Raw genomic sequence first — 44391 nt, 5'->3', positions numbered from 1 at the left:
ACACCACCCCCCGGGTCATCTGTTCGACAGGGGGCAACAGTCATACCGGGCCCGGAGGCCAGCAGCCCTCTTGCAGGACCGCGAACAACATAACGGGGCGGCCGGTCACGAGTCGGAGCAGGGCGGGGAGGCGCCGTCACAGCTTCCTGTCGGCACAATGGGCCGCATGGCCGCAGACATGGGCATGGTGTTCCCGCTCCCGCCGGGCGCCACAGGGTTCTTCCGGCCGCAGGACGGGCCGCTGCCGGAAACCGACCGGCGGGCGTTCCGCACAGCCTTGTACGCAGCCGCTCGGGCCGCCGGAGGCCAGGTGGATGAGGTCGAGGACCGTCACTGTCCTCGGACGTACCACACCGCCACAGTGACCCGTGGAGCGGCACGGACCATCGTCCTCTGTCACGCACACCAACCGTGGGTCGCTTTCGCCGGTGCACGTCGGGACCAGTACACGGACGAGTTCCTGGCCCCACCACCCTGGGCCGGCTGCTTCACTGCCGCGGGGTTCGCTGTTCTGACGCCCGGGCAACTGGCCGCACCGCTCTCTCAGGTGGACGCATCGGCGCTGACCCCGGCCGAGTGGCGCCAGGTGCGCTATCACCGCGCCACCACGTTGGGCGGAGTTCTGTTCAACGCCTGGGACTGACAGGAGCCGCATCACGCGCGCGGTGCGGGGGCGCAGGCGGTGTGACGGCCGGGGCCCGGCGGGGTGTGCCCCGAGGAGAGGGGGCTGTCAAGGGGAAGGTGGGGCGGTCACTCTTTGGGAGGTGGCGCACCCTGGCGAATACCTCGTTCGGGTCAGTCGGGGTGCGGGGTGCGGGCTAGCGTGACCATCCGGTCATCACCTCTTTCACACCTCTCCGACACCTCAACCTCTTCGAGGATTCCATGGCTCGACCCAGCAGCTCCGTCGTGCGGACACCGAACGGAATAGGAACCTCCGCTTCCGAATCCGCGCCGGACCAGGACCCCCCGCGCACCCCGGCCGACGAGACGGCCCGCGGCGCCCGCCGTCCCGCACACCGCCGGCACGGCAAACCCCGGCCCCGCGAGACGACGGGCGACGCCGCCGTACGCCGCCGTCTGGTGCGGCTCGCCGCCCTGCCCGCCGGGCTGACCGCCCTCACCGGAGCCGTCGTCTCCGGCTGCCTGCTGGCGGACCGCGACAGCGCACGGCCACCCGGGGCCACCACGTGGGCAGCGCTGGTGGTCGGCCTCCTGGTCTCCACCGCCGTGGTCACCGCCGCCGCCGTGCTCGCCGCGGCCGAAGCACGCGGTTCCGCCGAACGGTGCGCGGCCCTGCGCCGCGCCACCACCCGAGGACAGGCCGAACTCGACTCCATGCTCTGGACCCTGCGGCACGGCGAACGCCCGGTACCCCGCACTCCCGCACCCCGGGAGGAGCCCGTCGGCGACGGACTCGACCTGCTCGCCCACCGGATCACGCTCGCCCAGTGCGGTGCGGAAGCCGCCGTCGCCGAGGCAGCCGCCCTCGCCGGACAGGGCCACGACGGCGGTCAGGAAGCCGACCAGGAACACGCGGCCGTCCTCGGTAACCTCGCGCGCAGGCTCCAGACCCTCGCGCACCGCGAGATCCGGCTCATCGACGAGCTGGAGCACGACATCGACGACCCCGACCTGCTCGAAAGGGTCTTCGCCGTCGACCATCTCGCCACCCGGGTCCGCCGCCACGCCGAGAACCTCGCCGTCCTCGGCGGCGCCGCGCCGCACCGCCGTTGGAACCGTCCCGTCCACCTCTCCGAGGTGCTGCGGTCCGCCGTCGCGGAGATCGAGCAATATCCCAGGGTCCAGCTCGTCCCGCCCGTCGAGGGCGCCGTGCGCGGGCACGCCGTCACGGACATCGTCCATCTGCTGGCCGAACTGGTCGAGAACGCCACGGTGTTCTCCGCCCCCGAGACCCAGGTCCTGGTGCGCGCCCAGCGCGTCACCGCGGGAATCGCCGTCGAGATCGAGGACCGCGGCTTCGGGATGAGCCCCGGCGACCGGCACCACATGAACGCGGTGCTCACCGAGCCCGACCGCGTCGACTTCCCGGCCCTCGTACGCGACGGCCGCATCGGGCTCTATCTGGTCGCCGCCCTGGCCCGCCGGCACGGGATCGTCGTCCAGCTCCGCGACAACATCTACGGCGGCGTCCAGGCCGTCATCGTGCTGCCGCGCCGGCTCCTCGCCGCCGACGACAGGAGCGGCGCGTCCGGCACGGCTCCCGGGGAGGCCACCGGTACCGCCGCTCGGAGCGCCACCGGCACGGCCGCTGCCGCTGGGGGCGTCACCGCTGCGGCCCCGGGCGGGCACGCGAGTCCGGACCCGGCCTCGGGTTCGGCCCTGGACCCGGCCTCGGGCCCGGACCCGGCGCCGGGCTCGGGCCCGGGCCCGGCCCCGGACGGCCGCCCCTCCGTCGGCCCGGTCGGTCACCGGCCCGACGGCCCCGTCGCTCCACCCGGGTCTGCCTCCACCGCGGGGGCGGAGGCAGACCCGCACACCGCGCCCGGCCCGCACACGGTGCCGGACGCGGGGCCCGGCACCCGGGCGACCGCGGACCGGCCACGTGGCGGGGCCCCCGTCCCGCCCGGGGTCTCGGGTGCGGGGCCGGCCCGCGGCCCGGTCACGGCACCGTCCTCCGATCCGCACCCGCAAGACCCGGCCGTCCGTCCCGGCGCCGGTGCGGGCCACACCGGTGGCGTGGCCGGCCGCCCCGACGCCCTGGCCCGCCACCTCGACGCGCGGGCCGGTCACCGGGACACCGCGGCCGGTCACCCCGACACTCCGGCCGGCCACCCGGACGTACCGGCCGGCCATCGCGAGGTGCCGGGCGGTGCGGCGGAGGCGCCGGGCCGTTCCGGGGGCCTGCCGGTTGCGGGCGAGGAGCCGGGGACCGGCGGGGGACGGCACCGGGCCGCGGGCCCGGACGGCGCGGGGGAGCCCGGTCCCGCGCCGGTCGCGCCCGGCGATCCGCGGCCCCGGACACGGGCCCGCGCCGAGGGGCGGGGGCCGGCCGTTCCGGCACCGTTCGGCGGGGCGCCGACGGGGGAGGCCGCGACCGCTGCGGGGCCGGAGCACGGGGCGGCGCGACCGCCATTGCCGCGGCGGTACCCGTCGGAGCGTGCCGTTCCGCGTCGTGAGCAGGCCCCGGACGGTGCCCGGGAGGTGCGTCCGCCGCGGTTGATGGCCTCCTTCCGGCGCAGCGGTTCGGCCGTACGCGGCAGCGGGCACCCGTCGGACGGGGAGGGCTCCTCCGCTCGCTGATGCCCTCTCACCTGCGCTTGCCGTCGGGGAGCCGGACGGGGCGGCGGCGACGGCTGAAAGAAGCTGTGCGAAAGCGTTGATACGTCTTCGTCCTTGTGGTGTCTTGTTCGCCATGGAAGCGATGCCATGGGCACGACGGAGTTTTCTGGCGGCGAGTGGCGGGGTTCTCGCGGGCTGGGCCGCCTTCACGCAGCAGAAGGCGGCCTTCGCCGCGGAACGGCGGCCCCGGGCCGCCGGCCGGGACGGCGCATGGGACGCCGATCCGACGACGTTCGAGGTCAACAGGGAGCCGGCGCGGACGGCTCTGATCCCGTACCGGGACGAGAAGTCCGCGCTGCGCGGCGACCGTGACCGGTCCCCCTACTACCGGTCGCTGAACGGCGACTGGCGCTTCCGCTGGTCGGAGAATCCCGACAAGCGGCCGGAGGGATTCCACCGCACCGACTACGACGACGGCGACTGGGACAGCCTGCCGGTTCCGGCCAACTGGGAGCTGCACGGGTACCGGGAGCCGATCTATCTGAACGTCCCGTACCCGTGGACGGGTTACGAGAAGCCGGCGCCGCCCGCGGTGCCGACCCGGTTCAACCCGGTCGGGTCCTACCGGCGGACCTTCACCGTGCCGCGGGACTGGGACGGCAGGCGGACCCTGCTCTCCTTCCAAGGGGTGAAGTCCGCGTTCTTCGTGTGGGTGAACGGGCAGCGGGTGGGCTACAGCGAGGACAGCTACACCCCGGCCGAGTTCGACATCGGCGAGCACCTGCACGCCGGGGAGAACCTGCTGGCCGTCGAGGTCTACCGCTGGTCGGACGGCAGCTGGCTGGAGGACCAGGACATGATCGACCTGTCCGGGATCTTCCGCGACGTTTACCTCTACTCGGTGCCCCGCGTCCACCTGCACGACGTGGAGGTCCGCACCGCGCTGGACGAGGCCCTCACCGGTGCGGAGCTGACCGTGGACGCCCGGGTGCGGGACACCACCGGCGGCACGGCGGGCAGCCGCACCGTCAGCGGCGTGGTGTACGACGCGCGGGGGCGCCGGGTGGAGACGGGCCCGCTCACCGGCCGGGTGACGCCCCCGGCGGGCGGCATCGCCGGGGTGAGGCTCACCGGTTCGGTGCGCCGTCCCGCCCTGTGGTCCGCGGAGAGCCCCAGCCTCTACACCCTCGTCCTGACAGTGCGCGGGCCCGACGGACGGCGTACGGAGACCCACCGGGTGCGGTTCGGTTTCCGCAAGCTGACGTTCGGCCCCGGGAAGCTGGAGATCAACGGCAAGCCGCTGGTCTTCGCGGGCACCAACCGGCACGAGACCGACCCCGTGCACGGGCAGGCGGTGCCCGAGGCGACGATGCTGCGCGACATCGAGCTGATGAAGCAGCACAACATCAACGCCGTCCGCACCTCGCACTACCCGAACGCGCCCCGCTGGCTGGAGCTGTGCGACGAGTTCGGCCTCTACGTCGTGGACGAGGCCAACCTTGAGACCCACGGTGTCCGCGACAGCCTGCCCGGCTCCCTCCCGGAGTGGGCCGAGGCGTGTCTGGACCGTGCGCGCAGCATGGTCGAGCGGGACAAGAACCACGCCTGTGTGGTGATGTGGTCGCTGGGCAACGAGGCCGGCCGCGGCGACACGTTCCGCAAGATGGCCGACTGGATCCACCGGCGGGACGCCACCCGGCCCGTGCACTACGAGGGCATGAACGAGGTGGCCGACGTGGAGAGCCGGATGTACGCGCCGCCGTCCGAGGTCGAGAAGTACGGCGCCTCCGGCAATCCGAAGCCGTTCCTGCTGTGCGAGTACGCCCACTCGATGGGCAACAGCACCGGCAACCTCAAGGAGTACTGGGACGTCTTCGAGAAGTACCCGAATCTGCACGGCGGTTTCATCTGGGACTGGGTGGACCAGACCATCCGCAAGCCGGTGCCGGGCGACCCCTCCCGCAGCTATCTGTCCTACGGCGGTGACTGGGTGCCGGGCTATCCCACGGACGGCAACTTCTGCTGCAACGGCATCATCCGCTCCGACCGGGAGGCGGAACCGGAGCTGCACGAGGTCAAGCACATCTACCAGCGGATCGCCTTCTCGGGCCCGAAGGCCGCCGACGGCGAGGTCGAGTTGACCAACAAGCAGCTGTTCACCGGGCTGGACGGTTACGAGCTGCGGTGGGAGGTGACCCGCGACGGGGAGCGCGTGCAGCACGGCACGGTACGGCCCCCCGCGACCGGGCCGGGCGCCACCGGCACCGTCCGGCTGCCCGTCCGGCGCCCCGCACGGCCGGTGCCGGGCGCCGAGTACTGGCTCAATCTCAGTCTGGTGCTGCGCCGCGGCACCTCGTGGGCGAAGGCCGGGCACGAGGTGGCGGCCGGCCAGTTCCAGCTGAAGGAGTGGCAGGTGCCCGCTGCGGCGGAGCCGGACGACGGCGGGCTGCCGCCGGTGGAGTACGAGGAGAGCGGCCGTACGGTGACCGTCACGGGCCGCGACTTCAGCCTCACCCTCGACACCTCCACCGGCACCCTCACCGGATTCCGGCACAAGGGGGTGCTGCTGCTGTCGGAGGGCCCCGTGCCCAACTTCTGGCGCGGTCCCACGGACAACGACATCGGCCGCGGCTTCCACAAGACCGCGGCCACCTGGAAGAAGGCGGGTTCCGGCCGCACGGTGGAGGAGGTGACCGTCGAGCGTGAGAGCCGCTCCCGGGTCACCCTCACGGTCCGCTGCGCCCTGCCGACGTCCCCCGCCAGGTCCTCGTACACCACGGTCTTCACGGTGCGCGGCGACGGTGAGGTGCGGGTGGCCCACACGCTGGAGCCGGGCAAGGGGCTGCCGGACCTGCCGCTGGTCGGGGCACTGCTGACGCTCCCTCCGGGGCGGGAGACCTTCACGTGGTACGGCCGGGGCCCGCAGGAGAACTACTGGGACCGCAGGGCGGGCGCCTTCGTCGGCCGCCACCGCTCCACGGTGACCGACCGGTTCACCCCGTACGTGAGGCCGCAGGAGTGCGGGAACGTGACGGATGTGCGCTGGGGCGAGGTGACCGGCAGGGACGGTGCGGGGCTGCGGGTGACCACCGAGCCGGGCGACCGGCTGGAGCTGAGCGCGCTCCACCACACCCCGGACGATCTCGACGGGCCCCGCCATCCGCACGAGCTGACGCCCCGGAAGGAGACGGTCCTGGCCGTCAACCACCGGCAGATGGGGCTGGGCGGCAACGACTCGTGGGGCGCGGCGCCGCTGGAGCGCTACCTCCTTCACGCGGACCGCACCTACCGCTACGGTTACCGCCTGCGCGCGGTGTGACGGCCGGCGCCCGAGGGACTGACGAGGCGACGAGGGGCAGGACGTGACTGAGCGGCGGGACGATTTCACGACCGTGGCGGACGGCACCCGGGTGGCCACCTCCATGTGGCTGCCGCAGGGCGATGTGCGCGCCCTGGTGCAGATCGCGCACGGCGCGGCCGAACACGCCCGGCGCTACGACCGGTTCGCCCGCTTCCTGACCCGGAACGGTTACGCAGTCGTCGCCTCCGACCACCGCGGGCACGGGGCGACCGCCGCGCACACCGGCGGCTTCGGCGCTGTGGGCGAGGAGGGCTGGCGCGCCACGGTCGCCGACCTGAAGGAGGTCGGCGACCGGGCGCGGGCCCATATGCCCTCCGACGCCCCGTTCTTCCTTCTCGGGCACAGCATGGGCTCCCAGCTGGCGCGCGACTACGCACAGGAGTACGGCGACGGGCTGTCGGGGCTGGTCCTGTCGGGCACGTTCCGTTCGCTGCCCGGCTGCGATGTGGAGGCGGCGGTCCGGCGGCTGGAGCGGGAGATCGCCGAGGGCGGACGCGACGCCCCCTCCACCTTCACCGCCGAGCTGTTCGCCTCGTTCAACGATCCGTTCCCGCACCGCACCGGCTACGAATGGCTGACCCGCGACGAGGCGGAGGTGGACGCCTACGTCGCGGACGAGCGGTGCGGCTTCGCCTTTGGCGCGGGCCTGTCCCTGGACTGGGTGCTGGGCAACCGGAAGATCAACGACCCGGAGCAGTTCGCCCGCATCCCGCGCGCCCTGCCGGTGCACGTGGCCGTCGGCGAGCTGGACCCCTGCAACCAGCGTCTGACCCTCGTGTGGGAACTGCTGGAGGACTTCCGCTACCTGGGCACCCACGATCTGAGCTGGCGGGTGTACGAGGGGGCGCGGCACGAGATCCTCAACGAGACCGACCGGGACCAGGTCCAGGCGGATCTGCTGGAGTGGTTCGAGACCCATCTGGACCTCGGTCCCTGAGACCGCACCCGCTCCTGGCGGCGGGCCCCGGCGGCGGACCCGGCGCGGGACCCGGCGTCACCCGGTGCGCGTCCAGTCCTTGGCGAACTCGCCGGGCGAGGAGGGCGCCGCGTAGTACCAGCCCTGCGCCGTGTCGCAGCCCAGCCGGCGCAGCTGGTCGGCCTGGCTCTCGGTCTCCACGCCCTCCACCGTCACGGCCAGTCCCAGCGCGTGGGCGAGCGAGACGATGCCCTCCACGAAGGTGACGTCCACCGGGTCGGCGGGGTGGCATTGGAGGCCCCGGGTGAAGGAGCGGTCCAGTTTGAGGGTGGTGGCGGGCAGCTTGCGGAGGTTGGCGAGGTTGGAGTAGCCGGTGCCGAAGTCGTCCAGGGCGATGTCGACCCCCAGCTCCGCCAGCTGCCACAGTGGTTTCAGCTCGTCCTCGTCGGCACTGATCAGCGCCGATTCGGTGACCTCCAGACACAGTGCGGACGGTGCCACGCCCGCGGCCTCCAGGACGGCGATGGTGTCCCGCACCAGGTCCGGGTGGTGCAGTTGCCGGGGGGAGAGGTTGACGTTGACGCGCAGCGGCTCACCGTCCGCCCAGGTGCACGCCTGGGTGACGGCCTGCTCCAGCACCCAGCGGCCCAACGGCACGATCAGACCGGTGTGTTCGGCCAGCGGGATGAACCGGTCGGGGCTCAGCCGCCCGTGCACCGGGTGTTTCCAGCGCACCAGTGCCTCGGCGCCGTCCACCCGGCCGTCGCTCATCCGGATCAGCGGCTGGTACTCCAGGAAGAACTCGTCCCGCTCCAGCGCGCCGGGCAGATGGTTGGTGAGGCTGTGCCGGTCGATGGCGCGGGCCTCGGAGTCCGGGTCGGCCAGCGCGAACCGGTTGCCGCCGGCGTCCTTGGCCCGGTACATGGTGATGTCCGCGCTGCGCAGCACCTCGGCGGGCTCCCGCTGACCGGTGGCGCCCTCGACGATGCCGATGCTGGCGCGTACCGACAGATCGCGGCCGTCCACCGAGACGGGCGTGGCCAGCGCCGCCAGCAGGGAGCGGGCCAGGCAGGTGACCTCCTCGGTACCGCGGGGGTCGGACAGCAGCACGGCGAACTCGTCCCCGCCGATGCGCGCCACCAGGTGCGCGGGGGCGGTGGTGCACGACTGGAGGCGTTCGGCGACGGCGACGAGCAGTTTGTCGCCGACCGCGTGGCCGAGGCTGTCGTTGACGGCCTTGAAGCCGTCGATGTCCAGGTAGCACAGGCCGAACCTGTCCACTCCGCCGCTGGAGCCCAGGATGCGCTCCAGCCGTTCGGCGAACAGGGTGCGGTTGGGCAGGCCGGTCAGCTCGTCGTGCGTCGCCTCGTAGCGCAGCCGCAGATGCAGCAGGCGGCGTTCGGTGATGTCCTCCATGAGGGCCAGCTGGTAGCGGGGTTCGCCCTCGGCGTCGCGCAGCAGCGAGACGGTCAGATTGGTCCACAGCACGGTGCCGTCGGGGCGCTGGTAGGGCTTCTCCACCCGGAAGTGGTCCCGCCGGCCGGCGGCCAGCTCGCGGTGCAGCCGCCACACCTCGGGGGCGTCGTCCGGGTGCACCCAGTCGTTGATGTTGCGGCGGCGCATCTCCTCCTCGGAGCGTCCGAACATCCGGGCCAGTGCGCCGTTGGCGTCGCACAGCCGCCCGTTCATGTCGGCGATGCCGATGCCGAGGGTGGCGTCCTTGAAGACGGCGCGGAAGCGGGTCTCGGAGGCGTGCAGGGCTTCCTCGACCGCGGCCTGTGCGGCCAGCGCGGCGCGGGAGAGCGCTTCCTGTTCGGCCAGGGTGCGCTCCTGGACGGCGCGGGTGAACCCGGCGGCGATGGCGTGCTGGAGCCGGGCGCAGCGGGAGCGCGCCTCGTCGACGCCGAGCGGGGCGGGGGCCTCGTCGGCGGCCCCGGACCGTTCCGAGTAGAGCACCAGGTAGGACTCCACGACGCCGAGGATGTGCGGCAGGGCGTCGGGACTGGTGCAATGCGCGTCGGTCACCAGCAGCCGGCCGATCTCGCGGCCGGGCGCGGGGCTGAAGGGGTGGGCGTGCAGGGCCTCGCCGAGCCGTACGGCCAGCGGGTGGAGGAAGTCCTCCAGCTCGGCGCGGGTGAGCGAGGTCTGGGTGGCCGGGTAGACGGTGCGGCTCCAGATCCGCGCGAACCGGCGCGGGCCGTCGTGTCCGTCGTGGCCGGTTCCGGGGTGTCCGGCGTGCTCGGGATGTCGCTGGGGAACTGTCACGCCGCGGTCCCCGCCTTGCGGCCGACTCCGCCGAAGCCGCAGAAGACGACGGGGTCCTCGCGCTCCGGCGGGCCGTCGGGGCGCCAGGACGGCACCGGGACCAGGCCCGGCTCGACCGTCTCGAACTCCTCGAAGAACTCCTGGATCTGGCTCTTCGACCGGGTGACCAGGGGGGCGTTCGCGGCGTCGTAGACCTCCCGGAGCGCCGCGCAGCCGTCCCGGCGCGGCCCGCTCTCGGACGACGCGTGGGTGAGCACCAGCAGGCTGCCGGGCGGCAGTTGCCGGGTCAGTCCGGCCAGGCAGGCGCGGGGCTCGTCGCGGTCGGGTACGAAGTGCAGCACGGAGACGAGCAGGAGCGCCACGGGCTCGCCGGGCTCCAGCAGTGCCTCCACCTCGGGTGCCTCCAGGACGTCCTGGGGTGAGCGCAGGTCGGCGGAGACGGTGCCCAGCCGCGGGTCGCCGGACAGTACGGTGCGGCCGTGGGCGACGGCCACCGGGTCGTTGTCGACGTAGACGACGCGGGCCCGGTCGTCGAGGGCGTGCGCCGCCTCGTGCACGGTGCCGAAGGTGGGGATGCCCGAACCGATGTCGAGGAACCGGGTGATGCCCTGCTGGACCGCGAAGCGGACGGCGCGCCGCATGAAGGCCCGGTTGGCCTGGGCCACCTTCGGCAGGCCCGGCCACGCCTCGACGGCCCGCCGTGCCGCCTGCCGGTCGACCTCGAAGTTGTGCGAGCCGCCGAGGTAGTAGTCGTACATCCGCGACACGCTCGGCACCGACAGGTCGATGCCCTGGGGGGCCCAGGCGGGTCGTTCCATCGAAGGGGTCTCCAGCTCGCTGTGTGCACCGGCCGGTTCCGGCCGGGTCCATGAGGCTACTGACCCAGGTGCGGGCTGCGGAAGGAAACAGCGTTACTGGGGCTGGATCTTGCCCGGCCGCCCAGGGCCCGTGCCGGGAGGTATCGGGGCATAGTCCGCCTGGCCGCACCCATGATTTAATTGCAAGCTGTTTGCAAGAGCGTGTGATCTTGAACAAGGAGTGTGTCACGGATGACTGCCCGGACGGTACGGACAGCCACGGCGACGGCGACCGCCGCCGTCGTCCTCCTGTCCGCCGCCGCGTGCTCGGCGCCCGGCGACGGGGACGGTCCGGGCGGCGGCACGGACACGCTCACGGTCGGTGTCGCGCAGGAACCGGAGACCCTCAGCCCGCTGCTGGGCTACGGCAAAGAGGGCAACTCGAAGATATTCGACGGGCTGTTGGCCCACGACGCGAAGATGCACCTCAAGCCCGCGCTCGCCACCGGCCTGCCGAAGGTGAGCGAGGACGGCCGCACCTACACCTTCGACCTGCGCAAGGGCGTCACCTTCAGCGACGGGAAGCCCTTCACCGCGAAGGACGTCGTCTACACCTACGAGACGATCCTCGACAAGAAGACCAACAACGCCTCCAAGGGCGAGCTGGACGCCCTCGACAGCGTCCGGGCCGAGGGCGAGCACCGCGTGGTCTTCCACCTCAAGTACCCGTACGCGCCCTTCGCCGAGCGCACGGTGCTGCCGATCGCCTCCCAGGCAGTCGCCTCGAAGACGGACGTCAACACCGGCTCCTACAACACCAGGCCCGTCGGCACCGGTCCCTACATCCTCACCGGCTGGCGCAAGGGCGAGAAGCTCACGTTCAAGGCCAACCCGCACTACTGGGGCGGCAAGCCGAAGATCAAGCGGTTCACCGTCGCCGTCATCGAGGACGACGACGTACGCGCCACCCGGCTGCGCTCCGGCGACCTGGACGGCGCCATCCTGCCCCCCAACCTGGCCAAGGCGTACAAGAACGACTCCGGCAAGCGCACCTTCAGCGCCAAGACCGCCGACTACCGTGCCGTGACCCTCCCCACCGACAACCCGGTCACCGGCGACAAGGCGGTCCGCCGCGCACTCGACCTGGCCGTCGACCGCGAGGCCATCGTCAAGTCCGTCCTCAACGGCGCCGGCAAGCCCGCCTACGGGCCGCTGCCCACCGACAGCCGCTGGTTCGCCAAGGGCACCGAGCGCCCCCACGACCTGGCCCGCGCCAAGAAGATCCTCGACGACGCCGGATGGAAGCCGGGCAAGGACGGCATCCGTCACAAGGACGGCAGGCGCGCCTCCTTCACCCTGTGGTACTTCTCCGGCGACAAGCTGCGTCAGGACCACGCGCTGGCCTACGCCTCCGATGCCAAGAAGGCGGGCATCGACATCAAGGTGCAGGCCGGCAGCCGCGAGGTCATCCGCCCCAAGCTCAAGCACGACGCCATGCTGATGGGCAACGGCTTCCCCGCCGACCCCGACTTCGACCTGTACCCGACGCTGCACTCCTCGCAGATCGGCGACGGCTGGAACAACCTGGCCTACTACCACGACAAGACCGTCGACGAACAGCTCGACACCGCCCGCCGCAGCCGGGACGAGAAGGTCCGCAAGGCCGCCTACGACAAGGCGCAGCGGGCCCTGGAGAAGAACCCCGGCTACACCTTCCTCACCCACATCGACCACGTCTACGTGATCGACGACAAGTGGCAGGGCCTCACCACCCAGGTCGAGCCGCACGACCACGGCATCGGCGCCGGCCCGTGGTGGAACGTCCAGGACTGGCAGCCGAAGAAGTGAGCGAGTCGGTACCGGAGGCCGGGGTCCGCCCCGCCCACCCGTGCGCCTGCGCACCGGCGGCGGGCGTCCGGGGGCCGCGGGCCCGCCCAGCACGCCGCGGAGGCGTGGCAGTGGGGCGGTGGGCAGCGTGAACCGCCCCGGCATACGGCCCGTCGGGCGGCTGGTGGGACGGCGGCTGCTGGCCGCCGTCCCGGTGCTGGCGGCCGTCACCTTCGGAGTGTTCGCCGTGGCCGCCGCCTCGCCCTTCGACCCCGTCCAGCAGTACGCCGGCTCGGCCGGACTGACCGCCTCCCAGGAGACGCTGGACCAGCTGCGGCGCAATCTGCACGTGGACGGCCCCTTCTGGGAACGCTGGTGGGACTGGCTCACCAGCGCCCTGACCGGCGATCTGGGCGACTCCACGGCACTGCGCCAGCCCGTCGCCCAGGTGATCGGCGAACGGCTCGGCTGGTCGGTGCTGCTGTGCGCGGCCGGGTTCGCCCTCGCCGTCCTGGCCGGCACGGTACTCGGGGTGGCCGCCGCACGCCGCAAGGGCGGCCTGCTCGACCGCGCCGTCACCTCCCTCTCCTACACGCTGGAGGCCGCGCCGCCGTTCTGGATCGGGCTGCTGGGCATCTGGCTGTTCGCCGTCCAGTTCCACCTGCTGCCCGCGGGCGGCCTCACCGACAGCGGAACCGACACCGTCACCGCGGGCGGACTGCTGCGCCATCTGGCGCTGCCCGCACTGGTGCTGGGGATCTCGCAACTGCCCTGGTTCCTGCTGTACGTGCGGCAGGGTGTCGGCGACGCGCTGGAGGAGGACGCCGTCAGAGGAGCCCGCGCCCGGGGGCTGGCCGAGCGCACCGTGCTGCTGGGGCACGCGCTGCGCTCCGGACTGCTGCCCGTGCTCACCCTCATCGGCTCCCGCATCCCCGAACTGATCACCGGCGCGCTGCTGGTGGAGACCGTCTTCAGCTGGCCCGGTATCGCCTCGGCCACCGTGGAGGCGGCCACCGCGACGGACTTCCCGCTGCTGGCCGCCCTCACCACCCTGGCCACCGTGGCGGTGCTGGCGGGGAACCTGCTGGCCGACCTGCTGTACGGGCTGGCCGACCCCCGTGTCGCCCTGGAGGAGATGTGAGCACCGCGACAGCGCTCGGGAAGGGCGGTGCGCCGCGCGCCGGCCGCCGCGAGGTGCGGCTGTGGACCTGTGCCTGCGTGCTCGCGGTGGTCCTTGCGGCCGTGCTCCTCGTCCCGCTGCTGCACCCGCTGGACGAGCAGGCCGTCGACATGGCCAACAAACTGCACGCCCCCTCGGCCGCCCACCCGTTCGGCACCGACGACGTGGGCCGCGACGTGCTGCTGCGGTGCGTCTACGGGCTGCGCGTCTCGCTGCTCGTCGGCGTCGTCGCCGCGCTCACCGCGACCGTCATCGGTACCGCCGTCGGCGCGGCGGCCGGTGCGGCGGGCGGCAGGACGGACCGCATGGTGATGCGCGTGGTGGACGTCTTCTCCTCCGTGCCGCACCTGCTGCTGGGCATCTTCATCGTGGCGATGTTCCGCCCCGGGGTGTGGCCGGTGGTCGTCTCCGTCGGACTCACCCACTGGCTGTCCACCGCGCGGATCGTCCGCGCCGAGGTGCTGTCGCTGCGCTCCCGCGACTTCGTCGACGCGGCCGTCTCCGGCGGCGCCTCCCGGCTGCGGGTCGCCGTACGCCATCTGCTGCCCGGCGTACTGCCCCAGGCCGGACTCGCCGCCGTGCTGATGGTGCCGCACGCCATCTGGCACGAATCGGCCCTCTCCTTCCTGGGACTGGGCCTGCCCACGCACCGCGCCAGCCTCGGCAACATGATCCAGGACGCGCGGGGCACCCTGCTGGCCGGCGACTGGTGGCCCACCCTCTTCCCCGGCCTGTTCCTCATCGTGCCGACCCTCGCCATCGCCGGGCTCGCCGGGGTGTGGCGGGAGCGGATCAACCCGCGGCGCCGATCGGAGCTGATGCTGTGAGTGCCGACACCCTCACCCCCGAAACCGTGGCGGGACCCCCAGCCGCCGCCCACCCACTGCTGTCCGTACGGGAGCTGACCGTACGGTTCCGGATGCGCGGCGGCCGGGAAGTCGCCGCCGTCACCGATGTCGGACTCGACCTCGCGCCCGGGGAGTGCCTGGCGCTGGTGGGGGAGAGCGGCTGCGGCAAGTCCGTGCTGGCCTCCGCGCTGCTGGGGCTGCTGCCCGGCAACGCCCACGTCAGCGGGAGCGCGGTGCTGCGCGGACCAGGGGAGGCGGACGGGCTCGATCTGCTCACCGCCGACGAGGCCACCCTCGCCCGCACCGTACGCGGCCGGCGTGTCGGTCTCGTACCGCAGAGCCCCGCGGCCCATCTCACGCCGGTACGCACCGTCCGCTCCCAACTGGCCGAGACCGTACGGGAGCTGACCGGGGCCCGGGGCGAGGAGCTGAGGGCGGCCACCCTCACCGCGGCCGGCCGCGCCGCCTTCCCCGCCGACCACCTCGACCGCTATCCGCACCAGCTCTCCGGCGGGCTCGCCCAGCGGGCCGCCACCGCGCTCGCCCTCGTCGGTGACGCGCCGCTGCTGCTGGCCGACGAACCGACCACCGGGCTCGACCGCGACCTGGTGGACCGCACCGTGGACGAACTGCGCGCACACACCGACGAAGGACGCGGGCTGCTGATCATCACCCACGACCTGGCCGCCGCCGAACGGGTCGCCGACCGGGTGGCGGTCATGTACGCGGGCCGCATCGTGGAACTCGCCCCGGCACCGGACTTCTTCGGCACGCCCGGCCCCCGCCACCCTTACGCCCGCGGGCTGCTGGAGGCGCTGCCGGAACGGTCCTTCACCCCCATCCCCGGCATGCCGCCCGAACTGGGCGACCTGCCCGCCGGCTGTGCGTTCGCGCCGCGCTGCGACCGGGCCGCCGACGTCTGCGCCACGGTCCCGCAGCTGACCGGGGGAGTGGCCTGCCACCGCCCGCTGACGGCCGCGGCCGGCGAGGGGCCGGCCGCCCGCCGCGAGGGGAGCCGGGTGTGACCCCGCCGCGCACGCGCCACACCGGCCCTGCGGGCGGCGCCGGCCCCCACGCGCTGGAACTGCGGGACATCACCGCCGGCTACGACCGCCGCGCACCGGTGCTGCGCGGGGTCTCCCTCAGCCTGCGGGAGGGCGAGGCCGTCGGACTGCTGGGGCCCAGCGGCTGCGGCAAGTCCACCCTGGCCAAGGTGGCCGCACTGCTGCACCGCCCCGACGCCGGCACCGTCCACCTCGGCGGGGAGCCCGCCCGCGGTTTCCGGCACCGGGCGCCCCGCGCCCAGCGCACCGCTGTCGGCGTCGTCTTCCAGAGCCCCCGCCTGGCCGCCGACCCCCGGCTGACGCTCTCCGCACTGATCGCCGAACCGCTGCTCGCCACCGGCCGCAAGGCCGGGGCGGCCGACCGCACCCGGGAGCTGGCACGGGCTGTCGGGCTGGGCCCGGACCTGCTGGGCCGCCGCCCGCACGAGGTCAGCGACGGGCAGCTGCAACGGGCCTGCGTGGCCCGCGCGCTGGCACTGCGCCCCCGGGTGCTGGTCTGCGACGAGATGACCGCGATGCTGGACGCCTCCACCACCGCGGCCCTCGTCGCCGTCGTCGAGGACTACCGGGCCCGCTCCGGCGCCGCGCTGCTCGCGGTGGGGCACGACCGTACGCTGCTGGAGCGCTGGTGCGACCGCACCGTGGAACTGCACGGCGGCGGGACGGACTCCGCGCTCAGATCCGCACCCCGCGCTGCCGCAGGTACGTCAGCGGGTTGATGTCGCTGCCGTAACCCGGCCCGGTGCGTACCTCGAAGTGCAGGTGCGGACCGGTGGCATTGCCCGTCGATCCGGAGCGGCCGATGCGCTGCCCCGTGTTCACGGGCTGCCCCGCGCGCACCGAGATGGCCGACAGATGCCCGTACTGGCTGTACTTGCCGTCCCGGTGCCGCAGCACCACCTGGTACCCGTAGGCGTCGCCCCACCCGGCGGTGACGACCGTGCCCTCGGCGACCGCCCTGACGGTGGTGCCGGTGCCCACGGGGAAGTCCACGCCCGTGTGGTGTCCGGACGACCAGCTCCCGCCGGCTGCCCGGTAGGCCGTGCTGGGGCCCACCCCGGCCACCGGCGTGGTCGCCGTGGGCCCCTTGCGCTGCGGCGCCTGCTTCTGCGGTGTCTGTTTCCGGGGCGCCTGCTTCGGTGGTGCGGCCTGCTGCCGCTGGGTCTGCTTCTGCGGTGCGGCCTGCTGCTTGTGCGGTGCGGCCGGCTTCTGCGGCCGGGGGTGCTGCCGCTGTGACCGGTCCTGCTGCTGCGGGGTGCGCTGCTGGGCCCCGCGCTCGGCGGGTGCCGCGGTACGGGCCGGGCCGCGCTCGGCCTTCCGCTGGGTCTTCTGCCCGGGGCCGGTCATCTCCAGCCGCTGGCCCGGCAGGATCAGATCCGGGTCGTCGCCGATGGTGGGCCGGTTCCAGTCGTAGAGGCGGTGCCAGCCGCCCTCCACGCTGTGCGCGTCGGCGATGGCCGAGAGGGTGTCACCGCTGACGACCTCGTAGGCGGTCTGCTTCTTCAGCCGCTCCGCCCGGGCGCGGTCCGCCTTGGCCCGCTTGGCCGCCTCGGCGCGCTCGGCCTGCCCGGTGCGCTCCGGCTGCGGGCGGCTCTGTCCGGCGCGGTCGTCGTCCGTCCGCGCTCCCCTCGTGCTCACCCCGGCGGGTGTGCCGGCGGGTGCCGCGTCGGCGCGCGTCAGTCCGGCGCGGGGCCCGCAGTTCGGCCAGGCGCCCGGCCCCTGGCCCCCCAGCAACTTCTTGGCGACCGCGACCTGCTCGCTCCTGGAGGCGAGGTCCGCGCGCGGGGCGTAGGCCGTGCCGCCGTACGCCTGCCAGGTGCTCTGGGAGAACTGGAGGCCGCCGAAGTAGCCGTTGCCGGTGTTGGTGCTCCATTTGCCGCTGCTCTCGCAGGCGGCGACCTTCTCCCACACGTCGGCCGGTGCGGCGTGCGTGATCTGGGCGGCGGCCAGCGGGAGGGCGAGGCCGGCCCCGCCGGCCGTCATCCGTAAGGAGACGCGTGCGGCGGAACGTGGCTGGGGGCGGCGGTGGCGTCCACGAGCGGGCATGGCCCATTCCTCCGGTGTTCGGTGGCCGGCACGGGCGCGGCCGGGGGTCGGGTGGGTGGCGTGGTGGGGGCGCTACAGGTCCAGGCCGTGCTCGCGGGCGAGGCGGTGGGCGGCCTGGTCGGCGACGGACTCGTCGAGGTAGACCTCGCACACCAGGCGTCCGCTGCCCGTCATGTTGTGCTCCAGCTCGTACAGGCTGACCTCGCGGCCGTCGGCGAGCAGGAAGGCGTGCTGGTAGACCGTGCACCACACCTGGCAGTCACCGGGGTGGGCGCGGGGTTTGGGTACGTGCATGATGTGGTGCCCGAGCGCCGACGACAGCAGCCGCAGCGTCTCCTCACCCGGCCGGTCGGGGTTCTCCGCACGGCGCAGCAGCCTGCGGGCGTGCTCGGCCGAGTCGCTGTCCGCGTACTCCTGCGTGTACGTCGTACGGGAGGCCGCGGCGCCCGGTGGCCGGTCGAAGGGTGTCAGGGGGCGGGCGTCGGCCCGGTCCGGTTCGCGGCTGCCGCCCATCCGGCGGTGGACCCGGCGCTCGGAGCGGCGCAGCGCCTCGGCGTCGTCGTAGACCTCGTGCAGTTCGCCGGTGGCGTCGGGCGCGTCATAGCACAGCTCCCACAGCGGCAGGCTGCTGCCGTCGGCGAGCAGGAAAACGTGGCGGAAACTGCTGCATCGCAGCGCGGGCTGCGGGGTATTGCGGTGCCGCCAGCCGTGGAGTTCGACGTGGCACATCACCGCACTGCGTAGCCGCTCCAGGACCTCGTCGCGCACGTCGAACGGGTTCTGGGCGCGGGCCAGCAGTTCCTGGACGTGGTGAGCAGGCGTCAGGTGAGCTTCGTCGCCCATCGCGGACCCTCCCGGCGTGCAGCGGACTACCGACCGTCCCCGCGCGCACACACCGTAGCGCTCCGACTGCGGTGAGCGGGAGGAGTTGGCGGAATCCACTTGCCGAAACCCGTTGGGGAAGCGTTTTTTCGGCCGGATGTCCGTCCCTCCTCACAGCCCGGACGGGGGTGATCTGCGTCACGCGGGGAACGAGACGGTGGACGGTACGGGGGACGGACCGCGGCTGAAGGGAGCGCGGCGGTGACCACACTGCCCGTCGGATACGAGTCCTACTGGATGCTCTCCGCGGCGGGGGCGCCCCGCCCGCCGCTGCCGCCCGACAGCCGGACCGAGGTGGACGTCGCCGTGGTGGGCGGCGGCATGGCCGGCCTCTCGGTGGCCTGGGAACTGGCCCGCGCGGGCCGGAGCGTGGCCGTACTGGAGTCCGACCGGCTCGCCGCGGGCGTCACCGGCCACACCACGGCGAAGGTCTCCGCGCTGCACGGGCTGGCCTACAGCTGGCTGCGCGCCAACCTGGGCGCCGACCAGGCCCGGCACTACGCGGCCTCGCAGCAGCAGGCCGTGGAGCACGTGGCCGCCGTGGCCGCCGGACTGGGCGTCGACTGCGAACTCGAACGGGTACCGGCCCACACCTACGTGGAGTCCGCGGAGCACGAGGACGAGGTGCGCGAGGAGGCAGCGGCGGCGGCCGAGGCCGGACTCGCCGCCTCCTACGTCACCGACACCGGTCTGCCGTTCCCGGTGCGCGGTGCCGTCCGCGTGGAGGACCAGGCGCAGTTCCACCCCCGCAAGTACCTGCTGGCGCTGGCCGACGACATCCAGCGGCACGGCGGACTGCTTTACGAGCGCACCCGCGTGGTCGGCCTCGACGAGGGCGAACCGTGCGTGGTGACGGCCGAGAACGGCGCACAGGTCGCCGCGCGCGACGTGGTGGTGGCCACCCACTACCCGGTGTTCGACAGGGCGCTGCTGTTCTCCCGGCTCCAGCCCCGCCGCGAACTGGTCCTCTCCGCGGTGCTGCCCGCCCGCGACGACCCGGGCGGCACCTATCTGTCCCCGGAGCGCGGCACCCGCTCGGTGCGCACCGCGCCCTACCCGTTCGGGACCGGGCGGCGGCTGCTGATCGTCACCGGTGAGACGTTCACGCCCGGGACACCGGGCATCGGCGCCGTCGCCGCCCGCTATGAACGGCTGGCCGCCTGGACCTACGAGCGCTTCCCCAGGGCGCGGCTGGCCCACCGCTGGGCCACCCAGGACAACGAGACCACGGACCGGGTGCCCTACATCGGCCGCTTCCACGCAGCCGCCCAGCACGCCTATGTGGCCACCGGCTTCGGCGGCTGGGGGATGACCTCGGGAGTGCTGGCCGGGCAACTGCTGGCCGCGTACATCACCGAAGCGGAACCGCCGCCCTGGGCGCGGCTGTACGACCCGGTGCGGCTGCGCCCCGCCGACGGGCCGGCGCTGCTGCGGCTCCAGTCGGCGGTGGCCGGGCGGTTCGTGGGCGACCGGCTGCGGCCCAGCCACGTGGACTCGGTGGACGAGATCCCGCCCGGCACGGGGGCGCTGGTACGGGTGCGGGGCAGGCGCTGCGCGGTGCACCGCACCCCGGAGGGCGAGTTGCGTGCCCTCTCCCCGCGCTGCACCCATCTGGGCTGTCTGGTGCGGTTCAACGACGCGGAGACGGCCTGGGAGTGCCCCTGCCACGGCTCGCGCTTCGGCACCGACGGTTCGGTGATACAGGGCCCGGCGACCCGGCCGCTGGAACGGCGCGACCTGGGCGAGGACTGAGCCGGGCGCGGCGGCGGACGGGACGGCCCGGCCCCGTCCGCCGCCGGGTCAAAGCCGGTCCGGGCCAGAGCCGGTCCGGGGCAGAGCCGGTCCGGGTCAGAGCCAGTCCGGGTCGGTGTCCAGAACGACCGTCTCCCGCGCCTCCAGCAGGTCGAACTGCGGCCCTGTGCGGGGCAGTTCCACCCGGAAGAAGTACCGGGCCGCCTGCCGCTTGCCCAGCAGGAAGGGGTCGTCCTGCGGCCCTGCGGCCGACAGGGTGGCCAGGAACTGGCCCAGCCAGACCCACGCCACCACCACATGGCCGACCGCCTCCAGATAGACGGACGAGTTCGCCAGTGCCACCGTGGGGTCGCCCGGCTCCCACAGCCGCGCCGTGACCGTGACCACCCGTTCCCAGGCGGCGCGCAGCGACGCGCCGAGCCGGGCCGCCTCACCGCCGGCCGCGGCGGCCCGCTCCAGCGTCCGTCCGACGGCGTCCCCCAGTACCCGCAGCCCCTCGCCGCCGCCGCGCACCACCTTGCGGCCCAGCAGGTCCAGGCCCTGGATGCCGTGGGTGCCCTCGTGGATGGGGTTGAGACGGTTGTCGCGGTAGTGCTGCTCGACGTCGTGGTCGCGGGTGTAGCCGTAGCCGCCGAGCACCTGGATGGCCAGGCTGTTGGCTTCGAGGCACCACTGGGACGGCCAGCTCTTGGCGATCGGGGTGAGCACGTCCAGCAGGAGCCCGGCCCGCTCGCGTTCCTCCTCCGAACCGGCGGACTGCTGTTCGTCCACCAGCCGGGAGCAGTACAGCAGCAGGGCCAGCGCGCCTTCCACGTACGCCTTCTGCGCCAGCAGCATCCGGCGTACGTCCGTGTGCTCGACGATCGGCACCTGGGGAGCGGTCGCGTCCTTGCCGCCCGCGGCCGGCGGGCGGCCCTGCGTCCGCTCACGGGCGTAGGCGAGGGACTTGAGGTATCCGGTGTAGCCGAGCGCCATGGCGCCCGCGCCGACGCCGATCCGGGCGCCGTTCATCATGTGGAACATGCAGGCCAGCCCCTGGTGTTCGGCGCCCACCAGGGTGCCCACCGCGCCTGCCTTCCCGCCGGGACGGTGGCGGGTCCCCTCGCCGAAGCCGAGCAGCGTGTTGGTGGTGCCCCGGTAGCCCATCTTGTGGTTGAGGCCGGCGGGCACCACGTCGTTGCGCTCGCCGCGGCTGCCGTCGGGCCCCGGCAGGTACTTGGGGACGAGGAAGAGCGAGAGGCCCTTGACGCCGGGCGGGCCGCCGGGGATGCGGGCCAGTACGAGGTGGACGATGTTCTCGGCCAGTTCGTGGTCGCCGCCGGAGATCCACATCTTGGTGCCGAAGAGCCGGTAGGTGCCGTCGCCCTGCGGTTCGGCGCGGGTGGTGACGTCCGCCAGCGAGGAGCCGGCCTGCGGTTCGGACAGGCACATGGTGCCGAAGAACCGTCCTTCGAGCATGGGCCGCACCCAGGTGTCGATCTGTTCGGGCGAGCCGTGGGCGCACAGCAGCCGAGCGTTGCCGAGGGTGAGGAAGGGGTAGGCGGAGGTGCCGATGTTGGCGGCCTGGAAGAAGGCGAAGCAGGCGGTGGTGACGGTGTGCGGCAGTCCCATGCCGCCCGCCTCCTGGTCCATGGCGGCGGCCAGCAGCCCGGACTCGGCGAACACGTCCAGGGCGGGGCCGACTTCCTCGTGGGTGTGCACCCGCTCCCCGTCGAACCAGGGTTCCTCCAGGTCGTTGCGCCTGTTGTGGGGTGCGAAGTGCCGTGCGGCGATGCGTTCGCTCAGGTCGAGGGCGTCGTCGAACGTCTCCCGCGAGTGCTCCTTGTAGCGCTCGCGCCGGGTCAGCGAGGTGACGTCCAGCCAGTCGTGGAGCAGGAAGTCGAGATCGCGGCGGGCGAGGAGCGGTGCGGTGGTGGCCATGGCGGTACTTCCGATCCCGGGTGCGGCAGCACGGAGCGAGGTTTCTAAGCGCTTGCTCATGCTCCGTCGCGCTGTCCCGCCCTGTCAACGGCCCCTGGGCGGGCGCCTCCGGTCACGGCTTGCGGCCCACTCCCACGTGCAGGGTCAGCGCGCCCGGCGGCAGCCGCTTGCCCGGTCCGTTGCCGAGGCGCCACTGGTGGGCCATGGTCAGCCCCGGTTCGATCAGTTCCAGTCCCTCGAAGAACAGGGCGACCTGCTCCCGGGTGCGCGGGACGAAGGCGGTGCCGGCCCGCCGGTAGATGCCTATCACGTCGTCGGCCCGCTCGGCCGTCCCGTCGTCGGGCAGGTCGGCGATGCCGTGGCTCAGGCACAGGAAGCTGCCGGGGGCGAACGGACGGAGCAGCTCGCTCACGATCCGGTAGGGGTCCGCCTCGTCCGTAACGAAGTGCAGCAGCGCGTTGACCGACACCGCGACGGGACGGTCCAGATCCAAAGTGGTGCGTAACTCGGACGACCGCAGGATCGAGTCCGGGTCGGTGACGTCCGCGTGCAGATAGGCGGTACGGCCCTCCGGGGTGCTGCGCAGCAGGGCCTGCGCGTATTGGAGGACGATGGGGTCGTTGTCGGTGTAGACGATCCGGGCCTCGGGTGCTACGGCCTGTGCGACCTGGTGCAGATTGGGTGCGGTGGGGATGCCGCTGCCGATGTCGAGGAACTGCCGTACGCCGTACTCGGCCGCCAGGGTGCGGGTGGCGCGGATCATGAAGTCCCGGTTGGCGCGTGCCGCGGTGACGACCTCGGGCAGGGTGGCGACCACCGCTTCGGCGGCCTTGACGTCCGCCTCGTAGTGCGTCTTGCCCCCGAGGTAGTAGTCGTACATCCGTGCCGCGTGCGGTCTGGAGGTGTCGATCCACGGTCCGCTGCCGCTCCCGGGCGCCTCCGGGTCCTGCTGTGCAGATGTCATGCTGTGCGTCCCCCCGGTTCACATGTGAGGTGTCCTGCGGCGGTGCACCGGCCCGGCTCCGTCCCCCCACGGCCGGCGCCGACGGGCCCGGTGGGGCCCGTGGTCCGGGCGGCACGGCCTGTGGCAGCCTCCCACCGGCTGTGCCGCCTGTCACCCGGCGGCTGCGGCCGTCAGGGCTTGCGGGCCAGCCCCGCGAGCATGCTGGGCTGCCCCTCCTTCAGCTCGGTTTCCGCACCGGGCTCCGGGCGCCATTCGTGGGCCATGACGATGCCCGGCTCGACCAGTTCCAGTCCGTCGAAGAAGCGGGCCACCTCGCTACGGTCGCGCAGCCGCAGCGACGTACCGCCCTTGGCGTAGATCTCCTCCACCTCCCGGCCCAGCGCGGCCAGTTCCGGGTCGTCGATCTGGGACGTGGCGTGGGAGAGGCACAGATAGCTGCCGGACGGCAGCCGGTCCAGCAGCCCGCCGAGGATCTCGTAGGGGCCCCACTCGTCGGGGACGAAGTGGAACAGCGCGTTGACGGAGAGGGCGACGGGCTCGGTCAGGTCGATGGTGGAGCGCAGCTCGTCGGAGTCCAGGATCGTCTCCGGCTTGGCGGCGTCCGCCTGGAGGTAGGCGGTGCGGCCCTCCGGGGTGCTGTGCAGGAGGGCCTGCGCGTACTGGAGGACGATGGGATCGTTGTCGGTGTAGACGACCCGGGCCTCGGGCGCTTCGGCCTGCGCGACCTGGTGCAGGTTGGGCGCGGTGGGGATGCCGCTGCCGATGTCGAGGAACTGCCGCACCCCCGCTTCGGCCACCAGCCAGCGGGTGGCGCGGATCATGAAGTCGCGGTTGGCCCGCGCCATGGCGCCGGCGAACGGCACGGTGGCGATCACCGCTTCGGCGGCCTGGACGTCCGCCTCGTAATGGGTCTTCCCCCCGAGGTAGTAGTCGTACATCCGCGCGGAGTGCGGCTTGGTGGTGTCTATCCCGGGGATGTGTCCCTCTGCCGTCATCGCGGCCTCTCCGTTCTCCGGTCCCGTTCTGGGTCGTGCGGTCAGTCGGAGGCCAGCAGGAAGTCGGCCACGCCCTGCTTGGCGCCCTGGAGGAAGGTTTCGAACTCGTGGGTGGTGTAGATCAGCGCCGGGCCCTCCGGGTCGGTCGACTGACGCAGCGCGACCCGGCCGTCGCCGAGCTTCATCGCTTCCACGCAGCTGCCGCCGTTGGGGCCGCTCCAAGGCTTCTGCCAGCCCTCGGTACCGAGGTTCTTGGCCGGCATGCCGTTGTATATGTGGGGGCGGGAGTGGCCTGTGTGACCCATGGTTCTAAAACTCCTTGCGGATCTCACCGAGGACGGCCTCGGTGTGTGGTACTGGCGCGGCTTGCGCGCCCATGCGGTCCAGCACCTCCAGGTAAGCGGCGGTGTCCGGACGCTGGTCCAGGTACGCGGCGCCCGTCAGGCTCTCCGTGTAGACGATGTCCGGCAGCTCCGGAATGTCGAAACGGAAGAGCTGGAAGGGCCCGAACATGCCCGGGTGCGCACCCGAGGTGAACGGGATGATCTGCAGCGTGATGTTCTGCCGCCGGCTCATCTCGACCAGATGGTCGAGCTGCTCGCGCATCACCTCGGGGGAGCCCACGTGGCGCCGCAGCACCTGCTCGTCGAGCACGGCCCACAGCACCGGCGCGTCGGGTCCTTCCAGGAGCCGCTGCCGGCCCATCCGCAGCTGCACCCTCCGGTCCAGCTCCTCCTCGTCGGCGGAGGGGAACCCGGTGCGCAGCAGCGCACGCGCGTACTCCTCCGTCTGGAGCAGTCCGGGGACGCAGTGCGGCTCGTACGCCCTGATCAGGCTCGCCTCGCCTTCGAGGCTCACGTACAGGCTGAACCACGGGGGCAGTACGTCGCGGAAGCTGTGCCACCAGCCGGGGCGGTTCGCCTCGTCCACCAGGGACAGGAACGAGGCGGTCTCCTCCTCGGAAAGGCCGTACATGCGCAGCAGCTTCTCCACGTACGGCGGCTTGAGGCCGACCTCCGCCTTCTCCATGCGACGCACCGTGGTCGTGTTGACGCTCAGTGCGTGCGCGGCGTCGGCGAAGGAGCAGCCGGCGCGCTCACGGAGATCGCGCAGCCGCAGGCCGAGCACTATCTGCCCCACGGTCGGCGCGGAACGGGCCTCGGCCACCTCTGCCTCCTCGACTGCCACCGTCAGCGGATCCTGACGGATCAGCAGTGTGCCATGGCTGCCGTGCAGCAGCCATAGTGCCCGTGCGATTCTGCGAATTGCAGAACTCCTCTTGCCATCTGTCAAAGAGGTGCGCATAGTGAGAGCGTGACCCAGCTCATGAGGCTGCGGCGCCGGAGCCGCATCGCGTCGCCCGCGTCGTCGGAGGGCCTGCCAGCGACGGCCCTGCGGCAACCCCGCGCGTGCGCCGGGATGCCCGCATCCCGTGCGGAGCGCCGCCCGGCCCGTGCGGTGCGCCCGGACCATCCGCCGGCGGCCGTCCCCTCGCCCCACAGGCAGACGGAAGGCGTGTCCCCCGTGGCCCCCTCGTATCCCCCTGCGCAGCTCTCCTTGCCGGCACCGGCCCCCGCGGCCGATGAAACGCGGCAGGAGGGATTCGAGCTCCCCGCACACACCTCGTCCGTCGCCCGCGCCCGGGCCCGGCTGCGCAGCCAGCTCGACCGCTGGGGCTTCCCCGAGGAACTCGGACACACCGCGCAACTGGTCATCTCCGAATTCGTGACCAACGCGGTGCTGCACACCGACACCGTCCGCATCGGGTGCCTGATCCAGCTGAACGGCAAGCGGCTGCGCATCGAGGTGACCGACGAGGGCTCCCAGCGCTGCGGACCCCAGCCGCGCAGCGCCACCCCGGACGAGGTCAACGGCCGCGGACTGCAACTCGTCGGCGCCCTCGCCCAGCGCTGGGGCGTCTCCGTGCGGGACACCCGCTGCGGGCGGACCGTCTGGGCGGAACTGGGGCTGGGCGCCACCGTCTGACCTCTGACCGGTCCACGCCCCGCCACGCCCGAACGATCCCGGCTCCTCCCGCTATGTGCCGCGCCACGCATCGATTTCCGCACGTGGAAAGGCGGTTGGCGTGGTCCGGACCGGTTCCCGCGTGTCATGCTTCCCGACGACGAGCGGCGCGCACACCGGCAGCGCCGCCGCACGGGGACAGGCACGGGGAAGTGCACCGGGACGACGTGGGGCACCGATGCGGGAAGAACCTGCCGGGACGGACGATCTCGGAGTGGACATCACCATTCCGAGCGTCTCCCGGATGTACGACCACTATCTGGGCGGCAAGGACAACTACGCCGTGGACCGCGAAGCGGTCGCCGCGCTGGAGCGGCGACTGCCCGGCAGCCGGGTTCTCGCCCACGACAACCGCAGCTTCCTGAGGCGCGTGGTGCGGACCCTGGCCCGCGACTACGGCATCCGCCAGTTCATCGACCACGGCTCGGGCCTGCCCACCCAGGACAACGTGCACCAGATCGCCCAGCGCGTCGACGCCGGCGCCCGCGTCGTCTACATCGACAACGACCCCATAGTGCTGGCGCACGGCCGCGCACTGCTGGAGGACACCCGCTCCGCCGTCGTCGCGGCCGACATCCGCGACACCGACACGATCTTCGCCAGCCCCGAGGTGAGCCGCCTCATCGACCTGTCGCAGCCGGTGGCGATGCTGTTCGTGTCGGTGATGCACTGCCTCCCCGACGCCTCCGACCCCGCCGCCCTGGTACGCCGCGCCATGGCCCGCGTGCCCTCCGGCAGCGTCATGGTGCTCAACCAGCTGGTCAGCCACCACGCCGAGACCCGCGACTTCGTCACCGGGTTCATGGACCACTGCACCAGGGGCAACTGGGGCCGGGTGCGGGAACCCGCCGAGGTGGCCGCCTACTTCGCCGGGTACGAGGTGCTGGAGCCGGGCCTCGTCGAGATCAACTCCTGGCGCCCCGACTCGGAACTGTGCTGCCGCGCGCGCGGCGGCGGCCCCTGGTTCGAGTACGGGGGAGCGGCCCGCAAGCCGTGAGCGAGCCCCGCCGGACATCCGGGTGGGCCCCGCCGGGGAGCCGGCCCGAAACCGGGTGCGTTCCGGGCCGTGCCGTGCTGGGATCCCGTGGTATGCATGCCATGCCTGCCGGGACGACCGGCCTGACGGAGCGGATGGAGGCGAATCTGGCGGAACACGCCTGCCATCTGCACCGGGACATGACCGGCGCCACCGTCACGGAGAGCGGCGACCTCCTGATCGCCGACAGCGGCCTGGACGACGACACCTTCAACATCGTCGCCGCGGCCCGCTTCACCGCCACCACCGCACCCGCACGCGTCGCCGAGACCGTCCGCACACTGACCCGCACCGGCCGCCCCTTCTCCTGGTGGGTGGGGCCCGCCTCGACGCCGCCGGACCTCGGCGCCCGACTGGCGGCGGCCGGCCTGCCGGCGTCCGAGCACGAGACCGCCATGTGGGCCGAGCTGGACGACCGCCTCCCGGAGCCCTCCGTGCCGGGACTGGAGATCCGGCCGGTGACCACGGTGGAACAGCTCACCGACTACGCCGCGGTGCTCGCCGCCAACTGGACCCCGCCGGCCGGCACAGTCCGCCGCTTCCTCGCCCGGGCCGCCCCGCGGGCACTGGACGCCGACTGCCCGGCCCGCTACCTGGTCGGCTACGCGGAGGGGCATCCGGTCGCCTCGGCGGAGGTGTTCCTGCACGCCGGCGTGGCGGGGATCTACAACATCTGCACCCTGGCCGCCCACCGCCGGCGCGGCTACGGCGGTGCCCTCACGCTCGCCGCGTTGCGGACGGCCCGCGAGCACGGCCACCGCGTCGCGGTCCTCCAGGCGTCCGCCGAGGGGGAGTCCGTCTACCGGCGGCTGGGCTTCAGCTCCTGCGGCCGGTTCACCGAGCACGCCGTCCGCCTCTGACGTCCCCGCCCGGGCCCTTTCCGGGCCCGGGATCAGTACTCGCTCAGCAGCTTCTCCAGGAACTCCACCGTCTGGGCCGGCGGTTCGGCCCTCGCGCACAGGCGGTCCATGACCACGAGATAGCCCTCGACCTCCTCGCGCTTCTCCAGGTAGAGGGAGCTGGTGAGCTGTTCGAGGTAGACGATGTCGGGCAGGTCCGGTTCCGAGAAGCGCAGGATGGTGACCGGGCCGCCCGCCGCGGCGAGACCGCCCAGGGTGAACGGGGCGATCTGGAGGGTGATGTTGGGCCGCTGGGCGGCCTCGATCAGGTGCTCGATCTGGGCCCGCATCACCTGGCGGGAGCCGAGCGGCCGGCGCAGCGCGGCCTCGTCCATCACGGCCCACAGCCGCGGCGCGTGCGGCTGTTCCAGGATCGCCTGCCGCTCCATGCGCAGCCGGATGCGCCGCTCGCTGCGCTCTTTGTCGTCGCGGGGGTGGCCCAGCCGGATGACCTCCCGCGCGTAGTCCCGCGTCTGCAACAGACCGGGTACGAACTGCACTTCGTACATACGGATGACCGACGCGGCCTCTTCCAGGCCGATGAGCCGGTCGAACCACGGGGACATCACATCGCTGTACTTCTGCCACCAGCCGGGGGTGCCCGCCTGCCGGGCGAGGGCGAGGTACTCCTCGCGCTCCCGCGGGTCCCACACCTCGTACAGCGTCAGCAGATCGGCGACATCGCGTTCCTTGCAGCCGACACGGCCCAGCTCCAGGCGGCTGATCTTGGCATGCGAGCCGCGGATCGCCTCGCCCGCGGCCTCGCGGGAGATGCCGCGCGCCTCGCGCAGTCGGCGCAACTGGGTGCCCAGGACGATGCGGAGGATCGTCGGACCGCCTCTGGGGTGGTCCAGGATGCGTCCGGGCGGCGCCTCGCGCCGCGGCTGTGCTGCCATCGCGCCCGCCTAGCTTCCCTGAGTGACTGACCGGACGCTCAGTGTCCCATCCGGCTCACCGGGCGTACAGCGGTACCGGTCAGCCCGCCGGGATGCGCAGGTCCCCGGGCCGGCGCGCGGCAAGGACCCGCCGCCGCACGTCCGTGTCGTGCGGCGGCGGGGTCCGTGGGGTGGTGCGTGGTGGCCGTCAGCCCCGTGAGCGGGTCAGCCCTGGGCCTCCAGCAGGTCGTCGAAGTCGCCGTCCTTGGCGCCCTGGACGAAGGCCGCGATCTCGGCCGGGGTGTAGACGAGCGCCGGACCCGACGGGAAGCGGGAGTTGCGCACGGCGACGCCCTGGCCGGGAAGAGCGGCCACCTCCACACAGTTGCCGTTCGGGTTGCTGCGGCGGCTCTTGCGCCACACCGCACCCTCGATCTTGGTGGCCTCGATGCCGTTCTCGATCTGCATGTACGTCTCTCCCTACGTCACTTGCGTTCCCCCGTGGGCGGTTGCGACGTCTGGAAGCGTCTCACAACCGAACGTGCTTGCAGACGTAATTGCAGATGTACTTGCAGAAGTAAGTGCGGACCCGCCACAATGCCCGACGTACTCCGCCCACGAGTTCTCAGGCGGCTCAACTCCACGAGGACGCAGCGGAGTTCACGAGCCGCCGTCCGTCCACAGGAGCCCCAGTGACCGCACCAGGCGCCGAACCTCCCACCTCAGCGGACCCGGTGGACGACGGTTTTGGCTGGGACAACCCCCTCACCCGGCTGCTTCTCCTGCTGGAGATCGCCGACCAGCCCGACTGGCTCCGCGACCTGGTCGCCCCGGCCGGGACCGCCGGCGGTGTCTCCTCACCGTCGCACAGCCTCGGGTAGCTCCCGCTCGTGCAGGATCTCCAGCCGTGAGACGGCGCGGGTGAGCGCGACGTAGAGCCGCTGGAGCCCGTGCCGTCCGCTCCCGGCCACCTCGGCCGGCTCCACCAGCACCACATGGTCGAACTCCAGACCCTTCGCCAGTTCGGCGCCCACCACCGTGACCCGCGCCGCCTCCCGGACGTCGCCGGGCCCGCCCGCCGGTATCCCGGCCTGCGCCAGTGCACCGGCCAGCTCGGCGGCACGGGGGCCGTGGGCGATCACCCCGACCGAGCCTTCCCGCTCCAGGGCCGCACGCACCCGCTCCGCGACCGCACGGGCCGTCCCGCCCGGGGCCACCGGCACCCGCGTCAACTCGCCGCCCGGCCGCAGCGACCGCGCCGCGGGCACCCGCACCGGAAGCGAGTCCAGCAGCCGGTTGGCCGTCTCGACCAGGACGGCCGGCACCCGGTAGCCCGTCGTCAGCGGGACCACCGGCGCTCCCGGCGCGCCCAGATGCGCCAGTTGCTCCGCCCAGTCGCGGGCGGCCCACGGCGTCGTGCCCTGGGCCAGATCGCCCAGCACGGTGAGCGAGCCGAACCGGCTGCGGCGGGCCAGCACCCGGCACTCCATGGGGGAGAGGTCCTGCGCCTCGTCCACCACCAGATGCGCATAGCTGTCCTCGGGGTGCGCCAGCAGCCCGGCCACCTCGTCCAGGAGCAGCAGGTCCGCCGCCGACCAGCGCGCCGTGCGCGGCGTACGGGGGCGGCGCGCGGGCCACAGCAGATCTCTTTGCTCGGCCTCGTCCAGCAGCCCGTCCGCGGCAGCCGCCATGGTGGCCGCGTCACCCAGCAGCCCCGCCACGACCTCCTCGGTCCGCACCCGGGGCCACACCGCGTCGAGGAAGGCGGTCACCTCCCGCTTCCGCCCCATGCGGCGCAGCCACGCCTCGCCCGGCGGGCCCGCCCGGCGCTCGGCCCGGTCGCGGATCAGCCCGACCGTACGGGCCCGCACCCGCTCCCTGCCGACCTCGTAGGGCGGGTCCTGCGCCAGCGTCTCGGCGACCACGGTGCGCAGCGCCTCCTCGTCCAGCCGCCACCGGTAGGAGCCGTCGGGCACCGCCAGGGGGCCGTCGGGCATCCGCACCCGCGCGCGGAGGGCGCGGCGCAGCACCCGGGCCATCCGCTCGTCGTGCTTGAGCGCCACCGCCCGCGGGCCGTCCTCCGCCGTGACGGGGCGGTCCGGCAGCAGGTCCCGCACCGTGCACTGCCCCACTCCGCTCTCTCCCAGCGAGGGCAGTACGGCCGAGATGTAGTGCAGGAACCCCGTGTTGGGGCCGACGACCAGGAGACCGCCGCGCTCGATGCGGCGTGGATGGGTGTAGAGGAGATACGCGGCACGGTGCAGCCCCACGGCGGTCTTCCCGGTGCCGGGTGCGCCCTGCACGCACAACGAGTCCTCCGGGCCGGAGCGGACGAGGTCGTCCTGTTCGGGCTGGATCGTGGCGACGATGTCCCGCATCGGCCCGACCCGCGGCCGTTCGATCTCGCCGGCGACGATCCGGCTGGTCAGCGCGGAGGCAGCGGCGTCCGTGGCCTCTGAAGCGCCGCCCGCGTCGGCCGGCCGCTCGTCCTCCATGCCCGTCAGGTCACCGGGCGCGCCCGTGCCGCCCGGGGCCCAGCCGAACCGGCGCCGCAGGCCCACGCCCAGCGGACGGCGGGCCGTCGCCTGGTAGAAGGCGCGGGACGCGGGCGCGCGCCAGTCGAGCACCAGCGGCGGCGCTGCGGGGTGTTCACTGATGCGCCGGCGGCCGATGTAGTACCGCTGGCCGCGGTGTTCTCCCGCCTCCCGGCCCGCCGGACCCTCGTCGCAGAAGTCGAGCCGTCCGAAGAAGGGCGGGCCGTCCGCCTCCTCGCGCACCTGTTTGGCGTGGCTGCGCAGATAGCGGCCCAGCGCCTCCGCACTGGCGCCGTCCGCGGCGACGCCCTCGCCCGCGTCCTCACCGGAGTGCCGGCCGGTCAGTACGCCCGCGCCCTCGCGGACCCGTTCCTGCGCGGCGGCGTCGGTGCGCTCCAGCGTGGCGCGGCACACCCGGGCGTAGGCGCGTTCCCCGGCCAGCTCGGCGGCCAGTGCGCCGGCCGGGCCCTCGCCCGGCGGTTCCGGGGCGCCGTCCACCGGGCGGATGCGGCCCGGTCCGGTTCCGCCCGCGGTCCGTTTCCCCGTGCTGGGGCTGGTCATGGCTTGCTCGTCCTCTCGTCCGCTCTTCGGCTCTTCCGCTTGGTGCTCGTCCCGCTCCCGTGACGCCCGGGGCGCGTTCCGTTGTCTGTGACGTCCGGCGTGCAATCCGCTGCCTTGTCGCATCCGCATGCGTCCCGTCTGCTGCCCCGGCCGCGTTTCACGCGTACGGCCGCAGTCCGGTGCGCAGCAGGCCGAACGCGTGCGTGGCGGCGTCGCGGGCGGGCTCGTACAGGCTGTCGGCGCTCGCGCCCTGGGAGATGCGGCTCCAGTTCTGCGTGGCGAGCACCCGCTGGGTCGCCACGATCTGCCCGGCCGCCAGCCGTGCAGTCAGCTCCCGGTGCCCGGCCGTGGCGTGCCCGGTGTCGGACGGGGGCACGGTGGCCAGTTCGGCGGCCAGCGCCTCCTCGGAGCGGGCGGTGTACGAGTGCAGCCGGGCGACCAGGCTCGGGGTGCCGTACAGCAGCCGGTGGAAGGCCAGCACTTCGGGGGCGTCGCTCAGCCCCGTGACCGGATCGCGCGCGGCGAGCCCGGCCAGGAAGTGCTCCTCCAGCGCGGTCAGCGGCGTCACGTCCCGGCCGCGGGCGGCGACCACGCGGGCGGCCTCGTCCTCGTGGTCGGCGAGCCGGTAGAGGGCCATGTCCTCCTTGGCCGGGAAGTAGCGGAAGAGGGTCGGTTTGGAGACTTCAGCCGCTTCGGCGATCTCGGAGACGGACACGGCGGTGAAGCCCCGCTCAAGGAAGAGGGTGATGGCCGCGTCGGAGATCGCCTGGTAGGTGCGCTGCCGCTTGCGCTCGCGCAGTCCGGGAGGGGTGTCGGTCATGGCGGCAACCGTAACAGAGGAAATGTAACTCGGTTAAATCTTTTTCCAGGTTGCACAAAGCTGGCGGGAGGGCGGGACGGCCCACGCCGCGGCAGCGGGGAGCGCGCCACGGTATGCCGCCGGGACACTCCTTTTGCGGCCGTTCGGGGGACCTGCTGTAGTGGAGCGGAGCGCAACCGCGATCCCGGCACCGATCCGCGGCAGCGGAGGAACGCCATGACTCTGCACCCCTTCGGCTCACCGAGCGGCGGTGACCCGTTCCCCGAGCTGCTCGACCGAATCTTCGGGACCTCGCACCTCTCCTCCCCGCCCGCCGTGCGGCGCGTCCCCGTCGAACGGCTGCTGACCGACTCCGCGCGCGAGATGCCCGCCGCCGCCTTCGCCCGCGCACGCCGGGACGGCGGCGACGGCCTGGACACCGCACATCTGCTGTGGGCCGCAGCCCGCACCGGATCCACCCGTGCCCTGCTGGCCCGTGCCGGTCTCGACCCGGACACGCTCGCCGGTGACGTACCCGGCGGCCTGCGGGGCGCCAGGATCGTCGGCCTCGGTCTGCCGGGGCCGGTGGCCGACTCCGCCTGACGCGCCACGACGCGCCGCCCTGACGAAGGAGCTCACCATGAAGGCCCTCCAGTACCAGCACATCGGCGAAGCACCCGTCCTCACCACGGTGGAGGACCCCGAGCCCGGCCCCGGGCAGGTGCTGCTCAAGGTGACCGCGGCCGGCGCCTGCCACTCCGACTTCGCCGTCATGGGAATGACCCGCGACCAGCTCCGCTTCCCCCTGCCGCTCACCCTCGGCCACGAGGGGGTGGGCACCGTCGAGGCGCTGGGGGACGGCGCCCGCGGCGTCGCGGTGGGGGACTCGGTCGCCGTGTACGGGCCGTGGGGCTGCGGCGTGTGCCACAACTGCGCCCAGGGCAAGGAGAACTACTGTCTGCGCGCCGCCCAGGAGGGCATTTTCCCGCCCGGACTGGGCGCGCCCGGCGCCATGGCCGAGTACCTGCTGGTGGACGATCCGCGGCATCTGGTGCCGCTGGGCGGTCTCGACCCGGTCACCACGGCGCCGCTGACCGACGCGGGGCTGACCCCGTACCACGCGATCAAGTTGTCACTGCCGAAACTGGTGGCGGGCAGCACCGCCGTGGTCATCGGCACGGGAGGGCTCGGCCACCTCGGCATCCAGCTGCTGCGGGCCATGACACCGGCCAGGGTGATCGCGCTGGACGTCGCCCAGGAGAAGCTCGAACTCGCCCGCAGCGTCGGCGCCCACGAGGTGCTGCTGTCGGACACCAAGGCCGCCGACCGCATCCGTGAGCTGACGGTCGGTCAGGGCGCCACCGCCGTCTTCGACTTCGTCGGCGTACCGCCCACCACGGCGCTGGCCGGCCAGAGCGTGGGCATCGAGGGCGATGTGACGCTGGTGGGCATCGGCGGCGGCACCCTGCCCGTGGGGTTCGGCATCCTCCCGTACGAGACCACCGTCCGCTCGCCCTACTGGGGCAGCAGAGCGGAACTGGAGGAGGTGCTGGCCCTGGCCCGGCAGGGGGTGCTGGACATCCACGTCGAGCGGTTCGCGCTGGACGAGGCGCCGCGCGCCTACGAGCTGTTGCACGAGGGCAAGATCAACGGGCGTGCGGTGATGGTGCCCTGAGCCGCGCCCCTGGGCCCGGCGCCGCCCCCTGTGTCCCACGCGTGCCCCGTCCGCCCTGGTGTGCCCTCCGGCGGAGGGGTACCCGCCCGTCGATGTGTGCGGGCACGCCGGTGGGTGGGCGAGCACGTGCGTACGCAAAGGCAGGACCGAGCGCACCAGCACCGGGACGGCGAGGGTACGGGCACGCGAGAACGACACCACGGACACCACGACACGACGGACACGACAGCACGACGACACGAGGAGAGAGGCAGTCATGTCACAGACCGACGGGCGAGCCGGGACATCGGACGCCGCACCCGCCCCGGGCCGCGTGGTGGTCGGCGTCGACGGCTCCCCGCACTCCCTCCGCGCGCTGGACCGGGCCGCCGGTGAGGCCGCCCGGCGGGGCGCGGAGCTGCTGGTGCTGTGCGGGGGTCTCCCGCCGCGCCGTACCGCCGTGCCCGAGACGGACACGGACCGGGAGCGGATCCGCCGGGCGGCCCAGGAGGTGGCCGACGAGGCCGCCGAGCGTGCCCGCGGCCGGGCGCCCGGGCTGCGGGTGGCCGCGGCCGGGGTCAGGGAGCCGGCGGCCGAGGCGCTGGTGCGGGCCGGCCGCGATGCCGAGCTGACCGTGGTGGGCACCAGGGGACACGGCGGCTTCCGCGGGCTGCTGCTCGGCTCGGTCAGTCTGCGGCTGGCCGCGCACGCGACCGGACCGCTGATGGTGGTGCACGGGCAGCTGCCCCGGTCGGACTCCCCACCGGCGGGGGAGGTCGTGGTGGGGCTCAAGGCGGCCGGCAGCACGCAGCCGGTCGACTTCGCCCTGCGCTCCGCGCGGCTGAGCGGCTCGGCGGTGCGGGTGCTGCACTCCTGGTCGCACCCCGCCTTCCCGGGGATCGCGCGCAAGCGGCCCCGCAAGGAGCCCTCGGAGGAGGCCCGGCAGGCCGAGCGTTTCCTTGCGGAGACGCTGGCGCCGCTGCGGGAGCGTGTACCGGAGGTGACGGTGCATGCCGAGCAGCGTGAGGGGCCGGCGGCCGAGCATCTGATCGAGCTGAGCGACGGCGCTGACCAGGTCGTGCTGGGCGTTCGCCGGGAGTCCCGGCGCCTGGGCCTCCAGGTGGGGCCCGTGGTGCAGTCCGTCCTCCAGCACGCCCGCTGCTCGGTAGTGCTGGTGCCCGTCTCCTGACGGTTCCGGGGGAGTCGGCTGCCTGGCGGCGGCGCGGGTGTGCCAGTGCCCCGTGATTCGGGGGTTACCGGCTTTCTGGCGGTTCTCGGGAATGACCGGGATCTATTGGATGTTCCTCTGAAAACAGGGGGCCGATCGTGTGGCTATGTACGATAGAGGCCGCACTGCAACGCGCGTAGAGTCCGGGTCGGTCCTGGTCAGGACCCTGCAATGACGCACGTCGCACCAGAGAACCAGCACGGAGCACCACCCATGGCAGTTCGTCCCGGCGTTGCCGGTACCGACGGCGCCTCCCCGGCGTCCTCCTTCGCACCCCCGGCCGCCGGGCCGGACGCGTCCCCCGCCCTCACCGCCGGTCCCGTCGACGAAACTGTCGAGAGCCGAGGTATCGAGCCCGTACCCGACCACGAGCGGCGCGGCCGGGTGCGGGAGCTGTTCCCCACCTGGGTCGCCGCCAACATCAGCGTCCTGCTGCTGACCATGGGCGCCGGGCTCGTCGTCTTCAACGGCCTCAACTTCTGGCAGGTGCTGCTGGCCGCCGCCATCGCCGGCACCGTCTCCTTCGGGCTGGTCGGCCTGCTGTCGGTCTCCGGCAAGTGGGGCGGGGCCCCCGGCGCGATGCTCTCGCGGGCCACCTTCGGGGTGCGCGGCAACTACTTCCCCGGCATGATCCTGTGGGTCGCCCGTTTCGGCTGGGAGACCATCAACGCGGTGACCGGTGCCTACGCCGTGCTCACCGTGCTGCGGCTGCTGTTCGGCGTCCGGAGCAACACCCCGCTGATCGTCGTCACCCTGCTGGCGTTCGTCGGGGTGACGTTCCTGGTCAGCGGTATGGGCCGCAAGGTGCTGAACTTCTGCAACACCTGGTCGACCTACCTGTTCGGGCTCTTCACCGTGCTGGTGCTGGTCTATCTGATCACCACCATGGACTGGGGCGAGGTCTTCTCGCGGCCCGCGGGCGGTACCGCCATGTTCATCGCCGGTATCGGCACCATCGCCGCGGGCGGCATCAGCTGGATCCCCACCGGTCCCGACTTCGCCCGCTATCTGCCGCACTCCGCGCAGGGCCGCAAGATCTTCGGCACCACCGTCTCCGGCGCGCTGCTGGTGCTGGTCCCCATGGTGCTGATGGGCGGGGTGATGTCCGTCAAGGAGCCCTCGCTGGCCAAGGCCGACGACCCGGTCTCCTTCCTCGGTGAGGCCCTGCCCGGCTGGCTCGCGGTGCCGTACCTGATCATCGCCGTGATCGGCATGGTGCTGATCAACAGCCTGTCGATGTACTCGGCGGGCTTCACCGCCCAGACCATGGGCGTCAAGCTGCCCCGCGCCTGGGCCGTCTCCATCAACGCGGCGATCAGCCTCGTGGGCGGTCTGCTGCTGATGCTGGTCGCCAAGAGCTTCTACGGCTCGTTCATCTCCTTCCTCTCCCTGCTGGCCGTCTCCTTCTCCGCGTGGGTCGGCGTCTACGGGGTGGACATGCTGCGCCGCCGCCGCAAGACCGTCCGCTACGACCCCGACGGTCTGCTCGACACCACCCGCAGCAGCCGCTACTGGTACGTCGGCGGCTTCTGCTGGCAGGCCATGACGGCCTGGGGTATCGCCCTGCTGGTCGGGCTCGGCTTCACCAAGTGCGAGTGGTTCGCCGGTCCGCTGGTGGACACCTGGATCGGCAGGAACGGTCTGGGCTGGGCCGCCACCGTGCTGCTGGCCGCAGTGCTGTACGCGGTGCTGCCGGCCGCCCGCGAGCAGGAGGCCGGCGACCGGCCGGTCCGCGAGCCGGCCGAGCCCGCGGCCGTCGCCCCGGAGGGTGTTCCGGGCGCCTGAGCGGCGCCCGGCGGGGGCGGGTGGGGGAATGGACCCGGGCCGCTCAGGGCACTCAGGCGGAAGAGGCCCGGGAGTCCCCTCACAGAGCAGAGGTCGCACAGTGAACACCTCACACGTCCCCACCGTCCGCCTCAACAGCGGCACGCGGATGCCGCAGCTCGGGTTCGGTGTCTACCAGGTGCCGGACGACGAGGCAGCGGCCACCGTCTCCGCCGCGCTGGCGGCCGGGTACCGCAGCATCGACACCGCGAGCCTCTACGGCAACGAGGGCGGCACCGGCAAGGCACTGCGCGAGTCCGGCATCCCCCGCGAGGAACTCTTCGTCACCACCAAGCTGTGGAACACCGACCAGGGCCACGACGTCGCCCTGCGCGCCTTCGACGACTCCCTGGAGCGGCTGGGCCTCGACCACGTCGACCTCTACCTCATCCACTGGCCCGTGCCCGCCAAGGACCTGTACGTCCAGACCTGGCGGGCGCTGGCCGAGATCCACGACAGCGGCCGGGCCAAGGCCATCGGCGTCTCCAACTTCGAGCCGGAACACCTCACGCGGCTCTTCGAGGAGACCGGGGTGGTGCCCGCCGTCAACCAGATCGAACTGCACCCCCGGCTCCAGCAGCCCGAGCTGCGCTGCTTCGACGCCGAGCACGGCATCGTCACCGAGGCGTGGTCCCCGCTGGGCCGCGGCAACGGCGTGCTCGACGACCCGGTCGTGCGCAAGGCGGCGGCCAAGCACGGCAAGACCCCGGCGCAGGTGGTGCTGCGCTGGCACCTCCAGCTCGGCAACGTCGTCATCCCCAAATCCGTCACACCCTCCCGCATCAGGGAGAACATCGACGTCTTCGACTTCTCCCTGGACGAGGAGGACCTGGCACAGATCCAGCGGCTGGAGACCGGCACCCGGGTCGGCCCCGACCCCCGCACCCTCGGCTGACGCCATGGCCGCCGAGAACCCCTGCGTCTTCTGCGCGATCGTCGCGGGCGAGCTGCCCGCCCACCGTGTCCACGAGGACGGCGCCGTCGTCGCCTTCCTGGACCGCCGCCCCCTCTTCCCCGGCCACGTCCTCGTGGTGCCACGGCGCCACCTGGAGACGCTGACCGACCTGCCCGCGGGATCGGTCGGCCCCTACTTCACCGCCGTCCGGCTGGTGGCCGCCGCCGTGGAGCGGGCGATGGCGGCGGACGGCACCTTCGTGGCGCAGAACAACCGGGTCAGCCAGTCGGTACCGCACCTGCACACCCACGTGGTGCCCCGGCGCCGCAAGGACGGGCTGCGCGGCTTCTTCTGGCCGCGCCACCAGTACTCCGACGAGACGGAGGCCCGCGAGGTGGCCGCCCGCATCCGGTCGGAGGTCAACGCGGAGCTCGACGCCGAGGCCGACGCACGGGCCGGCACGGAGGCCGACGCGGCGGAGCGGTGACCGGTCGGCACCGCTGCAGCGGTGACCGGTCGGCACACAGCCCCGGCCGTCACCTGTCGGCGCAGCCTCAGCGGTGACCGGCCAGCGCCGCCCGGCGGTCACCCGTCAGCACCGCCCAGCGGTGACCGTCAGCGGCGACCACCGGCGGTCACCGCTCACCGCAGCAGGGCCGTGACCGCCTCCACCGTGTCGGCCTCCTCGGGCCGCTTGTCGTCCCGGTACCGCACCACCCGCGCGAACCGCAGCGTGACGCCCTCCGGGTAGCGGGTGGAGCGCTGCACCCCGTCGAAGGCGATCTCCACCACCTGCTCCGGCCGCACCACCACGCCCCACGGCTCCTCCGCGACCGCCAGCCCGCGCAGCCTTTCGGTCTGCCAGGCCAGCACCGCGTCCGTCAGGCCCTTGAACGTCTTGCCCAGCATCGCGAAGGTGCCGTCGGCCCGCCGGGCGCCCAGATGCAGGTTGGACAGTTTGCCGGCCCGCCGTCCGTGCCCCCACTCGGCGCCCAGCACCACCAGATCGAGCGTGTGCACCGGTTTCACCTTCAGCCACGAGGCGCCGCGCCGGCCCGCCGAGTACGCCGCGTCCAGCGCCTTGACGACGACGCCCTCGTGACCGCGGGCCAGTACCTCCTCGGCGAACGCGCGGGCCGCGGAGCGCGCCTCCCGGTCCGCCGGGTCGCACACCGTCACCCTGCGCACCCGCCGCTCCTGGGGCAGTACCCCGGCCAGCGCGGCGTGCCGCTCCACCGACGGCAGGTCCAGCAGGTCCCGGCCGTCCAGGTACAGCACGTCGAAGAAGACGGGATGCAGCGGCAGCTCGCTGCTGGCCGCCGCCACGTCCAGCCGGGAGGCCACCCGGCCCGACACCTCCTGGAAGGGGCGCGGCCAGCCGTCGTCCGCCAGTGCGATGACCTCCCCGTCCAGCACCAGCTGTCCTGCCCCGGCCTCGCGGACCACCTCGGCGGCCTCGGGCAGCCGGTCGGTGATCTCCTCCAGGGTGCGGGTGTAGACGCGTACCCGGTCGCCGTCCTTGTGGACCTGCACCCGGATGCCGTCCAGCTTCTCCTCCACCGCGCACGGCCCCAGCTTGTCCAGCGCCTCGTCCAGTTCCCCGGCGGTGTGCGCCAGCATCGGCAGTACGGGGCGCCCCACCTCCAGCCGGAAGCGGGAGAGCGCGGGCGGGCCCTCGGCGAGCAGCGCCTCCGCGACGGCGCCCAGCGAGCCGCCGAGCATCACCGCACGCCGCACCTCGCCCGGCTCCGCACCGACGGCGGCGGCCAGCCCCTCCACCGCGAACGCGTCCAGTGCGCCCTGCCGCAGTTCACCGCCGAGCAGCCGGACCAGGAAGTGCTGCTCGTCCTCGGTGGCCGCGCTCATCAGGGCGTCGAGCTGCCGCTTCCGTTCCGCCTGGGCGCCCTTGCCGCTCACCCGGGCCAGTCCGCTGAAGGCGCGGTCCACGTCCGTGATGGTCAGCGAGGGTCCGGCGGCGGGCGGCGGCAGCTCCCGCAGCGTGCTCCAGCCCACTCCGGTGCGGCGCTGCGGGAGCCGGCCGGCCAGATAGGTGACGACGACGGGCACCTCGCCGGGTTCGGCCTGCCGGAAGAGTTCGGCGAGCAGCGCGACCTTCTCGTTGCGGCCCGGTGCGTCGGCGATCCGGGCCGACGTCCGCGCGATCTGTGCCAGCAGCATGGCCCCCCGGTACCCATCCGGGACGGATGCCACCCGGCGGGGGCGGACGGCTCCGGCCGTGCGGGGGACGCGGGGGCGGCGCAGAATCGAAAACGTGGACCTTCCGGTGCTGCCACCCGTCAAGCCGATGCTCGCCAAGCCCGTGTCCGACCTCCCCGAGGGCATGCAGTACGAGGCGAAGTGGGACGGCTTCCGCTGCCTGGTCTTCCGGGACGGTGACGAGGTGGAACTGATCAGCCGCACCGGAAAGTCCCTGGTGCGCTACTTCCCCGAACTGGTCGAGGGGCTGCGGGCGCGGGCCCCGCGGCGGTGCGTGCTGGACGGGGAGATCGTGCTGCCGCTGGGCGGCCGGCTCGACTTCGAGGCGCTCCAGCAGCGCATCCATCCGGCCGCCTCCCGGGTGCGGCTGCTGGCGGAGCGGACCCCGGTCTCCTATGTGGCCTTCGACCTGCTGGCGCTGGACGAGGACGACGTGACGGGCCGTCCGCTGTCCGAGCGGCGCCGGCTGCTGGAGCGGGCGCTGGGCGGCACCCGGCCGCCGCTCCATCTGGCGCCGGTGACCTACAGCAGCGCGGTGGCCCGCGACTGGTTCGCGCACTACGAGGGGGCGGGGCTCGACGGGGTGGTGGCCAAGCGGCCCGAGCTGCCCTACCGGCCGGGGGAGCGGGTGATGCTGAAGGTCAAGCACGAGCGCACCGCGGACTGCGTACTGGCCGGGCTGCGCCCGCACAAGAGCGGGCCCGAGGCGCTGGGCTCCCTGCTGCTGGGCCTCTACGACACCGCGGGGGCCCTCCAGTACGTGGGGGCTTCGTCCTCGTTCCCGGCCGCGCGCAGACGGGAGCTGATGGAACGGCTGGCACCGCTGCGCATGGACCACCCCGAGGAGCACCCGTGGGCGCGGTGGGAGGACGCCGCGGCGCACGAGGAAGGGCGGATGCCGGGGGCGCCCAGCCGGTGGAGCGGCGGCAAGGACGCCTCCTGGGTGCCGTTGCGGCCAGAGTGGGTGTGCGAGGTGGCCTACGACCACATGGAGGGCGAACGGTTCCGGCACACGGTCCTCTTCCGCCGCTGGCGGCCGGACCGGGACCCGCGCTCGTGCACGTACGAACAGCTGGAACAGCCGGTCCGGTACGACCTGGAGCAGGCCCTGGGCGGTCGCTGACCGGTCCTCTGCCGTTCGCCGATGGCCGGTTGTGCCCGGAACGGACCGGAGTGCTCACGGGATCGATCGGTGTGTGCACGAGCGGGCCGGTGTCACGCCCGGAGCGGGCCCGGAGCGGGGCACGGGGCGGGGTACGAGGCGGGTACGGGGCAGGCCGGTGGGGCGGTGAGAGGGCCGGGTGTCGTCCGCCGCGATGTGACGGGTGCGGCGGATGCGGCGCTCACACCCGAATGTGCCGTGACGTGCGCCACATTTCTGCGCCGTTGAAGGTGTGGACCGCGGTGCGATTCGGTGTTGAGTCCCCAGCTCACGCGCTGTTACCGCGCAGTAGTGCCGTCACCGTGTGCTCTCTGCCGGATTCAGAGTGTGATTCGCATTTTCCCGGCGCATGCGTGTCCCCCGGTTTTCAGGGGTTGAGTAGTCGCCAACCGAACGCGACACGTCGTGACTTGGTCAACCGTTGTCGCCACCACCTCTCGATGAAGAGATCCCATGACAGAAGATGCCCATCCGAACGACACCTTCAGACCGATTGCGTCGGAGGTGATGACGAGGCCGCTGCCGCTGGAATTCGAGGCGCTGTGGGTGGCCAACCAGGAGGACTTCCACGAGTTCGCCCGTCTGGTGTCGGGCAGTTGGGAGGCCGCCGAGGAGACGGTCCACCGTGCCTTCCCGGAGATCCTCAACCTCTGGGACGAACTGCTGGAGTCGAGCAACATGCAGGCGGACATCTGGGCGATCTTCCGCAAGACGGTGATCTCCCAGCAGCTGAAATCCATCCGGCACGAGCTCTCCCACCTGGAGCCGGCGGAGGAGATCGGCCTCTACCGTGCGCTGCGGAAGCTGCCACCGCGCCAGTTCGACGCCATCGTGCTGCGGCAGGTGATGAACGTCGACACCGGCAAGGTCGCCTGGTACCTGGGCGTGACCAAGCGCACCGTCGACTACCACTGCCGCAAGGCCAGAGAGCGTCTGGAGCCGGTCGTCTCCACGTATCTCAAACACGAGGGGGATGCGAAGTGAGCACCGAACCCGCCCGTGTCGACGCCATGCTGGCCTCGCTGGGCCGGGCGCTGCGCGCCGAGAAGCGGACGTTCGACGAGGCCGCCGCACTGCGCCGGCTGGCCCGGGACGCCGGGTACACCACACCGCTGGCCGATCTGCCCACCGCGGCCGGCCAGCAGCTGAGGGTCGTGGTGGGCTGGGGGCTCGACCAGCCCGGCGCCGCCGAGCAGGTGGAGCGACTCGCCGAGGCGATCGGACGGAGGGAGCCGGCCGGCGGGACGGCGGACGACTGGATGCTCCTGGTGCGCGTGAGCGACCTCGCCGAGATCGACGTGGACGGCGCCCACGTCTTCGCCTGCATGCTGCACAAGGCCCGGCACCATGAGAGCGCCCAGTTCTGGTGGCAGTTCGCCGCCGGGGCGGGCAAGGGCATCGCGGCTTTCTGTCTCCACCTCCACCACCTGGGGCGGGGCGAGATGCCGGAGGCCGAGCACTGGCTCCAGATGCTGAGCACCATGGACACCCCCGAGACCCTGGACGCGGATTTCGTCCGCGCCACCCGGCGGTTCGCCGCCTGGGAGTGGCGGCACGGGAAGCTGGCGCGTAGCCCCGTGCACGCGCTGACCCACGAGGTCGACCGGCTCGCCGCCATCGGCAACGCCGACGAGGTCCTGGTGTGCCGGCCCGACCGTGAACTGGCCCTGCGGCTCCAGGAGTCGGTCTAGGCAGTCGTCGAGCAGCCCGCCCGGCGGTCTCGGGTTTCCGAGGCCACGGACCGCCGGCGGGCTCCTCTCCCAACGAGAACGCCCCCGAAAGGACGCCTCCATGATGGAGCGTAAGCCCTCGCGCACCCACCTGCCCGGCGCAGCGGCGATCCGGGACGACGGTCCGGCCGGAGGGCGGCGCGGACGTGGGTACCGCTTCCGCCGGCCGGCCACCGCCCGCCCACTGCGCGGCACGGCCCACGGGACGGGCACCGCGACCGCCCTCGCCTACTGGATCCAGCGGCATTCGTGAAGCCGACGCACTTTACGGCCTCGCCGCACCTGTAGAGCGGACATCCTCGTTGCGCCCTCTCCCGCTCTCCGGCCCGCCCTCGCCGTTTCCGCCGGGAGGGGCGGGCCGGAGAGCGGGGCGAGCGGCCGGATGTGTTTCAGCCCCCGGGCCGTGCCGGGTCGTCGCCGGGAGGTTCGGGCAGGCCCGCGGCGACCGAGGCGAAGCACGAGTCGAGCATGGCCAGCAGTTCCTCGGTGGAGGACTCGGGGTCCCAGGCACGGATCGCCGAGCGCAGCACGGTGATGGCGGCGCCGGCGACGAGGCGGGGGTAGAGGGCGTCGGCGGACAGTCCGGTGCGGGCGGCGACGGCGTCCGAGAGGGCTTCGGACATGTGGCTGTTGCTGTGCACGAGTTTGCGCACCAACTCGGGGTGGGCGCCCAGGAGTTTGCGGCGCTCGCGCCAGCCGGCGTCGGCGACCAGGGCGGGGATGGCGGTGCGCAGTGTGTGGTGCAGGGCCTCCAGTGGGGCCTCGTGCGCGGGGCGGGCGGTCAGCAGGTCGACGAGCTGGCCGGTGAGCCGGTTGTCCCAGTCGAAGACGGCGTCGTCCTTGGTCTCGAAGTAGTTGAAGAAGGTGCGCGGGGAGACGCCGGCGGCTTCGC

The 44391-nt window shown here is 73.0% G+C and carries 39 protein-coding genes (1 of these 39 only partly in view); 24 read left to right on the top strand and 15 right to left on the bottom strand.

Features of this window, described 5'->3' with window-relative positions:
- The first annotated feature begins 166 nt into the window (after nucleotides 1-166).
- The 4 genes from IO40_RS0126940 (at nucleotide 167) to IO40_RS0126925 (ending at nucleotide 7541) form a co-directional block, all read left to right on the top strand.
- Nucleotides 167-643, top strand: coding sequence for a hypothetical protein (locus tag IO40_RS0126940; protein ID WP_106963838.1), 477 nt, complete (start codon nucleotides 167-169; stop codon nucleotides 641-643).
- A 242-nt stretch (nucleotides 644-885) separates the two neighbouring features.
- Nucleotides 886-3264 (top strand): sensor histidine kinase, encoded by a 2379-nt coding sequence (locus tag IO40_RS35040; RefSeq protein WP_157846454.1) that lies wholly within the window; start codon nucleotides 886-888, stop codon nucleotides 3262-3264.
- Between the two features lie 121 nt (nucleotides 3265-3385).
- Nucleotides 3386-6562, top strand: coding sequence for a beta-galactosidase, LacZ type (gene lacZ / locus IO40_RS0126930; protein ID WP_016470920.1), 3177 nt, complete (start codon nucleotides 3386-3388; stop codon nucleotides 6560-6562).
- Nucleotides 6563-6665: 103 nt separating this feature from the next.
- Complete coding sequence (locus tag IO40_RS0126925; RefSeq protein WP_041968895.1) at nucleotides 6666-7541, top strand: alpha/beta fold hydrolase; 876 nt, start codon at nucleotides 6666-6668, stop codon at nucleotides 7539-7541.
- A gap of 57 nt (nucleotides 7542-7598) precedes the next feature.
- Here the strand turns inward: IO40_RS0126925 and IO40_RS0126920 are convergent, their stop codons facing one another.
- Entirely contained in the window at nucleotides 7599-9785 is a 2187-nt protein-coding gene (locus IO40_RS0126920; protein WP_016470922.1) for a putative bifunctional diguanylate cyclase/phosphodiesterase, read from the bottom strand.
- A complete protein-coding gene (locus IO40_RS0126915) occupies nucleotides 9782-10603 on the bottom strand; it encodes an SAM-dependent methyltransferase (RefSeq protein ID WP_016470923.1) in 822 nt (273 codons plus the stop codon). The genes IO40_RS0126920 and IO40_RS0126915 overlap by 4 nt, the downstream gene beginning before the upstream one ends.
- A gap of 231 nt (nucleotides 10604-10834) precedes the next feature.
- Between IO40_RS0126915 and IO40_RS0126910 the strand changes: the two genes are divergently transcribed.
- The 5 genes from IO40_RS0126910 (at nucleotide 10835) to IO40_RS0126890 (ending at nucleotide 16220) form a co-directional block, all read left to right on the top strand.
- The gene (locus IO40_RS0126910; protein WP_016470924.1) at nucleotides 10835-12430 is read left to right on the top strand and encodes an ABC transporter substrate-binding protein; all 1596 of its coding nucleotides are present in this window, start codon (nucleotides 10835-10837) and stop codon (nucleotides 12428-12430) included.
- Between the two features lie 127 nt (nucleotides 12431-12557).
- Nucleotides 12558-13550, top strand: coding sequence for an ABC transporter permease (locus IO40_RS0126905; RefSeq protein ID WP_030406050.1), 993 nt, complete (start codon nucleotides 12558-12560; stop codon nucleotides 13548-13550).
- Nucleotides 13547-14416, top strand: coding sequence for an ABC transporter permease (locus IO40_RS0126900; RefSeq protein WP_016470926.1), 870 nt, complete (start codon nucleotides 13547-13549; stop codon nucleotides 14414-14416). The genes IO40_RS0126905 and IO40_RS0126900 overlap by 4 nt, the downstream gene beginning before the upstream one ends.
- Nucleotides 14413-15462, top strand: a complete 1050-nt coding sequence (locus tag IO40_RS0126895) for an ABC transporter ATP-binding protein (protein WP_016470927.1) — start codon at nucleotides 14413-14415, stop codon at nucleotides 15460-15462. The genes IO40_RS0126900 and IO40_RS0126895 overlap by 4 nt, the downstream gene beginning before the upstream one ends.
- Nucleotides 15459-16220 carry an ABC transporter ATP-binding protein gene (locus IO40_RS0126890; RefSeq protein WP_016470928.1) on the top strand — a complete coding sequence of 254 codons (762 nt, stop codon included), beginning with the start codon at nucleotides 15459-15461 and terminating at the stop codon, nucleotides 16218-16220. Before IO40_RS0126895 ends, IO40_RS0126890 begins: the two co-directional genes overlap by 4 nt.
- Here IO40_RS0126890 and IO40_RS0126885 read toward each other — a convergent pair.
- Nucleotides 16177-17547, bottom strand: coding sequence for a transglycosylase family protein (locus IO40_RS0126885; protein WP_031176284.1), 1371 nt, complete (start codon nucleotides 17545-17547; stop codon nucleotides 16177-16179). The genes IO40_RS0126890 and IO40_RS0126885 overlap by 44 nt on opposite strands.
- Nucleotides 17548-17619: 72 nt before the next feature.
- A complete protein-coding gene (locus tag IO40_RS37780) occupies nucleotides 17620-18390 on the bottom strand; it encodes a DUF6227 family protein (RefSeq protein ID WP_016470930.1) in 771 nt (256 codons plus the stop codon).
- A gap of 240 nt (nucleotides 18391-18630) precedes the next feature.
- Here IO40_RS37780 and IO40_RS0126875 point away from each other — a divergent pair, with 240 nt between their 5' ends.
- Nucleotides 18631-20181, top strand: coding sequence for an FAD-dependent oxidoreductase (locus tag IO40_RS0126875; protein WP_016470931.1), 1551 nt, complete (start codon nucleotides 18631-18633; stop codon nucleotides 20179-20181).
- Between the two features lie 96 nt (nucleotides 20182-20277).
- Here the strand turns inward: IO40_RS0126875 and IO40_RS0126870 are convergent, their stop codons facing one another.
- The 5 genes from IO40_RS0126870 to IO40_RS0126850 all read right to left on the bottom strand — a co-directional run bounded on the left by IO40_RS0126870 (nucleotide 20278) and on the right by IO40_RS0126850 (nucleotide 25227).
- Nucleotides 20278-22101: an acyl-CoA dehydrogenase gene (locus IO40_RS0126870; protein ID WP_016470932.1), complete on the bottom strand. Its 1824-nt coding sequence runs from the start codon at nucleotides 22099-22101 to the stop codon at nucleotides 20278-20280.
- 112 nt (nucleotides 22102-22213) lie between these two features.
- Entirely contained in the window at nucleotides 22214-23065 is an 852-nt protein-coding gene (locus tag IO40_RS0126865) for an SAM-dependent methyltransferase (RefSeq protein WP_016470933.1), read from the bottom strand.
- A gap of 170 nt (nucleotides 23066-23235) precedes the next feature.
- Nucleotides 23236-24060 (bottom strand): SAM-dependent methyltransferase, encoded by an 825-nt coding sequence (locus IO40_RS0126860; protein WP_016470934.1) that lies wholly within the window; start codon nucleotides 24058-24060, stop codon nucleotides 23236-23238.
- Between the two features lie 41 nt (nucleotides 24061-24101).
- Nucleotides 24102-24365: a DUF397 domain-containing protein gene (locus IO40_RS0126855; RefSeq protein ID WP_016470935.1), complete on the bottom strand. Its 264-nt coding sequence runs from the start codon at nucleotides 24363-24365 to the stop codon at nucleotides 24102-24104.
- Between the two features lie 4 nt (nucleotides 24366-24369).
- Entirely contained in the window at nucleotides 24370-25227 is an 858-nt protein-coding gene (locus IO40_RS0126850) for a helix-turn-helix domain-containing protein (protein WP_030406059.1), read from the bottom strand.
- Nucleotides 25228-25584: 357 nt separating this feature from the next.
- Between IO40_RS0126850 and IO40_RS0126845 the strand changes: the two genes are divergently transcribed.
- From IO40_RS0126845 to IO40_RS0126835, 3 genes are all read left to right on the top strand, one after another.
- The gene (locus IO40_RS0126845) at nucleotides 25585-26046 is read left to right on the top strand and encodes an ATP-binding protein (RefSeq protein WP_033230087.1); all 462 of its coding nucleotides are present in this window, start codon (nucleotides 25585-25587) and stop codon (nucleotides 26044-26046) included.
- Nucleotides 26047-26263: 217 nt separating this feature from the next.
- Nucleotides 26264-27082: an SAM-dependent methyltransferase gene (locus IO40_RS0126840; RefSeq protein WP_016470938.1), complete on the top strand. Its 819-nt coding sequence runs from the start codon at nucleotides 26264-26266 to the stop codon at nucleotides 27080-27082.
- Between the two features lie 134 nt (nucleotides 27083-27216).
- On the top strand, nucleotides 27217-27981 hold the full coding sequence (locus tag IO40_RS0126835) for a GNAT family N-acetyltransferase (protein ID WP_030406061.1): 765 nt from the start codon (nucleotides 27217-27219) through the stop codon (nucleotides 27979-27981).
- Nucleotides 27982-28013: 32 nt separating this feature from the next.
- Here the strand turns inward: IO40_RS0126835 and IO40_RS0126830 are convergent, their stop codons facing one another.
- Nucleotides 28014-28916 carry a helix-turn-helix domain-containing protein gene (locus tag IO40_RS0126830; RefSeq protein WP_016470940.1) on the bottom strand — a complete coding sequence of 301 codons (903 nt, stop codon included), beginning with the start codon at nucleotides 28914-28916 and terminating at the stop codon, nucleotides 28014-28016.
- A gap of 204 nt (nucleotides 28917-29120) precedes the next feature.
- Nucleotides 29121-29363, bottom strand: a complete 243-nt coding sequence (locus IO40_RS0126825; protein WP_016470941.1) for a DUF397 domain-containing protein — start codon at nucleotides 29361-29363, stop codon at nucleotides 29121-29123.
- Nucleotides 29364-29587: 224 nt separating this feature from the next.
- On the opposite strand from IO40_RS0126825, the gene IO40_RS38060 reads away from it, so the two are divergent.
- Entirely contained in the window at nucleotides 29588-29776 is a 189-nt protein-coding gene (locus IO40_RS38060) for a hypothetical protein (protein WP_016470942.1), read from the top strand.
- On the opposite strand, the gene IO40_RS0126815 is transcribed toward IO40_RS38060, so the two are convergent.
- Both IO40_RS0126815 and IO40_RS0126810 read right to left on the bottom strand, forming a co-directional pair.
- The gene (locus IO40_RS0126815; RefSeq protein ID WP_016470943.1) at nucleotides 29753-31990 is read right to left on the bottom strand and encodes a HelD family protein; all 2238 of its coding nucleotides are present in this window, start codon (nucleotides 31988-31990) and stop codon (nucleotides 29753-29755) included. The two genes, IO40_RS38060 and IO40_RS0126815, sit on opposite strands and share 24 nt — an antisense overlap.
- 157 nt (nucleotides 31991-32147) lie before the next feature.
- Nucleotides 32148-32810, bottom strand: coding sequence for a TetR/AcrR family transcriptional regulator (locus tag IO40_RS0126810; protein ID WP_030406063.1), 663 nt, complete (start codon nucleotides 32808-32810; stop codon nucleotides 32148-32150).
- Nucleotides 32811-33026: 216 nt separating this feature from the next.
- Between IO40_RS0126810 and IO40_RS0126805 the strand changes: the two genes are divergently transcribed.
- From IO40_RS0126805 to IO40_RS0126780, 6 genes are all read left to right on the top strand, one after another.
- Complete coding sequence (locus tag IO40_RS0126805; RefSeq protein ID WP_016470945.1) at nucleotides 33027-33392, top strand: Clp protease N-terminal domain-containing protein; 366 nt, start codon at nucleotides 33027-33029, stop codon at nucleotides 33390-33392.
- 37 nt (nucleotides 33393-33429) lie between these two features.
- The gene (locus IO40_RS0126800) at nucleotides 33430-34464 is read left to right on the top strand and encodes an NAD(P)-dependent alcohol dehydrogenase (protein WP_016470946.1); all 1035 of its coding nucleotides are present in this window, start codon (nucleotides 33430-33432) and stop codon (nucleotides 34462-34464) included.
- A 256-nt stretch (nucleotides 34465-34720) separates the two neighbouring features.
- A complete protein-coding gene (locus tag IO40_RS0126795) occupies nucleotides 34721-35632 on the top strand; it encodes a universal stress protein (RefSeq protein WP_016470947.1) in 912 nt (303 codons plus the stop codon).
- A 252-nt stretch (nucleotides 35633-35884) separates the two neighbouring features.
- Nucleotides 35885-37456 (top strand): purine-cytosine permease family protein, encoded by a 1572-nt coding sequence (locus tag IO40_RS0126790; RefSeq protein WP_031176282.1) that lies wholly within the window; start codon nucleotides 35885-35887, stop codon nucleotides 37454-37456.
- Nucleotides 37457-37604: 148 nt separating this feature from the next.
- Nucleotides 37605-38390, top strand: coding sequence for an aldo/keto reductase (locus IO40_RS0126785; RefSeq protein WP_041968892.1), 786 nt, complete (start codon nucleotides 37605-37607; stop codon nucleotides 38388-38390).
- A gap of 4 nt (nucleotides 38391-38394) precedes the next feature.
- Entirely contained in the window at nucleotides 38395-38877 is a 483-nt protein-coding gene (locus IO40_RS0126780; protein ID WP_016470950.1) for an HIT family protein, read from the top strand.
- A 155-nt stretch (nucleotides 38878-39032) separates the two neighbouring features.
- Here IO40_RS0126780 and IO40_RS0126775 read toward each other — a convergent pair whose 3' ends face one another.
- Complete coding sequence (locus IO40_RS0126775; protein WP_016470951.1) at nucleotides 39033-40568, bottom strand: ATP-dependent DNA ligase; 1536 nt, start codon at nucleotides 40566-40568, stop codon at nucleotides 39033-39035.
- Nucleotides 40569-40662: 94 nt separating this feature from the next.
- On the opposite strand from IO40_RS0126775, the gene IO40_RS0126770 reads away from it, so the two are divergent.
- The 4 genes from IO40_RS0126770 (at nucleotide 40663) to IO40_RS0126755 (ending at nucleotide 43752) form a co-directional block, all read left to right on the top strand.
- The gene (locus tag IO40_RS0126770; protein ID WP_031176281.1) at nucleotides 40663-41730 is read left to right on the top strand and encodes an ATP-dependent DNA ligase; all 1068 of its coding nucleotides are present in this window, start codon (nucleotides 40663-40665) and stop codon (nucleotides 41728-41730) included.
- Nucleotides 41731-42222: 492 nt separating this feature from the next.
- Entirely contained in the window at nucleotides 42223-42753 is a 531-nt protein-coding gene (locus IO40_RS0126765; protein ID WP_031176280.1) for a sigma-70 family RNA polymerase sigma factor, read from the top strand.
- A complete protein-coding gene (locus IO40_RS0126760) occupies nucleotides 42750-43460 on the top strand; it encodes a hypothetical protein (protein ID WP_016470954.1) in 711 nt (236 codons plus the stop codon). The genes IO40_RS0126765 and IO40_RS0126760 overlap by 4 nt, the downstream gene beginning before the upstream one ends.
- Before the next feature lie 100 nt (nucleotides 43461-43560).
- On the top strand, nucleotides 43561-43752 hold the full coding sequence (locus IO40_RS0126755; RefSeq protein ID WP_016470955.1) for a hypothetical protein: 192 nt from the start codon (nucleotides 43561-43563) through the stop codon (nucleotides 43750-43752).
- A gap of 136 nt (nucleotides 43753-43888) precedes the next feature.
- Here IO40_RS0126755 and IO40_RS0126750 read toward each other — a convergent pair whose 3' ends face one another.
- A protein-coding gene (locus IO40_RS0126750; RefSeq protein WP_016470956.1) for a TetR/AcrR family transcriptional regulator crosses the window boundary here: on the bottom strand, nucleotides 43889-44391 show its 3' portion. 136 nt of this gene lie beyond the right edge of the window; 503 of the gene's 639 nt are visible here — the last part of the coding sequence; its start codon lies beyond the right edge, outside the window — the gene reads right to left on this strand; its stop codon occupies nucleotides 43889-43891.

The organism is Streptomyces albus subsp. albus, from assembly GCF_000725885.1.
GTDB classification, from domain to species: Bacteria; Actinomycetota; Actinomycetes; order Streptomycetales; family Streptomycetaceae; genus Streptomyces; species Streptomyces albus.
Note: the sequence above shows the minus strand (reverse complement) of the source record. Positions and strands in the feature narration are given on the sequence as shown.

Bases quoted from the DNA above. Each gene is read 5' to 3' on its own strand.
- IO40_RS0126825 (WP_016470941.1), bottom strand. From the start codon at position 29,363: ATGCAGATCGAGAACGGCATCGAGGCCACCAAGATCGAGGGTGCGGTG.
- IO40_RS0126780 (WP_016470950.1), top strand. From the start codon at position 38,395: ATGGCCGCCGAGAACCCCTGCGTCTTCTGCGCGATCGTCGCGGGCGAG.
- IO40_RS0126800 (WP_016470946.1), top strand. From the start codon at position 33,430: ATGAAGGCCCTCCAGTACCAGCACATCGGCGAAGCACCCGTCCTCACC.
- IO40_RS0126870 (WP_016470932.1), bottom strand. From the start codon at position 22,101: ATGGCCACCACCGCACCGCTCCTCGCCCGCCGCGATCTCGACTTCCTG.
- IO40_RS0126830 (WP_016470940.1), bottom strand. From the start codon at position 28,916: ATGGCAGCACAGCCGCGGCGCGAGGCGCCGCCCGGACGCATCCTGGAC.
- IO40_RS35040 (WP_157846454.1), top strand. From the start codon at position 886: ATGGCTCGACCCAGCAGCTCCGTCGTGCGGACACCGAACGGAATAGGA.
- lacZ (WP_016470920.1), top strand. From the start codon at position 3,386: ATGCCATGGGCACGACGGAGTTTTCTGGCGGCGAGTGGCGGGGTTCTC.
- IO40_RS0126790 (WP_031176282.1), top strand. From the start codon at position 35,885: ATGGCAGTTCGTCCCGGCGTTGCCGGTACCGACGGCGCCTCCCCGGCG.
- IO40_RS0126835 (WP_030406061.1), top strand. From the start codon at position 27,217: ATGGAGGCGAATCTGGCGGAACACGCCTGCCATCTGCACCGGGACATG.
- IO40_RS0126910 (WP_016470924.1), top strand. From the start codon at position 10,835: ATGACTGCCCGGACGGTACGGACAGCCACGGCGACGGCGACCGCCGCC.
- IO40_RS0126865 (WP_016470933.1), bottom strand. From the start codon at position 23,065: ATGACATCTGCACAGCAGGACCCGGAGGCGCCCGGGAGCGGCAGCGGA.
- IO40_RS0126885 (WP_031176284.1), bottom strand. From the start codon at position 17,547: ATGCCCGCTCGTGGACGCCACCGCCGCCCCCAGCCACGTTCCGCCGCA.
- IO40_RS0126785 (WP_041968892.1), top strand. From the start codon at position 37,605: ATGCCGCAGCTCGGGTTCGGTGTCTACCAGGTGCCGGACGACGAGGCA.
- IO40_RS0126815 (WP_016470943.1), bottom strand. From the start codon at position 31,990: ATGACCAGCCCCAGCACGGGGAAACGGACCGCGGGCGGAACCGGACCG.
- IO40_RS0126795 (WP_016470947.1), top strand. From the start codon at position 34,721: ATGTCACAGACCGACGGGCGAGCCGGGACATCGGACGCCGCACCCGCC.
- IO40_RS0126805 (WP_016470945.1), top strand. From the start codon at position 33,027: ATGACTCTGCACCCCTTCGGCTCACCGAGCGGCGGTGACCCGTTCCCC.
- IO40_RS37780 (WP_016470930.1), bottom strand. From the start codon at position 18,390: ATGGGCGACGAAGCTCACCTGACGCCTGCTCACCACGTCCAGGAACTG.
- IO40_RS0126810 (WP_030406063.1), bottom strand. From the start codon at position 32,810: ATGACCGACACCCCTCCCGGACTGCGCGAGCGCAAGCGGCAGCGCACC.
- IO40_RS0126940 (WP_106963838.1), top strand. From the start codon at position 167: ATGGCCGCAGACATGGGCATGGTGTTCCCGCTCCCGCCGGGCGCCACA.
- IO40_RS0126775 (WP_016470951.1), bottom strand. From the start codon at position 40,568: ATGCTGCTGGCACAGATCGCGCGGACGTCGGCCCGGATCGCCGACGCA.
- IO40_RS0126855 (WP_016470935.1), bottom strand. From the start codon at position 24,365: ATGGGTCACACAGGCCACTCCCGCCCCCACATATACAACGGCATGCCG.
- IO40_RS0126755 (WP_016470955.1), top strand. From the start codon at position 43,561: ATGATGGAGCGTAAGCCCTCGCGCACCCACCTGCCCGGCGCAGCGGCG.
- IO40_RS0126925 (WP_041968895.1), top strand. From the start codon at position 6,666: ATGTGGCTGCCGCAGGGCGATGTGCGCGCCCTGGTGCAGATCGCGCAC.
- IO40_RS0126915 (WP_016470923.1), bottom strand. From the start codon at position 10,603: ATGGAACGACCCGCCTGGGCCCCCCAGGGCATCGACCTGTCGGTGCCG.
- IO40_RS0126860 (WP_016470934.1), bottom strand. From the start codon at position 24,060: ATGACGGCAGAGGGACACATCCCCGGGATAGACACCACCAAGCCGCAC.
- IO40_RS0126840 (WP_016470938.1), top strand. From the start codon at position 26,264: ATGCGGGAAGAACCTGCCGGGACGGACGATCTCGGAGTGGACATCACC.
- IO40_RS0126765 (WP_031176280.1), top strand. From the start codon at position 42,223: ATGACAGAAGATGCCCATCCGAACGACACCTTCAGACCGATTGCGTCG.